The sequence below is a fragment of the Hahella sp. KA22 genome (assembly GCF_004135205.1).
Taxonomy (GTDB): domain Bacteria; phylum Pseudomonadota; class Gammaproteobacteria; order Pseudomonadales; family Oleiphilaceae; genus Hahella.
This window is the reverse complement of the sequence record NZ_CP035490.1, coordinates 6369377-6427047: the sequence shown is the minus strand read 5'-3', so window position 1 is coordinate 6427047 and position 57671 is coordinate 6369377. Positions and strand designations below refer to the sequence as shown.

At 52.6% G+C, this 57671-nt stretch carries 49 protein-coding genes (2 of these 49 running past the window's edge); 34 read left to right on the top strand and 15 right to left on the bottom strand.

The features are described from left to right. On the bottom strand, nucleotides 1-1499 hold the 5' portion of the coding sequence (locus EUZ85_RS28430) for a diguanylate cyclase (protein ID WP_127973486.1). 118 nt of this gene lie to the left of the window's left edge; 1499 of the gene's 1617 nt are visible here — the first part of the coding sequence; it begins with the start codon at nucleotides 1497-1499; its stop codon lies off the left edge, out of view. Between the two features lie 262 nt (nucleotides 1500-1761). Here EUZ85_RS28430 and EUZ85_RS28425 point away from each other — a divergent pair, with 262 nt between their 5' ends. Both EUZ85_RS28425 and EUZ85_RS28420 read left to right on the top strand, forming a co-directional pair. Then, nucleotides 1762-3765, top strand: a complete 2004-nt coding sequence (locus EUZ85_RS28425) for an EAL domain-containing protein (protein WP_127973485.1) — start codon at nucleotides 1762-1764, stop codon at nucleotides 3763-3765. Nucleotides 3766-3803: 38 nt separating this feature from the next. Beyond that, complete coding sequence (locus EUZ85_RS28420) at nucleotides 3804-4853, top strand: DUF2333 family protein (protein ID WP_127973484.1); 1050 nt, start codon at nucleotides 3804-3806, stop codon at nucleotides 4851-4853. Between the two features lie 32 nt (nucleotides 4854-4885). Here EUZ85_RS28420 and EUZ85_RS28415 read toward each other — a convergent pair whose 3' ends face one another. Both EUZ85_RS28415 and EUZ85_RS28410 read right to left on the bottom strand, forming a co-directional pair. After that, nucleotides 4886-5662 (bottom strand): aldo/keto reductase, encoded by a 777-nt coding sequence (locus tag EUZ85_RS28415; protein ID WP_127973483.1) that lies wholly within the window; start codon nucleotides 5660-5662, stop codon nucleotides 4886-4888. Next, entirely contained in the window at nucleotides 5659-6861 is a 1203-nt protein-coding gene (locus EUZ85_RS28410; RefSeq protein ID WP_127973482.1) for an FAD-binding oxidoreductase, read from the bottom strand. The genes EUZ85_RS28415 and EUZ85_RS28410 overlap by 4 nt, the downstream gene beginning before the upstream one ends. A 150-nt stretch (nucleotides 6862-7011) precedes the next feature. On the opposite strand from EUZ85_RS28410, the gene waaA reads away from it, so the two are divergent. After that, a complete protein-coding gene (gene waaA, locus EUZ85_RS28405; protein WP_127973481.1) occupies nucleotides 7012-8286 on the top strand; it encodes a lipid IV(A) 3-deoxy-D-manno-octulosonic acid transferase in 1275 nt (424 codons plus the stop codon). Between the two features lie 58 nt (nucleotides 8287-8344). On the opposite strand, the gene EUZ85_RS28400 is transcribed toward waaA, so the two are convergent. Next, entirely contained in the window at nucleotides 8345-9673 is a 1329-nt protein-coding gene (locus tag EUZ85_RS28400; RefSeq protein WP_127973480.1) for a TolC family outer membrane protein, read from the bottom strand. A 398-nt stretch (nucleotides 9674-10071) separates the two neighbouring features. On the opposite strand from EUZ85_RS28400, the gene nudF reads away from it, so the two are divergent. The 5 genes from nudF (at nucleotide 10072) to gcvH (ending at nucleotide 13345) form a co-directional block, all read left to right on the top strand. Further along, nucleotides 10072-10719, top strand: coding sequence for an ADP-ribose diphosphatase (nudF, locus tag EUZ85_RS28395; RefSeq protein WP_127973479.1), 648 nt, complete (start codon nucleotides 10072-10074; stop codon nucleotides 10717-10719). Nucleotides 10720-10755: 36 nt separating this feature from the next. After that, nucleotides 10756-11199, top strand: a complete 444-nt coding sequence (locus EUZ85_RS28390) for a DUF1249 domain-containing protein (RefSeq protein WP_127973478.1) — start codon at nucleotides 10756-10758, stop codon at nucleotides 11197-11199. A 208-nt stretch (nucleotides 11200-11407) separates the two neighbouring features. Continuing rightward, nucleotides 11408-12211 (top strand): 3',5'-cyclic-AMP phosphodiesterase, encoded by an 804-nt coding sequence (cpdA, locus tag EUZ85_RS28385; protein ID WP_127973477.1) that lies wholly within the window; start codon nucleotides 11408-11410, stop codon nucleotides 12209-12211. Nucleotides 12212-12263: 52 nt separating this feature from the next. Next, nucleotides 12264-12857: a YqiA/YcfP family alpha/beta fold hydrolase gene (locus EUZ85_RS28380; RefSeq protein WP_127973476.1), complete on the top strand. Its 594-nt coding sequence runs from the start codon at nucleotides 12264-12266 to the stop codon at nucleotides 12855-12857. Nucleotides 12858-12949: 92 nt separating this feature from the next. Beyond that, a complete protein-coding gene (gene gcvH / locus EUZ85_RS28375; RefSeq protein WP_127973475.1) occupies nucleotides 12950-13345 on the top strand; it encodes a glycine cleavage system protein GcvH in 396 nt (131 codons plus the stop codon). A gap of 66 nt (nucleotides 13346-13411) precedes the next feature. Here gcvH and EUZ85_RS28370 read toward each other — a convergent pair whose 3' ends face one another. After that, nucleotides 13412-14287 (bottom strand): HDOD domain-containing protein, encoded by an 876-nt coding sequence (locus tag EUZ85_RS28370; RefSeq protein ID WP_127973474.1) that lies wholly within the window; start codon nucleotides 14285-14287, stop codon nucleotides 13412-13414. Between the two features lie 192 nt (nucleotides 14288-14479). Between EUZ85_RS28370 and EUZ85_RS28365 the strand changes: the two genes are divergently transcribed. Then, on the top strand, nucleotides 14480-15673 hold the full coding sequence (locus EUZ85_RS28365; RefSeq protein WP_127973473.1) for a class I SAM-dependent rRNA methyltransferase: 1194 nt from the start codon (nucleotides 14480-14482) through the stop codon (nucleotides 15671-15673). A gap of 51 nt (nucleotides 15674-15724) precedes the next feature. Here the strand turns inward: EUZ85_RS28365 and EUZ85_RS28360 are convergent, their stop codons facing one another. Next, nucleotides 15725-16882 (bottom strand): imelysin family protein, encoded by a 1158-nt coding sequence (locus EUZ85_RS28360; RefSeq protein ID WP_127973472.1) that lies wholly within the window; start codon nucleotides 16880-16882, stop codon nucleotides 15725-15727. Continuing rightward, nucleotides 16879-17535, bottom strand: coding sequence for an HAD family phosphatase (locus EUZ85_RS28355; RefSeq protein WP_127973471.1), 657 nt, complete (start codon nucleotides 17533-17535; stop codon nucleotides 16879-16881). Before EUZ85_RS28355 ends, EUZ85_RS28360 begins: the two co-directional genes overlap by 4 nt. Before the next feature lie 240 nt (nucleotides 17536-17775). Between EUZ85_RS28355 and rppH the strand changes: the two genes are divergently transcribed. The 3 genes from rppH (at nucleotide 17776) to EUZ85_RS28340 (ending at nucleotide 22073) form a co-directional block, all read left to right on the top strand. Next, on the top strand, nucleotides 17776-18261 hold the full coding sequence (gene rppH, locus EUZ85_RS28350; protein WP_127973470.1) for an RNA pyrophosphohydrolase: 486 nt from the start codon (nucleotides 17776-17778) through the stop codon (nucleotides 18259-18261). A 12-nt stretch (nucleotides 18262-18273) separates the two neighbouring features. Next, nucleotides 18274-20550, top strand: a complete 2277-nt coding sequence (gene ptsP, locus EUZ85_RS28345) for a phosphoenolpyruvate--protein phosphotransferase (RefSeq protein WP_127973469.1) — start codon at nucleotides 18274-18276, stop codon at nucleotides 20548-20550. 266 nt (nucleotides 20551-20816) lie between these two features. Then, nucleotides 20817-22073 carry a patatin-like phospholipase family protein gene (locus EUZ85_RS28340; protein WP_127973468.1) on the top strand — a complete coding sequence of 419 codons (1257 nt, stop codon included), beginning with the start codon at nucleotides 20817-20819 and terminating at the stop codon, nucleotides 22071-22073. A gap of 120 nt (nucleotides 22074-22193) precedes the next feature. Here the strand turns inward: EUZ85_RS28340 and EUZ85_RS28335 are convergent, their stop codons facing one another. The 5 genes from EUZ85_RS28335 to EUZ85_RS28315 all read right to left on the bottom strand — a co-directional run bounded on the left by EUZ85_RS28335 (nucleotide 22194) and on the right by EUZ85_RS28315 (nucleotide 27577). Next, nucleotides 22194-22559 (bottom strand): gamma-butyrobetaine hydroxylase-like domain-containing protein, encoded by a 366-nt coding sequence (locus EUZ85_RS28335; RefSeq protein WP_127973467.1) that lies wholly within the window; start codon nucleotides 22557-22559, stop codon nucleotides 22194-22196. Nucleotides 22560-22581: 22 nt separating this feature from the next. Beyond that, on the bottom strand, nucleotides 22582-23910 hold the full coding sequence (gene hslU, locus EUZ85_RS28330) for an HslU--HslV peptidase ATPase subunit (RefSeq protein ID WP_127973466.1): 1329 nt from the start codon (nucleotides 23908-23910) through the stop codon (nucleotides 22582-22584). Nucleotides 23911-23925: 15 nt separating this feature from the next. Further along, nucleotides 23926-24471 carry an ATP-dependent protease subunit HslV gene (hslV, locus tag EUZ85_RS28325; RefSeq protein ID WP_127973465.1) on the bottom strand — a complete coding sequence of 182 codons (546 nt, stop codon included), beginning with the start codon at nucleotides 24469-24471 and terminating at the stop codon, nucleotides 23926-23928. A gap of 156 nt (nucleotides 24472-24627) precedes the next feature. Continuing rightward, the gene (locus EUZ85_RS28320; RefSeq protein WP_127973464.1) at nucleotides 24628-25185 is read right to left on the bottom strand and encodes an SPOR domain-containing protein; all 558 of its coding nucleotides are present in this window, start codon (nucleotides 25183-25185) and stop codon (nucleotides 24628-24630) included. A 154-nt stretch (nucleotides 25186-25339) separates the two neighbouring features. Continuing rightward, on the bottom strand, nucleotides 25340-27577 hold the full coding sequence (locus tag EUZ85_RS28315; protein WP_127973463.1) for a primosomal protein N': 2238 nt from the start codon (nucleotides 27575-27577) through the stop codon (nucleotides 25340-25342). A gap of 160 nt (nucleotides 27578-27737) precedes the next feature. On the opposite strand from EUZ85_RS28315, the gene rpmE reads away from it, so the two are divergent. Both rpmE and EUZ85_RS28305 read left to right on the top strand, forming a co-directional pair. After that, entirely contained in the window at nucleotides 27738-27956 is a 219-nt protein-coding gene (rpmE, locus tag EUZ85_RS28310; protein WP_127973462.1) for a 50S ribosomal protein L31, read from the top strand. A 241-nt stretch (nucleotides 27957-28197) separates the two neighbouring features. Further along, nucleotides 28198-29469: a malic enzyme-like NAD(P)-binding protein gene (locus EUZ85_RS28305; RefSeq protein ID WP_127973461.1), complete on the top strand. Its 1272-nt coding sequence runs from the start codon at nucleotides 28198-28200 to the stop codon at nucleotides 29467-29469. Between the two features lie 110 nt (nucleotides 29470-29579). Here EUZ85_RS28305 and EUZ85_RS28300 read toward each other — a convergent pair whose 3' ends face one another. Continuing rightward, nucleotides 29580-31991, bottom strand: coding sequence for a penicillin-binding protein 1A (locus EUZ85_RS28300; protein WP_127973460.1), 2412 nt, complete (start codon nucleotides 31989-31991; stop codon nucleotides 29580-29582). A 177-nt stretch (nucleotides 31992-32168) separates the two neighbouring features. Here EUZ85_RS28300 and EUZ85_RS28295 point away from each other — a divergent pair, with 177 nt between their 5' ends. The 12 genes from EUZ85_RS28295 to radA all read left to right on the top strand — a co-directional run bounded on the left by EUZ85_RS28295 (nucleotide 32169) and on the right by radA (nucleotide 49298). Then, the gene (locus tag EUZ85_RS28295; protein WP_127973459.1) at nucleotides 32169-33233 is read left to right on the top strand and encodes a pilus assembly protein PilM; all 1065 of its coding nucleotides are present in this window, start codon (nucleotides 32169-32171) and stop codon (nucleotides 33231-33233) included. After that, entirely contained in the window at nucleotides 33233-33802 is a 570-nt protein-coding gene (locus tag EUZ85_RS28290) for a PilN domain-containing protein (protein WP_127973458.1), read from the top strand. The genes EUZ85_RS28295 and EUZ85_RS28290 overlap by 1 nt, the downstream gene beginning before the upstream one ends. Nucleotides 33803-33804: 2 nt before the next feature. Further along, nucleotides 33805-34419, top strand: coding sequence for a type 4a pilus biogenesis protein PilO (locus EUZ85_RS28285; RefSeq protein ID WP_127973457.1), 615 nt, complete (start codon nucleotides 33805-33807; stop codon nucleotides 34417-34419). Then, nucleotides 34419-34961 (top strand): pilus assembly protein PilP, encoded by a 543-nt coding sequence (locus EUZ85_RS28280; protein ID WP_241566884.1) that lies wholly within the window; start codon nucleotides 34419-34421, stop codon nucleotides 34959-34961. The genes EUZ85_RS28285 and EUZ85_RS28280 overlap by 1 nt, the downstream gene beginning before the upstream one ends. Continuing rightward, a complete protein-coding gene (pilQ, locus tag EUZ85_RS28275) occupies nucleotides 34961-37096 on the top strand; it encodes a type IV pilus secretin PilQ (protein WP_164887385.1) in 2136 nt (711 codons plus the stop codon). The genes EUZ85_RS28280 and pilQ overlap by 1 nt, the downstream gene beginning before the upstream one ends. Nucleotides 37097-37186: 90 nt before the next feature. Next, nucleotides 37187-37765 (top strand): shikimate kinase AroK, encoded by a 579-nt coding sequence (aroK, locus tag EUZ85_RS28270; RefSeq protein WP_127973456.1) that lies wholly within the window; start codon nucleotides 37187-37189, stop codon nucleotides 37763-37765. Between the two features lie 11 nt (nucleotides 37766-37776). After that, nucleotides 37777-38859 carry a 3-dehydroquinate synthase gene (gene aroB / locus EUZ85_RS28265; RefSeq protein ID WP_164887487.1) on the top strand — a complete coding sequence of 361 codons (1083 nt, stop codon included), beginning with the start codon at nucleotides 37777-37779 and terminating at the stop codon, nucleotides 38857-38859. A gap of 14 nt (nucleotides 38860-38873) precedes the next feature. After that, complete coding sequence (locus tag EUZ85_RS28260; RefSeq protein WP_129498772.1) at nucleotides 38874-40505, top strand: AAA family ATPase; 1632 nt, start codon at nucleotides 38874-38876, stop codon at nucleotides 40503-40505. 202 nt (nucleotides 40506-40707) lie between these two features. Beyond that, nucleotides 40708-45159, top strand: coding sequence for a glutamate synthase large subunit (gene gltB, locus EUZ85_RS28255; RefSeq protein WP_127973453.1), 4452 nt, complete (start codon nucleotides 40708-40710; stop codon nucleotides 45157-45159). A gap of 128 nt (nucleotides 45160-45287) precedes the next feature. Next, nucleotides 45288-46706 (top strand): FAD-dependent oxidoreductase, encoded by a 1419-nt coding sequence (locus tag EUZ85_RS28250; RefSeq protein WP_011399673.1) that lies wholly within the window; start codon nucleotides 45288-45290, stop codon nucleotides 46704-46706. Between the two features lie 130 nt (nucleotides 46707-46836). Then, a complete protein-coding gene (gene hemE, locus EUZ85_RS28245) occupies nucleotides 46837-47907 on the top strand; it encodes a uroporphyrinogen decarboxylase (protein WP_127973452.1) in 1071 nt (356 codons plus the stop codon). 32 nt (nucleotides 47908-47939) lie between these two features. After that, nucleotides 47940-49298, top strand: coding sequence for a DNA repair protein RadA (gene radA, locus EUZ85_RS28240; RefSeq protein ID WP_127973451.1), 1359 nt, complete (start codon nucleotides 47940-47942; stop codon nucleotides 49296-49298). An 11-nt stretch (nucleotides 49299-49309) separates the two neighbouring features. On the opposite strand, the gene EUZ85_RS28235 is transcribed toward radA, so the two are convergent. Further along, complete coding sequence (locus EUZ85_RS28235) at nucleotides 49310-49687, bottom strand: PilZ domain-containing protein (protein WP_127973450.1); 378 nt, start codon at nucleotides 49685-49687, stop codon at nucleotides 49310-49312. 105 nt (nucleotides 49688-49792) lie between these two features. Beyond that, nucleotides 49793-51454, bottom strand: coding sequence for an energy-dependent translational throttle protein EttA (ettA, locus tag EUZ85_RS28230; RefSeq protein WP_127973449.1), 1662 nt, complete (start codon nucleotides 51452-51454; stop codon nucleotides 49793-49795). A 387-nt stretch (nucleotides 51455-51841) separates the two neighbouring features. Here ettA and glyA point away from each other — a divergent pair, with 387 nt between their 5' ends. The 8 genes in view from glyA to thiL are tightly spaced (at most 57 nt apart) and all read left to right on the top strand, a layout consistent with a single transcriptional unit that may run on beyond the window. After that, nucleotides 51842-53098: a serine hydroxymethyltransferase gene (gene glyA, locus EUZ85_RS28225; protein ID WP_127973448.1), complete on the top strand. Its 1257-nt coding sequence runs from the start codon at nucleotides 51842-51844 to the stop codon at nucleotides 53096-53098. Nucleotides 53099-53155: 57 nt separating this feature from the next. Then, the gene (gene nrdR, locus EUZ85_RS28220) at nucleotides 53156-53665 is read left to right on the top strand and encodes a transcriptional regulator NrdR (RefSeq protein WP_127973447.1); all 510 of its coding nucleotides are present in this window, start codon (nucleotides 53156-53158) and stop codon (nucleotides 53663-53665) included. Continuing rightward, nucleotides 53665-54783, top strand: a complete 1119-nt coding sequence (gene ribD, locus EUZ85_RS28215; protein WP_206617969.1) for a bifunctional diaminohydroxyphosphoribosylaminopyrimidine deaminase/5-amino-6-(5-phosphoribosylamino)uracil reductase RibD — start codon at nucleotides 53665-53667, stop codon at nucleotides 54781-54783. Before nrdR ends, ribD begins: the two co-directional genes overlap by 1 nt. Nucleotide 54784: 1 nt before the next feature. Continuing rightward, complete coding sequence (locus EUZ85_RS28210) at nucleotides 54785-55453, top strand: riboflavin synthase (RefSeq protein ID WP_127973445.1); 669 nt, start codon at nucleotides 54785-54787, stop codon at nucleotides 55451-55453. A 49-nt stretch (nucleotides 55454-55502) separates the two neighbouring features. Beyond that, complete coding sequence (ribBA, locus tag EUZ85_RS28205) at nucleotides 55503-56639, top strand: bifunctional 3,4-dihydroxy-2-butanone-4-phosphate synthase/GTP cyclohydrolase II (RefSeq protein WP_127973444.1); 1137 nt, start codon at nucleotides 55503-55505, stop codon at nucleotides 56637-56639. Nucleotides 56640-56660: 21 nt separating this feature from the next. Beyond that, on the top strand, nucleotides 56661-57137 hold the full coding sequence (ribE, locus tag EUZ85_RS28200; protein WP_127973443.1) for a 6,7-dimethyl-8-ribityllumazine synthase: 477 nt from the start codon (nucleotides 56661-56663) through the stop codon (nucleotides 57135-57137). Between the two features lie 30 nt (nucleotides 57138-57167). Next, a complete protein-coding gene (gene nusB / locus EUZ85_RS28195) occupies nucleotides 57168-57617 on the top strand; it encodes a transcription antitermination factor NusB (protein ID WP_011399662.1) in 450 nt (149 codons plus the stop codon). 30 nt (nucleotides 57618-57647) lie between these two features. After that, on the top strand, nucleotides 57648-57671 hold the start of the coding sequence (thiL, locus tag EUZ85_RS28190; RefSeq protein WP_127973442.1) for a thiamine-phosphate kinase. Its footprint extends 954 nt past the window's final position; only the first 24 of its 978 coding nucleotides appear in the window; its start codon is at nucleotides 57648-57650; the stop codon falls past the right edge of the window.

Below are 57671 nucleotides of genomic sequence, written 5' to 3'. Positions count from 1 at the left end.
CTGAACGTCACCTTGAACGTGTCTTCTTCGGTGGGGTGCATCAGTTCTCCGAAACGCTCGCGAATGTCGTTCATCATATTTTTGGCGTCGCACTCGTCTGTGTTGGGGAGCACCACGGCGAACTCCTCTCCGCCGTAACGGCCGATATGGTCAGTCTTCCGCAGTCGCTGTTTCAGGAACAGGGACATGCTCTTCAACACTCTGTCGCCAACGGGGTGGCCGTGGGTGTCGTTGATGCGCTTGAAGTAATCGATGTCCATCATGGCGAAGCTGAGCGGTTCGCCGGTCTGCTTCGCCTTGTTGATCTCCATGCTGAGCAGATTCAACGTATGGGTGTGATTGTAAAGCCCGGTCAGGCTGTCGCGGATCATCATGGCGTGCAATGTGCGCGCCCGCCGCCCGCGGTTGTGAATTGTGGCGATCAGGTGTCGAGGATTGATTGGTTTCACCAGGAAGTCGTCACCGCCGAGGCTCATCGCGTGTAACTGCTTGTTGATGTCGTCTTCCGCGGACAGATAAATAATCGGGACGCTGACGAACTTGTCCTGCTGCCGGATTACTTTGGCCAGCTCTGTTCCGGTGCAGCCCGGCATGTACATGTCCATGATGATGATTTCAGGAGAGAACTCTTCCAGAGCGATCAAAACCTGCATCGGGTCGGTGATGATCTTGGATGTCATGCCCGCTTTGCGCAGAGTGCTCTCCATAAATGCGGCCTGGGCTCTGGAATCATCCACCACCATGATGCGATAGGGGTCATGCGCGCTGGAGCGAGTGTAAGTCTCCACTTTCTCGATCAGCTGCGCTGCGTCCAGCGTGCGTTCTACAAACTCCTCGCCTCCGCAGCGCGCAGCCTCCAGGCGGGTTTGGATATCACCCTCACGTGGGCAGATGAACATGACGGGGATGGGCGTTTCATGATTGCCCTGAATGCGTTTAATCAACTCGATGCCGGCATTTTTCTCGCCGCCAAAGTCCACGTCGACAATCATGGTTTCAGGTTTGTTTTTCTGCGTCGCCGCCTGCAGGGTGTCGTGAGAGGAATACAATTCGCCACGAAAGCCAAAAAACTGCATTTGTTGAGCGATGCGCTGGGCCAGGTCTTTCTGATTCAGGGCCAGATAGATCGGTGACCGTAAATAGGTTCGGTTGGCGCTGCTGTCGGTGCGATCGGTTTTGCGCTGGGTGACGGTCGCCAACTGCATAACCTGCTGCTCCACTGCAAGGATATCTGCAGTAGTGACGGGGGTTTTACGCAGGCTGATGCTCTTGAGACTGGTGTTGATCGACTGCGCTATACACAGATGATCAGTCATGTCGAAACGGGCTGCGTAACGACCTAATTTATCGGTTGCAAGCTGGAAATCGGAAAACCACTGTTTGTCCTGCCAGTTCCTTTGCTTCAACTGTTGCCATGCTTCCAGGACAATGCGCGCCTGTGTCGTTACGCGACCGGCGAAGTGCTGCTTGAGTTTGTCCCGTTGACTTTCTATGGTCATAGAGAGGGTAAATCCGCTTCCATTAGTGGTTGCAACCAGTTTGTCTTTCTTCTATGCGCCTGATTTACAAGTACAAAATTCAAGCCAGGACGTATTGATATAAGTTTCAGTATAGTTTGGCAATTTTATTTAAATATAGTCGTAAACTGTATGTGTATGTAAATTCTTGTGCATTTGTGTAGTAGCGCAAACCTTTAAGCGTCAACTGCGGGTGGTTTGGGCGGAAAGCGCTGAATCTGTGATCAAATCCGACGGAGTCGCCATGACTGATAATAATAAAGCATTGCGTGACAAACGATCGATCAAAGTGCTGATGCTGGGTCTGATCTCCACGATGTTGCTGATTTTGTTAGGGGGCGTGTTCGGCCTTAATTTGTGGCAGAAGAAGTTGTACCTGCAGGATCAGCTACAGTCTCACGCCAGAGACTCCGCCACATCGTTGGGTTTGTCCGTTTCTCACGTGGCGGACCCGCAGGACTGGGTGGTTGCGTCTTCCATGGTTGACGCCATCTTTGACTCTGGCGCTTATCAAGGCATACGCATTCTGGACCAGGAAGGGCGTTCTGTTGTGGCGCGAACCAGCTCCAAGGACTTGGAAGGCGTACCCAAATGGTTTGTGCGCTGGCTCGACCTGCAGGCTCCGGTAGGAGAAGCGGAGGTTATCGCGGGTTGGCGCCCGGTCGGCCGTTTGATGGTGCAAAGCGACCCAGGCATCGCCTATCGAGAGCTGTGGGCGACGTTGCGTAATCAACTGGCCTGGTTTGCGGTTGTGACTGTTTTTGCATTTGCGGCTTTCCATTTGCTGTTGAGCAGTCTGTTGCGCCCTTTGCAGCGGCTGGAGCAAGCGGCGCATCGGATTGAAGACAAACACTTTGATGTCTCGCTGCCAATTCCTGGCACTCGTGAACTGGCGAAAGTCACGTTGGCGGTCAACAGCATGGCGGACCATTTGCGACGTTCGTTTGAAGAGCAGGTGGCCACGATCGAGTCGCTGCGCAAATTGGCGCTGCTGGATTCCGTCACTGGCGTGCTGAACCGGCAGTCCTTTGATAATCGCTTACAGGCGGCGCTGGCGGGAGACGATGGGGACAGTGTTGGCGCGTTGCTCTTGGCGCAGCTGTCAGGCCTGTCTGAGTACAACGATCAGTTTGGAAGAGAACAGGGGGATGCGCTGCTCAAGCAAATGGCGGAAGTCATCCATGACGAATGCCTGTCGCATATCGGCAGTTATGTGGGTCGCCGTGGCGGCGGTTGCTTCACCGTTTTTCTCAGCGGCTTGACGGACAGTCGCGCGGAAGCCGTGGCGGAGCGCTTGCTGGAGAGATTGACGTCGCTGCCGTTGATTAAAAATTGGGGCGGCTCCAATCGTCTCCACATTGGGGTGGTCAATACAGAGGGGCGAACGCCCTTGGCGCAGGTGCTGTCGGTGGCGGACTTCGCGATGCGGGTGGCGCAAAAATCATGCACGAATGCGTGGCGCAAAGGACGCAGTAGCGGGCGTGAAGCAGGTCAGAAACCGCTTATGGCGACCGAGTGGCAATCCTTATTGTTGTCAACACTGGCGGATAAAGGATTCTACTTGCACTTTCAGCCAGTTCTGAGCGACGACTCTCGGAGCTTCCTGTTCCATCAGGCGCTTGTGCGCATGAACATGGAGGGAAGAGTGTTGGCGGCGGCGGAATTTCTCCCTATGGCGGACCGCTTTAACCTGGCGCTGAAAGTGGATGCGCAAGTGTTGGAAGATGCGCTGACAAGATTGGCGGAGCATCATGAGGATGCTGCGTTTTGCGTCAGTCTGGCGGTATCCAGTATGCAGTCGACTGAGTTCGCTGATCTGGTTGGTGCGATATTGCATCGTTTTTCCGCGCAATGTCCGCGCTTGCTGCTGGAAGTTTCCGAGCACGCATTGCAGGCGGCCTGGGCGGCGTTTGATCGTCTGTTACAGTTGCGTAATGAACTGGCTTTCCGTATCGTCATCAGCCGATTCGGCTCTACCGGTATGCCGTTCGGATATTTGAAAAGTTGTCCGGTGGATATGATCAAAATCGACCCGGGTCTGGTGAAAAATATACACAAAGATCAGGGGCATCAGTTTTATTTGCGCTCCATCGTGCAGATTGCGCACTCACAGGCCATTAAAGTCATTGGGGTGGGCGTCGAGTCCCAGGACGACTGGGACAGTCTGGTGCAGCTCGGGGTGGACGGCGCAATGGGATATTATCTCTTTCGGCCTCAGGAAAGCCCGCCACATATGGCGGCGCCGTGAGCGGCGGAGCTTGAAGATTGCGAGGAGCGGCAATATCTATGTGGCAGGCGATAAAAGACTTTTTTAATGAACGCGGAGAAGAACTCGGCGATTACGTGGGAGGTGGTTTTTTGGCTAAATTGATTGGCGGCGCTCTGGGAGTATATTTAGTCGTCGCATTATTTGTGGGTTGGTACTGGAGCTCTGAACCAGAGCTATTTGAGGTGGGACCCAACGCCAGAAGCGTGGTGACGGATCAGAACCGTCCGCTGGTCGTCGGCAGCACGACCACGGCGACGCTTATCACCTTGGTCGACACCTTACTGGAAAAGCCGGGCGGTTATATTTCCAACGATGTATTCCCACCCGGCCTATGGTTGGACAACATTTCCCATTGGGAATATGGCGTGCTGGTTCAGGTCAGAGACCTGAGCCGCGCCTTGCGTAAAGATATCAGCCGTTCGCAAAGTCAGTCGACGGAAGACCGCGACCTAACAGTGGCGGAGCCTCAGTTTAACTTTGACAGCCGCTCCTGGGTGATTCCCTCTACTGAGGACGAATACCGCCGAGGATTGAAAGCGCTGCGCAGTTATTTGAACCGTTTGTCCGATCCAAACAAGCCTGACGCACAGTTTTACGCCCGTTCGGATAACCTGCGTAACTGGCTGTCTGATGTGGAGACGCGTCTTGGCAGCTTGTCGCAACGCCTGAGTGAAAGCGTCGGCAAACGGCAGTTGGATATGGCGCTGGCTGGCGACAAGTCGGCGAAGCAGTCAACGCCGGGGCAGGGCGAAGTGGAGTTGAAGACCTCCTGGCTGGAAATCGACGATGTCTTTTATGAAGCGCGTGGCACCGCCTGGGCGTTGATTCACATACTCAAAGCCATTGAGGTGGACTTCGGCGATGTGCTGCGGGATAAGAACGCGGTGGTCAGTCTGCGTCAGATTATCGTGGAGCTGGAGGCGACTCAGGAAGCGGTTTGGAGTCCGGTCATTCTGAACGGCAGCGGCTTTGGCGTACTTGCCAACCACTCGCTGACTATGGCGTCGTTCATCTCCAGAGCGAATGCGGCGATTATCGATTTGCGCAGCCTGCTGGCGCAGGGGTAAGGAAATTCGATTGGGAACGACGCGCGCTATCGTTACACCGGTAGCGCGCGGACGTTCTCTTTGAAGTGCTCAGGATTGATGGTGCCAATAATGGCGCTGGATACGCCGGGATGGGCGAATACGAACTCCATGCTTTTCCGCAATGGATCTTCATGGGGGCCGACGCAGATATGGCCGCTGGCCAGCGCCTTTTTGATCAATACTCCCTTTTGATGCGCTTGCGCATAGTCCAGTACGGGCTTTTCTTCCTGATGCTCCAGGTTGTAAGTCACCATGGCGACATCGCCTTGTTGCAGAGCGGCGATGCCGCCCTCCACGGTCTTGCCTGAGAGCCCGATGGCGCGAATCATTCCTTTAGACTTTAGTTCCGCCAGGGCTTGCAGCGTGCCTTCTTTCTGCAGAATCGCCATGTCGTCGCCATCGGAATGGATTAGCACGATGTCGATATAGTCGGTGCGCAGCCGTTGCAGGCTACGCTCGACGCTCATTCGGGTATGTTCCGGCGTGAAGTTGAAATAGGACTGCCCATCAACGAACTCTTCGCCCACTTTGCTGCAAATCACCCAGCGCTGGCGACGGCCTTGCAGCAGTCCGCCCAGGCGGGTCTCGCTGGAGCCGTAGGCCGGCGCCGTATCGATCAGGTTTACTCCCAGGTCTTCCGCCAAACCGATCAGCGCCAGAGCTTGCTGATCATCGGGAATTTTGAAGGCGGTGGGGTACTTTACGCCTTGATCGCGTCCCAGTTTAACCGTGCCTAAGCCTAGCAGGCTGACTTCGATGCCGGTGTCGCCAAGCGGGCGGTATTTCATGACAGCATCTCCTGCCACACTGGCGCGCTGATGCCGGGGCGTGGAAGGAAGCCTAACGCCCCCAGGTCGCTTGGCGTTCCGGGCTCAATGCCGTCCGCCTGCAGTTGCGCCATGACGGTGTCGACCAGATTGGGCGTCAACGCCAGTTTGGTTGGCCAGCAGGTCAGAATATTCTTTTCGCTGTGAACGAACGCCGTATCCGGACGCAGCATGCCTTTTTGCTGAGGTTCCGCGCGGTGTATCAGGAAGCTGGACCAGCGGGATTCGCCAAGATCAATCCAGGGGAGAAGATCTTTCACCAGGGTTTTGGCGGAATTGATCTGCGTTTCGCGGTCGAGCTCAACTCCGGTTTCCGCCAGATTGCCGCCCAAGTACCAGACGGGCTGGCCGTCCTGCATGTAGTGGGTAGTGATGGTCAGTAACGGCTTGGAGCCGGCGCCAATGCAATGCGCGTAAACAGGGTGCGGATACTGATGGCGCACGATCACCATGTGCAGGGGTCTGCGTTGCATGGCAGGGCGATGCAGTTGCGCGCCGTGCAGGACGCTTTCATTGCCTTCTCCCGCTGCGAGGATAAAGCGCTTGGCCTTGACCCGCACGCGCTTGTTTTTGCCGACCAGATGCATCTCCACGATTTCCCCTTGGTCCTGAACTAATGTGCCAGGCTGAGTGCAATCATATTGGAGAATGCCATCGCTAAATGGTGTGATTAGCGCATTGATTACAGTGGGAACATCCAGCACTAACTCGTTCAGGGCATAGAAGTTGCCATGGAAGTTTGGCGTATTGAATGCGGCGGGACGCTCTATGGCTGCGTCTCCAGAAACTTTGCCGCGTACGGCCTTGCTGGCGAAGAACGCGGTCAGCTTGGAGACCAGGCGGTCGCGCGACCACATATAGTGATATTCTGAGAGCACGCGCGCAGAGCTGAGATCCACGTCTCCCTCGCCTTTGAGGCAGGCGCGCCAGCGATCCGGCATTTCCGAAATGGCGTTAGCGGCGGTGGTTAGCGCTCCGTTGAGGGTGTATTTTGCGCCGCCATGAATAATGCCCTGTGAACGCACGCTTTGTCCGCCCCCCAGGGTTTTCTTTTCCAATAGCAGCGTGCTATAGCCCGCTTTGCGAAGCCGATAGTTCAGCCATAGCCCAGCGATTCCCCCGCCGATAATGACGACATCTGTCTCTAGAGTTTCTGCCATTCGGTGGCTCCATTACGAAAAATGCGCGCCATTATAGCCGTTCGTCAGACCGAACCCAAACCCGCCGCGAGCATCATGAACAAGATTTAAAACCCTGATTGCTCCTTCAGCGCTGTGCTAAACTCGCCTCTGGATTGAAAGAGCGGCGACATGGCGAGATTCCTTTACACATTCATTTACTATTTGATTCTTCCTCTAATTCTAGCCCGTCTGTACTGGCGAGGTCGCGCGGCGCCGGCCTATCGGTTACGTTGGCGGGAACGTTTAGGATGGTTCAAAGCGCCGTCGTTCGCACAACGACCGCTCTGGGTCCACAGTGTCTCTGTTGGTGAAACGGTTGCGGCGGCGCTGTTGGTGAATCGCCTTTTGGAGGAGCATCCAGAACGCCCTATTGTCGTAACCACCATGACGCCTACTGGCTCGGAGCGGGTGAAGGCGCTATTTGGCGATCGCGTATTTCATGTATACGCGCCTTATGATCTTCCTGGTCCTATTAAGCGTTTTTTGCGCCGCCTGAATCCCTGCGCCCTGATCATTATGGAAACGGAGTTATGGCCCAACTGGGTTGCGCTGTGCGCCAAGCAGGGCATTCAGGCAATGGTGGCCAATGCGAGGCTTTCTGAGCGCTCAGCCAGGGGATATGGCAAAGTCTCCGCTATAACGCGACCAATGCTGCAGGAGCTGTCCTGGGTGGCGGCGCAAAACGCTGCGGATGGCGCTCGTTTTATGGATTTAGGCTTACCTCAGGAGCATCTCAGCGTTACCGGCAGCATTAAATTCGATATCAGCGTGAGCGAAGAGCTGCGCGGACAGAGCTTGGCGCTTCGAGAAGCTTGGGGTGGATCAAAACGCTTCGTGTGGGTGGCCGGAAGCACCCATGAAGGCGAAGACGCTGCAATACTGGCGGCGCATCAACAACTGTTGGCGCATCGTCCTGATGCGCTCCTGGTGATTGTTCCCAGACATCCTGAGCGTTTCGATAAAGTGGGCGAGGATATCCTGCGGGCGGGGCTAAGTATGGTCAGGCGCAGCAGTAATGCAACAGTAACCCCGGAGACGCAGGTTTTGCTCGGCGACACCATGGGGGAACTGCTGCGCTTTTACGCCGCCGCCGACTTGGCTTTTGTCGGCGGAAGTCTGGTCGATACGGGAGGGCATAATCCCTTGGAGCCCGCGGCGGTGGGTAAACCTGTGCTGATGGGGCCGGCCGTGTTCAATTTTACGGATATCTGTGCGCAGCTGGCGCAGGCGCAGGGATTGCGTTTCGTTGAGAGGGGAACGCTGGGAGACGTTTTATCAGCGCTGTGTGACGATGAAGCTGCCCGGCTCCGTATGGGCGAGGCGGCGTCTACAGTCGTTAATGATAATCGAGGAGCCCTGGATCGGCTGCTGGATGGCGTTCTGCGGCGCGCGCCTGAACGTTGATCGTCAGAGTAAATAAAAAAGCCGCAACACAGTGCGGCTTTTTGATGCTTGCGGAAGACTAACGGGTCAATACGTTGACTGGCTCCGCCAACCACTTATTCAGCTCATTGATGTCGTTGACAGACAGAACGCCAGCGGTTTGCTTGAACGACAGCGTGTTCAGAACGAAGTCGTAACGCGCGTTGGCGTAGTTGCTGAGGGAGGCGTAATAGCGGCGTTCTGAATCCAAAACTTCGACGATATTGCGCGTACCCACATCATAACCGGCCCGAGTGGCCTGCAGGGCGCTCTCGGAAGAAATGATTTCCTGTTTGCGAGCCTGGATCGATTCGATATTGGTTTGCAGAGTCCGGTAAAGGCTACGCAACTGCAGACGAATATTGCGCTGAGCGGTGTTCAACGACTGCTCAGCCTGTTCCAGACGATAACTTGCCTGACGCACGCCGGATTGCGTTGCCCCGCCAGTGTAAATTGGCACGGACAAGTTCAAGGATACGGATAAGTCGTTGCTGCGTTCATCCGCAGCGCCACGGCCGTCGGACTCACTGAAGCCATAACTCGCTTTTGCGTCAAGAGTCGGGTAGTGGCCGGCTTTTTGTGCGGAAACGCTACTTTGTGCGCTTTGCACACTCCAACTGGCTGCTAAAACCTGAGGGTTGTTGGCGAAGGCTGTTTCTTCCCATTTCACCGCAGAGTCGGGTGATACCTGCACAACAGGTAGGTTTTCGCTAAGCACCTGTACGGTATCAGTATAGTCGCCAGTAATACGTTGCAGGCTTTCTAATGCGACGTCCAGCTGTCCTTGAGCGTTTATGCGCGAGACTTTGCCTGAGTCATAGGTCGCTTTGGACTCATGCACCTCAGTGATTGCTATCAATCCGACTTCAAAGCGCTCTTTAGCTTGTTCCCACTGGCGCTGAAAGGCTTCTTCCGCGCGTTTGGCCGTAGTCAGGTTGTCCCAGGCGCGTAGTACGCCGAAATAAGCGTCGGCGGTGCGGAACAGTAAATCCTGCTCTGCGCTGCGCAGGTCTTCATCGGCGCGGTTACGGGAGTATTTGCTGGCCTGATAGCTGTAGTAGGTGTCCAGCTTCAACAAGGGTTGGGTCAATGTGACCTCGCCACCCTGGCTGACGTAACTGTCATCCGGGGTGAGCCGGGTGTCCACATCGTGGTGGGCGACGCTGGCGCCGGCGCCGACGCTGGGCATCAGACCTGCACGGGTTTGAATGACACTTTCTGCTTCCGCATTCCTTCCCGCCAAAGCGGCCGCCAGCTCAGAATCGTATTGCAGGGCTTTATTGTAGGCGGTGGCGAGATCCATGGCTTGAGTGGAGGCGCTAAGGCATAGCGCCCCGATTGAGATAAGCAATTTGCTTGGTCGGAACATAACGTCGGGCACCCCTCTTTAACAGTCCGGGTTGTGTGGAGTAAACACTTGAAAATTCGTATGAATTAAAAATGCCGCACAGTTTAACGCAGAATGCGTCTCATTAGATCACGAAGTGTGGAAATAAATCATTACGTATGTGTACGGTGATTACATGGGGCGGTATCTTCGGTTATTTACAGGCTCTGCGCAATAGCGCTCAGGTGAGGTGGCGCGGCATGGTCTACACTGCTTACTCGCTATGAACTCAAATCTTGGTGGCCTTGAGTCCGGATAAGACGCCGTAAAGCCATTGCAATCGAAAATGGTTTAACATGAAATGATTGCGCTTATCTCAGCGAAAACTCGCGTCAGATAGGGCGATACGTAATCCGGATACTATGAGCGAGAGGTGAAAGGTGAAGCAGGATACCCAGAAACTGCCGGCGGACAGTCAATTTGGTAAGGACGATGTGGAAGTGATTTCCAGGCAGGCTGGCTATCAGGGCTTCTTTTCTATCCAGAAACTCGAACTCAGGCATAAATTGTTCGCCGGGGGCTGGTCTGAGCCGATTCGTCGGGAGCTGTTTGTGCGCGGCGGCGCCACCTGCATGCTTCCTTATGATCCTGTGCGTGATCAGGTTGTGCTTTGTGAGCAGTTTCGTATTGGCGCATTGTATGAAGGCTCTTCGCCCTGGTTAATGGAACTGGTGGCGGGAATCAATGAGGAAGGTGAAACGTCCGAAAGCGTTGCGCGCCGCGAAGCTCAGGAAGAGGCAGGGTTGGAGGTGAAGGCGCTGAGAAAAATTCGCCACTATCTGCCGTCTCCTGGCGGAAGCTCGGAATCCATTGACCTGTTTTGCGGTCTGGTGAATGCGGAAGGGGTTGAAGGGCTGTATGGATTGCCCCATGAAGGGGAGGATATTCGCGTGCACGTAGTGAGCCGTGAGCGGGCTTATGCATGGGTGGAACGCGGACGTATCAAGGATGCTGCGGGAATCATTGCGTTACAGTGGCTGCAGTTGAACCGTGAGCAATTGCTGGCGGAGTGGCGCGAGTTTTTATGAGATGATGATTAAGACTTCAGTTATGAAGGAGAATGCGTGAAACAACGGTACGTGCCAGACATCGCCCAATTCGGAGCTATCTGCGAGGCGAATTACTTTCGCCTGAGCAAGCTCGTCGCCGATAGGGAAGCCGGCTCGGAGGTCACCTATTCGCTGCACAATCATGCAGCCTATCTGGGGTTAATCCGTATAAAGGTACTGGAATCCAGTCGTTATACTAACCTCTTGTTTTTGGAACAGGTTCACGCAATTGGTCGATGGGTGAATAACCCTCAGTTAACCGTGCGGATATATCACGACGCGCGTATGGCGGAAGTCATCAGCGCCGTGAATCATGCTCGCGTAGAGGCGGTGAACGATTATCCTAACGGCAAAATGCATTTGCCTGATGAAAAACTGCAACTAAACCAGTTTCTTTCCGAGTGGCTGAATTATTGTCTGCACCATGGCCATTCGACGGAAGAACTGAGAGACTTATAATCCCTCCGGCTCAATGTTAGCCGGCTGATTCAGGGACGAGTAAACAGCTGGTGACGGGCCAAAAGTGTCTGATTGTTGTGAAATAACACAAATTTCAATGATTATGTGACTGACTAACTGGAAAATGTCCATATCCGGCATATATTTTTTATAAGTAAGCAAAAGGATTTTCCCGTAACAACTCACTCAGACTGCGGCGGATGATGAGGTGGCGTCAGACAAAAACCAAGCGTTAACCGTTATTCAGGTAACTGATTCCCATCTGCGGCGGGAACCGGACGGCACTCTATTGGGCATGAACACCCGACGTAGTCTGGACGCGGTATTGTCGCTTGTGCGCGCAAATCATGAGAACCCGGACTTTGTGCTTGCTACTGGCGACATTGCGCAGGATGGGTCAACGGAAGCGTATGAATGCTTCCATGAGAAAATGCAGCCGTTTCAGTGCCCGGTTTATTGGTTTTCCGGCAATCATGATGACCCGGGCGTCATGGCCAAAGCGGTGCGGAATCCTGAGTGTCTGGCCAAGGTGAAAATTTTTGGCCCCTGGAAACTGATCTTTCTCGACTCTTCAGTTCGGCGCAAGGTATATGGCAAGTTGGCCAAAAAAGAGTTGCAGTTGTTGAAAGCGGAGCTGGAGAAAGATCAGGACAAGCACGTGATCATCTGCTTTCATCATCACCCCGTCGATGTGGATTGCGCGTGGTTGGATACGATTGGGCTGCATAACCGAGACGATTTCTTCGCCGTCATCGACGGCTATGAACATGTTCGGCTGATACTTTGGGGACACATTCACCAGGAATATGACCAGATGCGCAACGGCGTACGGCTATTGGCGACACCATCCACCTGTGTACAATTCAAGCCTTACAGCGAGGATTTCGCGGTGGATACCCTGGCGCCCGGATATCGCTGGTTGAAGCTGTATCCTGATGGTCGGGTGGAGACCTCAGTCGTTCGCGCCAGTCACATAGAGTTCGAGGTGGACCTTTCCAGCAAAGGCTATTGAGCATGGGCTTTTGCCATTGTCATGATGACCTCCCGCTTGTTTGCGAGTATTGATGAATCACGCCTATATTCTTTATCTACATGGCTTTAACAGCTCTCCAAAGTCTTTTAAAGCGCAATGCAGCCAGCAATGGCTCGCCAAATATTACCCGGATGTAGAACTTGCCGTTCCCGATCTGCATTATTCGCCTTTGGCGGCGATGGAGAGATTGGAGCGAGAGTACTTCGCTGATGGCGAAAAGCCGCTGGGAGTGATTGGCAGTTCGCTGGGAGGCTACTATGCGGCTTATCTGCGCCATAAATATGGTGTTCCTGCGGCATTGATTAATCCCGCCGTCAAACCCTATGATCTGCTGGAAGGATATCTGGGGGTAAATAAAAATCTCTATACGGGCGAAGAGTATACCTTGGAGCCACATCACATGGATGAGTTGCTGGCTCTGGATTCTCCACCTCCGGTTACAGGAGAGCGTGTTTATACCTTGCTGCAGACCGGTGACGCCACTTTGAATTATCGTGAGGCGGCGTTAAAGTTCGGCGCCTGCGCGCTCTGGGTGCAATCTGGCGGGTCGCATGAGTTCGAGGATTTCGAGCGGGTGTTGCCAAGTATCGTAAATTTTTTCCTATCGTCTACAATCCAGAAATGACGATAAAAAGGATTTTAATAACGCAAACCTACGTATGTCCGTATAAAATACCCGAATATTAACCTAATGAATTGACAAAGAAGGGTCAAAAGATGAGCAGCGTTCCAAGCGAACTAAAATACAGCCCCACTCACGAATGGGTGTTGTTGGAAGACAACGGCGTGGTGACTGTAGGCATTACCGATCACGCTCAGGATTTATTGGGTGACATCGTGTTTGTCGAGCTGCCTGAGGTCGGTGCGGAACTGGGCGCAGGCGATAACGCTGGTGTGGTTGAGTCCGTCAAGGCCGCGTCTGATATCTACTCGCCGGTGACCGGAGAAGTGGTGGAAGTCAATGAAGCGCTGCAAGAGTCTCCAGAGCTGGTTAACAGTGACCCTTATAGTGATGGCTGGCTCTTCAAAATCAAGATCGCCGATGTGGAAGAACTGGAAGGCATGATGGGCGCCGAAGCTTACACTGAGCAATGTGAAGCGGAAGAAGGCTGATTCGCCGACTCGAATGTCTGGCTCGCGCCCGGGGATAGCCCCGGGCGCTGCGTGATTCTCAAATGTTTAGCGATAGTTGCTGACGCTGACGCCCATTTCTGAAAACGACTCTTTCATCTCGTCCACGTCATAGTTGGTCAACCCAACGAATTCCAATACATCTTTTTGAATGCGGTTCCATTCATGGTCTTCCGATTGCCTGCCGAGCACGTGGAAATTACCACAGATATGTTCGGATATTTTCAGCACCGCCAATAGAGTTTTTTTCTCTGGATTGCGGCCGTCCCGGTCGGCAAAAATCCTTTCCGCACTGTGATGCTCTGCAATGGCCTCGCAGATATGTTTGGGCAGGTTCCAGGATTTGGCGGTGTAATACCCGACTACTGCGTGATTGGTGTTAAGGCGCTCGTTCTCAGTCTCCGTGATGCGTTTATCGACTTGGCTGTACGCTTCCTCAACCACTTGCAGATAGTTTGGGAAACGCTGAATCATCAAAGGAATGCCGCAGTTGTGGAACAATCCCAGCATATAAGCCTCGTCTGGGGACTGATAACCAATTTTCTTGGCGATATTGGCTGAGATGCTGGAAATATCGTTGGCGGTATCCCAGAAGCGAGTGAGTTCCACGATATGCTCATCAGACATCTCGCCCTTAATGGAAATGCCGTTGATGATGTTGACCACGCTTTTCAGGCCCAATAGAGAAACCGCCTGGGCGATGGAGGCAATCTTGTTGGACAGGCCGAACATGGGGGAGTTAACGAACTTCAATACGGTGCCGGCGAGTCCCACATCCTGACTGATCAGCTGGGCGATACGGCTGATATCCGGATCAGGCATCACCTGTTCCATTTGAATATCCACCAGGATTTGCGGCTGTGGCGGTATTTTTATTCCCTGCAGAATATGCTGGATCTGCTCTTCGTTGAGTTCGGTGCTCATGAGGACTCCTATGTGAATACAGCGGATGCGACGCCGCAAAAATAAGTTTAGCCCAACTGAAAAAGTCCGGGGTGTTGAAGATATCGGGCCTGACCGATATTAAGCGGCTTCGAGGGGGCTTTATCAGTTATAATCCGCGCCGTTTCATCGAATCACCAGCGCCAGCGGCGCAGCAACTAATGAGGGGCGAATATGGATACGGGCGTATTGCGGTTACGAGAAAATGCCGACAAGCGGCTTCGTAGCGGGCATTTGTGGGTATACAGCAACGAAATCGATATTCAGAAAACGCCACTGACTGAATTGGCGGCGGGGCAGCCGGTCGTTATCGAAAACGCGAAGGGAAAACCGCTGGCGGCGGCCTTTGCTAATCCTCATGCGTTGATTTGCGCACGCATAGTCAGCCGCAGTCCCAAATTGTTTCTCTCTCGCTCCTTGCTGAAAAAGCGGATGCAGGCGGCGGACGAGTGGCGGCGCCAGCTATTCGGAACCCCGCATTATCGAATGGTGTTTGGCGATAGCGATGGATTGCCTGGCTTGGTGATCGACCGTTTTGGCGCCGACTTCGTAGCGCAAATCTCCACAGCGGGAATGGAGCAGTTCAAGGACGATGTCGTCGATATTCTCAAAAACAATTTCTCCGCTCGCACTGTGATTATGAAGAATGACGGCAAGATGCGTGAAGTGGAAGGATTGGAGCGCTATACCCAGTTTTTTGGGGAGGAGATCGAAACGCTGGAAGTGATTGAGAATGGCGTATCCATGTCTGCGCCTGCCCAAGGCGGCCAAAAAACGGGATGGTTCTATGATCATCGTACCAATCGCGCCGCTTTGTTTCCCTGGGTGAAAGGTAAGCGTGTGCTGGATCTGTTCAGTTATGTCGGCGGCTGGGGCGTGCAGACCCTGGCCAATGGCGCGGAATCGGTCACTTTCGTCGACTCGTCTGAAAGCGCTCTGGAATGGGCGCAGCGCAATTGTCGCCTGCAGATGGATAATCCGCCATGCCGTTTTATCCGTGAAGATGCTTTCAATGCATTGGAAAATCTGTGTCAGGAAAAAGAAAAGTTTGACGTTGTGATTGTCGATCCGCCTGCGCTGATACCTCGTCGCAAAGATCAAAAGCAAGGCGAGCGGGCTTATCAGCGTTTGAATCAGATGGCGCTGCGATTGACGGCTCCTGGCGGTATGCTGATGTCAGCTTCTTGCTCCATGCATCTTTCATCCGAGCGCTTGAGAGATATCCTGCGAGCGTCGGCGCGAGAAGTCGACCGTACGGCGCAATTGATATTCCAGGGAGGGCAGGGCGCAGATCACCCGATTCTCCCGGCGATACCCGAGACAGACTACATAAAGGCCATGCTGCTGCGCGTTACGCCGACTTTGTAACGGTTGCTTGGGGAATAGTGGCCGGAGTCATCCGGCCAAGAGAAAACAGGTTTAGTTTCCGGCGAACCGGATAATGATCTGTTCCCGAAGTTGCAGCGCCTGATTTTCGCAAATGGCGATCTGCTCTTCGTTATCCTCGGCAGTGGCGCTTAATGCCGTCAGGCAGCCCTCCAGCTTGAGACGAAGCTCTTTCAGACTGCTGCGAGTCTGGGCGTCCGTAAACAATGCGGGCTCTGTCAAAAAAGGCTGCATGGCTTTCATCCGTCCGCGCCAAAAATGGGCTGCGTCCTGACTGAACTCCAGATGCTCCTGAAAGCGCCAGCCGGGCTCACCGTCTTTCGGTTTCAGGGCTCCGACCACTTCACGGTCAATAAAGTCGATGAGGGCGATAAGCCAGGGGTTTGCTTCGCGCACGGCTTCCATCTGGCTCATACTTTTTCCTTTTTGGAATATACTCCCGGAAGGCGGGCGCCAGGCAGCGGAGAACTCTGTCATGTCTTGCGCCAGACGCTCACCTTGCAAACGCAAAAGCTCGCGCCGGCGCTCTGTATCAGGCGCGTCGGCCTTCACGATAAAGCGAGCGGACTGTTGCGCAGGATCGTTATGCGACCAGAGCATGAACTCAATCGGATGCATTCCGTAAACCAAATAGTATTCGTCCGCAAACTGATGCTGCTCACTTAACGTTGCGTTGTCTATCTCAAGGTCTTCCGCATAGGTCAGTCCACTTTTCGGATAGCCGGGTACTTCGTCAAGGTACCCGCCCAGCAGCGGCGCAGCGTCCAAAAGCGAAGCGCGGTTATACGGCGCACCAGGCGCCTTGTGCTTGAGGTAGTTTTTCGCCGCTGGTAACTGGCTCCACACTTTGAGCTCTTGTAATACCGTATGCGCTTGCAGCCAATCTTCCCTGGCTTCGTTGAGAGACTCCGGCGTTGGCGCACTGATAAAGTCTTGTAGGCCGCGATTCAGCTTTTCTATCGCGTGCAGGGCGGCGTCATGTTTTTCCGTCGCCGCACTCCAGAGTGGCGACACTACTGCTGCTTCCGTCGCTTTGGCGTCAGCCTGCTCTTGTGAGGGGATTGGCGTAGTAGACTGCTGCGGCGCTGGAGATTCAGTGGAAGAATTCCGTTCCGCGCTTTTATCGCAGGCGGTTAATGCGACGCTCAGCAAGAGTAGCTGGATCGCAAGATGACGTCCGCCCACGCTCATGGGCGCAGACTCATGATTTCCCAGTCGCGCTCGCGAGCAGTTTGTAATAAACGCTCATCGCCATCGACTACAACAGGGTTGCCGACATGTTCCAGAAGAGGGATATCGTTGTGGGAGTCACTATAGAAGTAGGCGTCTGACAGATCATAAGGGTTGTGCTGCAACCACTCACGCAGACGCGTCACTTTTCCGGCCTGATAGCTCGGGGCGCCGCTGACTTTACCTGTATAACGGTTGTTGATGAACTCCGGCTCGGTGGCGATCAGCTCATCGACTTCCAGCAGATCGGCGATAGGTTGAGTGACGAAGCGGTTGGTGGCGGTGATGATAAGTAGGTAATCGCCTTTGTCTCGATGGCTGCGGAGCAGCTCAAGCGCTTTGGGAAGCAGGAGGGGGCGAATTGACTCTTCGACGAATTCTTTTCGCCACTGATGCAATTGCTCCAGAGGATGTTGAGTCAGCGGGCTTAGGGCGAATTCTAAGTATTTGAATATATCCAGCTGGCCTTTAAGGTAGTCCTGATAGAACTCGTCATTTACGCGTTTGAAGTCTTCCTGATCGACAATTCCTCTGTGAACCAGAAAATCGCCCCAGGCGTGGTCGCTGTCGCCGGCGATGAGAGTATTGTCCAGATCAAAAATAGCTAGAGCCAATGCTTAAACTCCTCTGTGATGGGCGTGGGAATTGTACACTATAAAGGAAATCGATCCGTAGCGGCCAACTGTAGCGGAAACGAGGCGTGACGGGCGTTCAGGGTGACATTCTGTTATTTATTGACTAAATCCTAATATATTATTAGAAGAGTTAGCTAAAAGCCCTTAAAGTAAAGCTAATTTGTATACAGCTGTTCAATTGTGGAACAATGTTGAAAAAAATTATAAGGATGGCAGTTCGTGATAGACGCTGAAGGTTACCGTCCCAACGTCGGCATCATACTGTGCAACCCTCGCGGTGAAGTGTTCTGGGCCAGACGTATTGGACAAGACTCCTGGCAGTTTCCCCAAGGCGGCATTAAGAAAGACGAATCGCCTGAAGAGGCTCTGTTCAGAGAGCTAAAAGAAGAGGTAGGGCTGCCGCCTGAGGCTGTTGAGATTGTCGCCGGCACCCGCGGCTGGCTGCGTTACCGCCTGCCGAAGAAAATGATTCGCTATGACTCTCATCCCGTGTGCGTGGGGCAAAAGCAAAAGTGGTTCATGCTGCAGTTATTGGCGGATGAATCGGAAATCTGCACGAGTTACACGGACAAACCTGAATTTGACGGTTGGCGTTGGGTCAGCTATTGGTATCCCCTCGGGCAGGTAGTATCCTTCAAACGAGAGGTGTATCGACGGGCGATGAGGGAGTTCGCTCCGGTCTTGTTCAAGCGTGAGGAAAGTTGAAGCGTCCCGCCTATGCTGAGTGTATTGCGTAGTATTGTACAAGAGGTTAACGCCGCTCCGAATCTGGGAGAGGCGTTGGAGCTTATTGTCAAGCGCGTACATGAGTCGATGGACACGGAAGTGTGCTCCATCTATTTGCTGGATCCAGAGACCAATCATTATATTTTGATGGCCACCCAGGGGCTTAATCCCGAGTCCATTGGTAAGGTTAAGCTGGGGCACTCAGAGGGTCTGGTTGGGTTGGTGGGGGTGCGTGAAGAGCCTCTTAACCTGCATAATGCGCCAGCCCACCCCCGTTATCGTTATTTTCCTGAAACCGGCGAAGAAAAGTATAAATCTTTCCTCGGCGTTCCAATTATTCATCACCGTAAAGTCCTTGGCGTGCTGGTTGTTCAGCAGCAGGCCAGTCGTCTGTTTGATGAGAGTGAAGAAGCCTTCCTGGTAACTATCTCCGCTCAACTCGCCGCAGTTATCGCCCATGGGGAAGCGACGGGAATCATCTCCGGATTAAACTTTACCGGTCAGAAAGCCCGGGACATTTGTTTTAAAGGCGTTGCAGGCGCCTCAGGCGTCGCTATCGGTAAATGCGTCGTCAAATTTCCTCACGCTGACCTGAAAGCCGTACCGGAAAAGCCCTGCACCGATATTGAAGCAGAGATGTCGCTGTTTGACGCCGCGGTTGCGGCGGTGCGGCAAGATATCAAAGAGGTGGGCGAGCGTCTGTCTACGCAGTTGCGGCCGGAGGAGCAGGCTTTATTTGACGTTTATCTGGGCATGCTGGATGACAATGCGCTGAGTGGCGAAGTGAAAAATTTCATCCGTGAAGGCAACTGGGCTCAGGGCAGTCTTAAAGTTGTTGTGCAGGAATACGTGCGTCACTTCGAGGCGATTAACGACGCTTACTTGCGGGAACGAGCCGTCGATATCAAAGACCTGGGACAGAGAGTTCTGGCTTATCTGCAAAAACAGCATATTGATGAGCAGCGCGACTATCCAGAAAACACCATCCTGGTGAGCGAAGAGCTGACGCCGTCCATGTTGGGCGAGGTGCCTCGCGAGAAGTTGTTGGGGCTGGTGTCGGTGCAGGGCTCAGGTAACTCTCACGTGGCGATCCTCGCCAGGGCGATGGGCTTGCCGTGTGTGATGGGCGTTATAGATATGCCCATCAACAAGCTGGATGACAGAGACATCATCATTGATGGCTACAACGGTGAGATATACAGCCATCCCTCTCCAGAGCTGCTGAGCTACTACAACTCAATCGTTGAGGAAGAGCAACAGATTTCAAAGGGTTTGGAAGAGCTACGGGATCTTCCTTGCGTCACCAAAGATGGCCACCACATGACATTGTGGGTCAATACAGGCTTGATGACCGATGTTGTACGCTCTTTGAATCATGGCGCTGAAGGGGTTGGGCTCTATCGCACGGAAGTGCCCTTCATGATCAACGACCGCTTTCCCAGTGAACAGGAACAGCGGGATTGCTATCGCGAGCAGTTAGAGGCTTTTGCGCCCAGCATGGTCACCATGCGCACGCTGGATGTGGGCGGCGATAAGGCGTTGAGTTATTTCCCTATCAGTGAAGAGAATCCTTTTTTGGGCTGGCGCGGCATTCGCGTGACGCTGGATCACCCGGAAATATTTCTGGTGCAGGTGCGGGCGATGCTGAAAGCCAGCGAAGGCCTGGATAATCTGCGCATCATGCTTCCCATGATTTCCAATATCTCAGAGATAGAGGAAGCATTGCACCTGATCTACCGTGTTTACCACGAGGTCAGGGAAGAAGGCGCTAATGTGCGGATGCCGCCAGTAGGTGTAATGATTGAAGTGCCCAGCGCAATTTTTCAGGTCAAAGAAATTGCCGAACGGGTGGACTTTATTTCTGTAGGCAGCAATGACCTGACTCAGTACATGCTGGCGGTGGATCGCAACAACCCTCGCGTGGCATCGCTATATCACTCTTTCCATCCCTCTGTATTACAAGCGCTGTATAAGATTGCCTGCGACGCCCATGCTGTCGGGAAGCAAGCGAGCATATGCGGAGAGCTGGCGGGTGATCCCGGCGGCGCCATTCTGCTAACGGCGATGGGATATGACGTGCTGTCTATGAATGCGGTGAATCTGCCGAAAGTAAAATCCGTATTGCGCTCGATCTCATTGCGCTGGGCGGAGGACCTGCTGCGCAGGTTGTTGATAATGGACAGCCCCCAAGTGATTAAAAGTACGCTGGAGTTTGCTCTGAAAGAAGTCGGGTTTGAGCATCTTACGCGTCCGGTGCGGCAAAACTAATCGGCTAAACCAAAGTCTCAGTGACGAATCACTTCGAAAGGCGCTTTAATGAGCTTGGGCGTTAAACGCGTCAAAATATCGATAGAATAAAGGAAAATACGTCGTTATAACGCCATGTGAGGCTTTTCGTGACGACGTTTATTTAGTATGAATATTCTAATTCCGTCTGCTAGCGTTTGAATTAAGTCACATAACAAGAAAAGCCATCTGCGCAGTGATTACGCGCACTATCAAGCATGAGCTGAAATTAAAAGGTTGGAGAACTAATGGCGGCAATCCCTGAAAAAAATAAGGCTGGCCCCAAGATCGGGTTGGTATTGGGAGGCGGCGGCGCGCTGGGCGGCATCTATGAAATTGGCGCTTTGCGGGCTCTGGACGAGGCATTAGATGGACTGGATTTCAACGACCTGTACGTCTATGTCGGCGTTAGCGCGGGAGCATTCGTCGCAGCGAATCTGGCTAATCAGATGACCACGGCGCAGATGTGCCGGATATTTGTTAAAAACGAAGCGGATGTGCACCCTTTTCACCCGGGCGTATTTTACCGACCCGCCCTACGTGAATATCTACGTCGAGCTGTTTCTATCCCTGGATTGGTGATGGAAGCCTGCGCAAAATTTATCGAAAACCCTCGCGACCAGAGTCTGCTGGAAGCCATGACAATTCTTGCGCAGGCGGCCCCCTCTGGTTTATTCGAAAACGAGGGCTTGCATGAATATCTTGAGCGTTCCTACAGCCTTTTGGGGCGCACCAATGACTTCAGAAAACTCAGCCGCCGCTTGTATCTGATCGCGGCGGACCTTGAAAGTAGCGATGCCGTTCGTTTCGGCTCGCCCGGTTATGATCACGTTCCAATTTCCAAAGCGGTGCAGGCCAGTGTCGCTGCTCCAGGTATCTATACACCTGTGGAGATTGATGGTCGTCATTATGTCGACGGTATCTTGCGGAAAGGGATGCACGCCTCTGTTGCGTTGGAGGATGGCGCGGACTTGGTTCTGGCGATAAACCCGGTCGTGCCTATAGACGTTCAGCAGGCAGTGGAAGCTGGAACCATGGCGCAGGGCGCCTTGCTCAACAAAGGGATGCCGAACATCTGGTCGCAGACCTATAGAACCATGGTTTACTCCCGCATGCGCGCTGGGATGGCGATGTACGAAAGTGAGTATCCCGATGCGGACATCGTACTGTTTGAGCCGGCCCGCTATGACGCTAAACTGTTTTTCTCCAATGTCTTCAGTTTCCAGTCGCGCCGTATTGTCTGCGAACACGCATATCAGATGACCAGACAGGATCTGCTGCACAGATATGACGCATTGTCAGAGCAGTTTGCGCCCTACGGCGTCACTATTCGCAGAGATATTCTCGAAGATGAGCAGAGGACTATCAGTACCAGCCTTTATGGTGAAATGCTGCCGGTCTATGTGGCGAATGAAAAGCGCAATAATGTCAGCTACTTAAGTCGAATCGGCAATAGTCTTGAAGGGGTGGCTGATTTATTGCAAAGCGCTAAGAACATAATTTGAGGTTTTACCCTTCGTCCGATTTCCCCCTCCTATCAAACCCCATTTGGACGAAGGGTTTTTTCTTTTGCAGATAAATAGAGGTGCGCTATTTGTCTGACGGTATGAAGAGGAGCTGCGGGGTTAATCTCTTGAACCGTTGGCGGCCTTTAGTTGAGCGAGATAGCCTTCCCAGTAACGCTCTTTGTTTTGGCACAGGTCATATAAATACGGCCAGGAATAAATACCGCTATCATGGCCGTCGCTGAATGTCAGCTTTAACGCGTAATTACCTGCGGCCTCTACGCCATCAATGCGCACAAGGCGCTTGCCTGTCTGCAGCACAGCTCCCTTGCCCCCATGTCCTCGCACTTCCGCAGAAGGCGAGAGCACACGCAAAAATTCCGCTTCCAACACATAGGCTTCCGTTTCGCCATAGGTTAGCTCCAACGTGGCCGAGCGTTGATGGAGTTGGATTTGACGTGGAATAGGGGCATGGAGTGCAGACATTAGTGCTGTTTCCTATGGACGCTTAAAGAATATACCGGCTGAGGTCTTCGTCTTCCGACAGTTCCCCCAGACATTTATCGACATATTCATCAGTGACCTCAAAGTTATCTCTGATTTTATCGCCCGCCGCGAAAGAGACTTCTTCAAGCAGTTTCTCCATAACTGTGTGCAGCCTTCTGGCGCCGATATTCTCAGTCTTCTCATTCACCTTCCAGGCGATCTCCGCAATGCGCTGGATGGCCTCTTCGCTGAAGCTGATGTCCACGCCTTCCGTTTTCATCAGCGCGACATATTGCTCAGTGAGTGAAGCATCAGGTTCGGTCAGAATACGTTGGAAGTCACTGGGCGACAGCGCATCCAGCTCTACGCGAATAGGCAGACGCCCCTGAAGCTCTGGAATCAGATCGGAAGGTTTGGCGAGATGGAACGCGCCTGAAGCGATGAAAAGGATATGGTCTGTCTTCAGCATGCCGAACTTAGTGCTGACGGTGCAGCCTTCGATCAGCGGCAACAGGTCTCTCTGTACGCCTTCCCGGGATACGTCGGCGGAGCTGGTTTCGGAGCGTTTGGCGACTTTATCGATTTCATCAATGAAGACAATCCCGTTTTCCTCAACCGCACGCAGGGCGCGTTGCTTGATTTCTTCTTCGTTGACCAGCTTGGCCGCTTCTTCATCTTTGACCTTTTTCATGGCTTCCGCCACTTTCATACGCTTGGTGCGCTTACGGTCGCCGCTCATGTTGGAGAACATGCTTTGCAACTGGCTGGTCATTTCCTCCATGCCGGGAGGCGCCATGATCTCTACGCCAACTGGTGTGGCCTTGATCTCAATGTCTATTTCCTTGTCATCCAGTGTGCCTTCGCGCAGCTTCTTACGAAACACCTGACGAGCGGCGGATTCTTTCTCCACTGGCGCATCGCTGTTGAATGACCGTGCGGGAGGAAGCAGGGCGTCCAGGATGCGCTCTTCAGCAGCGTCCAGTGCGCGGTTCTCCACTTTCGCCATTTCTTTCTCGCGTAGAAGCTTGATGGCCATATCCGCTAAATCACGAATGATGGACTCCACGTCGCGGCCGACATAGCCTACTTCCGTAAACTTGGTGGCTTCTACTTTAATAAACGGCGCATCAGCCAGTTTGGCCAGACGCCGGGCGATTTCAGTTTTCCCTACGCCGGTAGGGCCGATCATCAGGATGTTTTTGGGAGTGACCTCGTCACGCAGACTTTCATCGATCTGCATACGCCGCCAGCGATTGCGCAGTGCGATTGCAACCGCACGCTTGGCGGAGTCTTGTCCTATGATGTGCTTGTCTAGCTCCTGAACTATTTCACGGGGAGTCATGGACGACATTGTTTAAACCTTCTCTTACACAGTGGGGGGAGTCTGAGTCCCGTCAATTTCTTCCAGCGTCAGGTTCTGGTTGGTGAAAACGCAGATGTCCCCCGCTATTTCCAGGCTCTTCTTAACGATATCGGTCGCTTCAAGCTCTGTATTTTCGAGTAGCGCGCGCGCCGCGGCCTGAGCATAGGGGCCGCCTGAGCCAATAGCGATCAAGCTGTTCTCCGGCTCTATTACGTCGCCGTTGCCGGTAATGATCAATGAAGCTTTGCTGTCTGCGACCGCCAGCAAGGCTTCCAGGCGGCGCAAGGCGCGATCGGTTCGCCAGTCTTTAGCGAGTTCAACGGCGGCTCTGACGAGATTGCCCTGATGCTTTTCCAGCTGGGCTTCAAAACGCTCAAACAATGTAAATGCGTCAGCGGTGCCGCCGGCGAAACCGGCGATGACTTTATTGTGGTAGAGGCGGCGCACTTTGCGGGCGTTCCCCTTCATAACTGTATTGCCCAGGGATACCTGGCCGTCGCCGCCCATGGCGACCTTACCGTCTCTACGGACTGATACAATGGTGGTCATGCCTTTCTCCAGGCGATTGAATGAATAACCGTAAGGAAAGGTATATGGAGCCGATGACGGCTATTTCAAGGAAGTGGGAGAGTAGAAAATAGTCGTAGCGCAAGGCTATGCGCCTATTGCCGGGATAGCACGGCGCAATCGTGATAAGAGGCGGGATTAATTCTCCCGCTTTTGCTTCTTCACCAGAGGTTGAATGTTGATGGCGACCAGACGGTCCATGGCGCTGTTCATCTTTGAGCGTGACAAAAATGGACCCACCTGAACTCGATACCAAACATTTTCATTGGAAAGCTTAACTTCCTCTACTTGAGCTTTTAGGCCCTGAAAGCCAATGGTCGCCCGCTGTTTTTCCGCATCGTCAAACTCTCTGAAAGAGCCTGTTTGCAGCATATAGATGATTGCTTCATTGGACTTTTTAGGTGTATAGGCTTCCACTTTGGGGGCCACGACCTCGGTTTCCGGAAGCATGTCGTAGAATTTGAAGCGCGGCTCGTCCGACTCTTTGGTTTCTGTCTTGGCGACATTGGCGGATGAGTTGGGCTTGGATGTCTGCGCTGTCGCGGAAGAGGGTATTCCTGTGTTTAACTTGGTGGCAGGCACGGAGTTCAAGTAGAACAGAAAATACAGGAAGGCGGCGGCCAAACCCAGGTTAATAAACCAGACCCAAGGTGAAATTTTCTTTTCAGGTTGCTTTGTAGCGGCTTTCTTACTCATTTACCTAAGATTAGTCAGTCGGTTATTACAGTGAAAGGTTCGACAAAGGCAGGTTTTGCTTTCCAGCGCATAATCCTGAGATAGCCGCTCTCTCGGCGCAACCTTCGTCAAGCTCGCCATTATCCATGTCGTAGAATCAACTCGCAACCGCATGCTATAGCGTTTCCAGCGGATCGACGTCAATCAGCCATTTAAAGCTTGAGGGTGTTGCTATACCTTCGCTATATCGTAGCCAGTGTTTTAAGAACTGGCGCAACTCCGCTTTTTGAGGAGCGAATAGCCACAGGATTGCATGGAAGCGGTTTTGTTTTCGCTGCATCACGCTCGGGAAGGGGCCGTGCGCCTCTATCTGCAGATTGCTGTTAAACTTCAGCAGCTCCGTGAGAGATTCTTTTAGCGTCCAGAGTCCACCGAGTGCGGCTTCCAGCGTAGGGGCCTCCGCCCGAATCAAGGCCATGCTTGCATAGGGCGGGAGCCTTCCTGCTTCGCGAATGTGCAGCTCTTCTTCGCAAATAGCGTCGTAGTCCTGGGCTGCGATGGCCTGAAGTAAGGGGTGGCTCGGGAATAAGGTCTGAATCACGACTTTGCCTTCCACCGCGGAGCGTCCCGCTCTTCCAGCCACTTGCAGTAAAAGCTGCGCCGTTTTTTCCGCCGCTCTGAAGTCACTGCTGAATAATCCACTGTCAGCGTTAATTATTCCAACCAATGCCAGGTTGGGAAAATCATGCCCCTTCGCCAACATTTGAGTGCCGACAATAATGCAGGGCTCGTTACGGCGAATTTGGTGGAGCTTATCCTGCAGGCTGCCCTTGGTTTGGGTTGTATCGCGATCGATACGGATGACGGGCGTATCGGGAAATGTCGTTTCCAGGAACTCCTCGGTGCGCTCCGTGCCGGCGCCGACTGCTTTGAGGGAGTCTTGTTTGCACTTAGGACAGCATGTTGGGAGTGAGTATGTGCTATCGCAGTGGTGGCAACGGAGTTGGGCTGCTTTCATGTGATAGGTCAGGCGCGCGTCGCAGTTCCGGCACTCCGCCAGCCATCCGCATTCGACGCACATTAGTGTGGGAGAAAATCCTCGGCGATTGATGAACAACATGACTTGGCGCTGTTCGGCCAAGTGTTGTTTTATCTCCTCTAATAAAGGAGGGGATATCCCGCCATGCAGAGGGCGGCTTTTAATATCCAGCAGTCTGATGCTCGGCGTGCTGGCGTTGACAGCTCGTTGTCGCAATAGAATAGACTCATAACGTCCCCCGCTGGCATTCATGAGAGACTCCAGCGAGGGAGTGGCGGAGCCCAGTACGATAGGGCAGTTATGCTCCTTGGCGCGCAATATGGCGAGGTCTCTTGCGTTATAACGAGCGCCGTCCTGCTGCTTAAATGAGCTGTCGTGCTCTTCATCCACGATAATTCCGGCCAGATCGTTGAAGGGTAGAAATACTGCAGAGCGAGTGCCAATGACAATCTGCGTGCGCCCTTCCAGAATATTTATCCAAACACGCATGCGTTCTTTATCTGTGAGAGCGCTGTGGTATGCGGCCACCTTGTCGCCAAAACGAGAAGCGAAACGCTGTCTCAGTTGGGGCGTGAGTGATATCTCTGGCGCGAGAGCAAGAAACTGGCTGTCAGGGCGTTGGGTGAGAGCAAATGCGATCCAGGCCAGATAGACTTCTGTTTTTCCGCTACCGGTGACCCCGTTTAATAATATGGTGCGGAAGCTATCGGGATCAGAGGTTATCGTACCGAGAGCTTCCTGTTGCTCCTGGTTGAGCGGCGGCGCAACAACGTGACTTGTAACGGCGTTACTCCCAGGAATAAAAGAATGGGACTGAATCAGCCCTTTTTCTTTAAGGGCGCGCAATTGGGTAAGGGAGTACCCTTGGGCGGTGATATCGCCTTGCAGCATGGACTTTTTTTGTAAGAGCACGTTCCACAACTGCTTTTGCTTGGCGCCTCGTATTAGGTGGTCTGCGTTGCCTGCTGTGCGACCCAGCGACGAAACTGTCCAGTAAGTCTCCTGCAATGAATTGATGATATCTGCATCAATAGTTGCCGTGCGCAGCGGCGGGGGGAGGGCGGCGAACACGACTTCGCCTATTGGAGCATGATAATAATCGGCGACCCACTGGCATAATTGGAGGATGACAGCCGGAACCAGTGGCGCGCGGTCAAGTATTTTGGTGACGGGCTTGAGTCGGGATACTGGCAGTTCTGACTCGCTGGATGTGGCGAGGACGACACCAGTCAGGCTTCTGCGCCCAAATGGAATTTGCACTCTCGTGCCCGGTAGGTAGTCCTCCCTAAGGTCTGAAGGTTGTGACGGAAGATAGTCAAATTGTCGGCGGAGGGGGACTGGTAGCGCTACGCTTACTACGAAAGAGGTTGACATTTCAGATTAAAGGAATCTAATGCTTGTGAATTGTTCACAATCTGGTATGATCACGCGTCTTTTCCACAGGCCAAATTGGTTGTGCGCTAGTTTGCCTAACATTGCGGTGCCCGACAAGTTCAGGGTTCGGGTAGCGGCAGTTTTTAAGCGAGGTAAGGTTATGAAGCAAGGTATTCACCCGGAATATAAAGAAATTACTGCAACCTGCAGTTGCGGTAATGTTATCAAGACCAAGTCTACTCTGTGTGAAAACATTCACATCGATGTATGCTCCAGCTGCCACCCTTTCTATACTGGTAAGCAGAAGGTTCTGGATACTGGCGGACGTATCGATCGCTTTAAGAAGCGTTTCGGTGGTCGCATGGGACGTTCCAGCTAATCGCAGAACACCCAAAAATAAAAAAGGCGCCTCTGGCGCCTTTTTTATTTTCTGGATCTGTGTCGCCTCAGGTTTAGCTTAAGTCGCTGAAACCGCCGTGGTTTCCCTTGAGCACAGAAATTAAACAAGTAATAATGTGCCTCCGGTTCTTTCGGGCAATATAAAATATATAAAAAAGTGGAGGTTCGTTTAGCCTTTGGAGGCGACGGTAATCCCATCATTAGAGAGTAGGATAAAAGCAATGTCAGACGAGTTGAAAAAAGCGGCGCTGGAGTATCATGCACAACCGCGCCCAGGTAAGTTGAGTGTTGAGATTACCAAACCTACGGCGACTTCTCGTGATCTGTCCCTGGCTTATAGCCCGGGCGTAGCTGAGCCTGTTCGCGAAATCGCCAAAGATGCGGAAACTGCATATCGCTACACCAATAAGGGGAATTTGGTCGCAGTGATATCTGATGGGACGGCCATTCTTGGGCTGGGTAACTTAGGGCCTTTGGCCAGCAAGCCGGTCATGGAAGGCAAGGGCGTACTGTTCAAGCGTTTTGCCGGGATCGACGTTTTTGATATCGAAGTCAAAGCGGAGAGCCCTCAGGCGTTTATCGACACAGTCGCTCGCATCGCGGATACCTTCGGGGGAATCAACCTTGAAGACATCAAAGCGCCAGAGTGCTTTGAGATTGAAAGAGTGCTGATTGAGCAATGCTCTATCCCTGTATTCCATGACGACCAGCATGGTACGGCCATTGTTACTGCGGCGGGTATGCTGAATGCGCTGGAGTTGCAAGGCAAACAGATTGGCGAAGCCAAGATTGTGTGTCTGGGCGCAGGCGCTGCGGCGGTGGCCTGTATGAAGCTTTTGATTAGCTGCGGCGCGAAATCGGAAAATATCTATATGATTGACCGTAAAGGCGTTATTCATAGTGGCCGTGATGACCTTAACCAGTATAAGGCTATGTTTGCTCTGGATACCGATAAGCGTACTCTGGCTGACGCTTGCGAAGGCGCTGACGTATTTGTGGGCCTCTCAGGTCCAGATTTGCTTTCAGTAGATATGCTGAAGAGCATGGCTCCGAATCCTGTGATTTTCGCTTGTTCTAATCCTGATCCTGAAATCAAGCCTGAGCTGGCGCTGGCGGCCCGTGATGATTTAATCATGGCGACAGGGCGTTCCGATTATCCGAACCAGGTTAATAACGTACTGGGCTTCCCTTTCATTTTCCGTGGCGCTCTTGATGTCCGCGCGACTGCTATTAATGAAGAGATGAAAGTCGCAGCAGTGAACGCTATCCGTGAACTGGCCAAACAACCTGTACCACAGGATGTTGTTGACGCATATGGCGGCGAAAAGTTTGAGTTTGGCAAGAACTATATTATCCCCAAACCTATGGATGTTCGCCTGCTGACCGAAGTATGTGCGGCTGTCGCCAGAGCGGCGGTTGACTCAGGTGTGGCTCGTTTGCCTTACCCCGAGCACTACCCATTGAACTCAATTGATGATATTAAAATCGTGTGATTTGAGTTGATGAATAAAAAGCCGCGCAGTTGCGCGGCTTTTTTTATGGCGCTGACTCCTCCTGAATAGAGTTGACATCTATTCCAGGGCTAGGCAGGCAAAGGGTAGGGTTAATTAAAAATCATCTCCATTAGCGGCGTATCGCTGGAGCCACTGCTTCCTCCGTCATAGGTGGGAGAGTCTTGGCGTACCACTTGCGGCACTGTTTCCGCTTTAAACATTTCGAAAATCGCATTTTCCTGTCCGGGCGCGGCGCGCTCGCCAGTATCTGGGTCAATTTTTACGGTGACTATACCTGGAGGCTGCTTAAGTTGTGCTTCCGGCATGTCCTTAAGTGCTTCCTCCATGAAATCGATCCATATGGGGAGCGCTGCACGACTGCCATATTCACGACGACCTAGTGTCGAAGGCTGGTCAAAACCCACCCAAACAGTCGTAGCTATATTGGCGTTGTAGCCGGAGAACCATGCGTCGACCTGGTCATTTGTTGTACCGGTTTTACCTGCAAGATCGTTTCTGCCAAGGGACAAGGCCTTGGTTCCTGTACCTCGCTTGATAACGTCTTGCAGGATGCTGTTCAAAATGTAAACCGACCTTGGGTCGGCAATAGGAGGCGCAATGTTGGCCTGATGTTGGTCATTGCTGGAGGCAGTCTTGCGATTGTTGTCGCATTTGCTGCACGCTACCGCAGGATTGCTTTGGTAAACCACTTTGCCGTTATAGTCGATGACTTTATCTATTAGATAGGGGCTTACTTTGTATCCTCCGTTGGCAATGGCGGCATAGCCTGACACTACATTCATTGGCGTGTATTCAACCGAGCCTAAGGCAAGTGAGAGATTACGAGGAATGCGACTTTCCTCAAATCCGGCTTGTGAGAGGAAGTTGACGGTAGTATCAATGCCTATCTTTTGCAGAAGGCGTATAGAAACAAGGTTGCGGGACTGATAAAGCGCCTTTCTCAATCTCATTGGACCGTTAAAGTTCAGCGATGAGTTTTGCGGCCGCCACGAGTCTTCCAGATTGGCGTCTTCGAAAACAACGGGTGCGTCATTTATTGTTGTTGAAGCAGTGGCTCCATTCTCCAGCGCCGCCAGATAAACAAACGGTTTGAAGTTGGAGCCAGGTTGTCTCAATGCCTGAGTCGCGCGGTTGAATTTGCTCAAGAAGAAATCAAAACCGCCAGTTAGCGCCAAAATGGCTCCGTCTTCTGGCGCGAGTGAAACTACAGCGCCCTGAACATTGGGGATTTGGCTAAGGAATAGTTTGTCGTCATGCGGCTTCACATAAATGACATCGCCTTGCTTGAATATATCCTCCGCTTTTTTGGGCGAGCCGCCGCGTTCATTCACACGAATATACTTGCGCGCCCAGGCCATGCCCTCCCATAGTAGTGTGGCGGTGTCGCCAGAAGACATTAAGAGAGTCGCTTTCTTCTCTGTTACGGCGACAACCCATGCGGGTTTGAGCTCCCCAATAGAGGGGAATTCTTTTAAGCGTTCCGCAACAATATTAAGTGCGTCATCTCCCTCTGGCGCATCAATGTGCCCAGCAGGGCCTTTGTAGCCATGACGCTCGCTATATTCAACGAGCCCCCGCTTTAAGGCTGCGTCCGCTTCTTTCTGTAACTTGCTATCTATCGTCAAAATAACATTGTAGCCATCGGTATAGGCATCGACGCCAAATCGGTTGACGATTTCCTGACGAGCCATCTCTGCTACGTAAGGCGCATCCGCTTCAGGCTGTGCTCCATGATAACTGGCCGTGACTGGCGCCTTGCGGGCCTCAGCCTGTTGTTCTGAAGTAATCATACCCAGCTCCTGCATACGGCCTAGTATCCAGTTTCTGCGGATCAGCGCCCGATCTGGTGACGCGATAGGGTTATATTTGGAAGGAGCTTTTGGAAGGCCCGCAATCATCGCCGCCTGAGCAAGTGTCAGTTCTTTGATGCTCTTCCCATAATAAGCATTTGCTGCGGCTTCTATGCCATATGCCCTATTCCCCAGATAGATTTTGTTTAGGTAAAGTTCAAGGATTTCCGGTTTTCCAAGTTCGCGCTCAATCTTTAAAGCCAAAAGTATCTCATTGAATTTTCGGTCGAAAGTGCGTTCCTGGCTGAGAAAGAAGTTTTTTGCGACTTGCATTGTAATCGTACTGCCGCCGGACTGAATGCGACCGGTACTGGCAAGTTGCAAAGAAGCGCGCGCCAAGCTTTTTACATTAACGCCTTGGTGTTCGAAGAAAGCGGAGTCTTCCGCAGCAAGGAAGGCGTTGACAAGATTTGTAGGTATTTGATTGTAGGAAACGGGCGTTCTTCGCTTTTCGCCAAATTCACCTAACAGTTGCTGGTCGCGGGTATATATTCGCAGTGGAGTCTGGAGTTGGACGGACCTTAACTGCTCCACATCCGGCAGATTGGGTGATAAGAAAAGATAGAAGCTGGATGCAATAACAATACCGGCGGCGAGGCCCGCCGCGAACATCCAACTTAAAAATCGTAAGAGCCTCACAAAATTTCGCATGTTTTTCCTGACATCTTTACAATCTATGTCTATTATTTAAGAAATTTCTTTAGGTTTGGATAACACAGTCAGATTATACGCTTTTTGCGCTGGAGATTTTAGTAATCTTCGAATGTTGGCTATGCTTTCAGAGCAGACTTTAACCTTTTAACCGTAGTGCGATAAGAAGGCAACTTTGTGTTTGGACTATTTGGAAAGAAAAAACAGCCGGTTTTAGGGCTTGATATCAGTTCTACATCGGTCAAGCTGATTGAACTCAGTCAGCAGGGCAGTCGATATCGAGTGGATAGTTATGCCGTGGAGCCTTTGCCGCCGAACGCAGTCGTTGAAAAGAATATCAATGATGCCGAAGCAGTAGGTGAAGTGATCTCAAGAGTTGTTAGCAAAGCTCGGATCAACACCAAGCAGGCTGCGGTTGCAGTCGCAGGTTCAGCGGTTATCACCAAAGTCATTCAGATGAGCTCTTCAATTCGAGAGCAGGATCTGGAGTCACAAATTCAAATCGAAGCAGACCAATATATCCCTTATCCGTTGGACGAGGTCGCTCTGGACTTTGAAGTAGTGGGTCCAAACGAAGTCAACGCCGAAATGATGGATGTTTTGTTGGCTGCGTGCAGACGAGAAAATGTTGAGCTGCGTGAAGATGCTCTGGAAATTGGCGGTCTCACCACGAAAGTGGTGGATGTAGAAGCGTACGCTATGGAACGAGCCATGGGACTTATAGAAGCGCAACTTGGTACGGGGGATGAGTCTCAAACCGTGGCTGTTGTGGATATCGGCGCCACCATGACTACGTTGAGTGTGTTATCTGACGGCAAGACTATCTATACGCGTGAACAGCTATTTGGCGGCAAGCAGCTAACGGAAGAAATACAGCGCCGTTATGGTCTGTCTCAAGAGGAAGCCGGGCTGGCTAAAAAGCAGGGCGGTTTGCCTGACGACTACGAGCAGGAAGTCCTGCATCCTTTCAAAGAAGCGGTTGTGCAGCAAGTGGCCAGATCGCTGCAGTTCTTTTTCTCGTCCACCCAGTTCAACGAAGTTGATTACATCATTTTAGCGGGGGGGACAGCCTCAATTCCTGGTATCGCTGAATTGGTTCAGGAGCGGGTCGGAACCACAACGCTGGTGGCGAACCCATTTGCAGACATGACAGTGTCGTCAAAGGTTAATGCATCAGCATTAAGTAATGACGCTCCCTCCCTCATGATCGCGTGCGGATTGGCAATGAGGAGTTTTGACTAATGGCGCGTATTAACCTTCGTCCCTGGCGGGAAGAGCTCCGAGCTGAGCGACAGAAGCAATTTATTACAGTGCTGCTGGGCATGTTAATTATTAGCGCTGGTGCCGGCTTTCTTTGGCATCGTTATGTAGAGGGTTCCATCGAATATCAAGTGCAGCGTAATAACTTTGTCCGTAACGAAATCGCGCAGTTGGAAAAGCAGATAAAAGAGATAAGAGAACTTAAACAGCAGCGCGATGCGTTAATTGAGCGCATGAAAGTGATCCAGGACCTGCAGGGCAAGCGCCCTATTATTGTTCGTGTTTTTGACGAAATTGTAAAAACAAATCCAGATGGTGTGTATTTTACGAGTTTAGTGAAAAATGGAGAAACGCTTGAAATAAAAGGCATTGGCGAATCCAACAGTCGGATATCCAGCCTTATGAGGCGGCTTGATGAATCTGAATGGTTCAAGGAACCGAATTTGACTTCAGTGAAAGCGCTAAAAGATGATGAATCAAAAAGCTCATTTGTGATGACAGTGAAGCAGGAAGCGCCCAAAGAAGATGATGAAAAAGGGGGAGGGGCATAGAAATGAGCTTGTCAAATTCCCTTGAAAGTATGAAAGATTTTAATATTAGTGATCTCGACTTTAATAATGCTGGTTCTTGGCCTGCTCCAGTTAAATTAATTTGCTGCATTTCACTTATTGCTCTAGTGCTGGGTGCTGTTTATTGGTTTGATATTAACGATTTGAATCTAGATTTGGAGAGGCGTCAGGCTGAAGAGCTTGATTTAAGGAAACAGTTTGAAGGCAAGGCTGCTCAAGTTTCCAACTTAGAAGAATATAAAGCTCAAATGGCTGAGATGAAAAAAACCTTTGGAGATTTGCTGAAGCAGTTGCCCAGCGACACCGAGGTGCCAGGTTTGTTGGAGGATATATCATCAATTGGGTCGCTAAGTGGTCTGGAATTGTCATCTATCGATTTGAGGCCAGAGATTTCTAAGGAGTTTTATGTTGAGCTGCCGATAGATATAAAGGTGAGTGGTGGTTATCACGATTTAGCTTCATTTGTGAGTGGCGTCGCTGGCTTGTCTCGAATTGTAACGCTTCATAACTTTAATATAAAAAGTGTGAAAAGTGGGGATGTGCTGTCAATGGATATTCAGGCTAAGACTTATCGTTACAATGGCGGGGGAGCTAAATAATGATGAGGCAACTATTAGTCATCGTTACAGTCAGCCTATCTTCGGTGTTGGCGGGTTGCTCTGCTTCTGGCGGGTTTGAAGACCTGCAAGCTTTTGTTAACGAGGTTAAGGCTCGGCCTAAGAAGCGTATAGAGCCTTTACCTGAGCCAAAAGCATACCAAGCTTTCTCGTATAGTACGGCAAATCGCCGCTCCCCATTTTCTCCGCCAGTCGAAGTGAAGTTGGCGCAAATTGAGACGAAACCTAAGAGTAATATCAAGCCTGACTTGGATAGGCCTCCTGAGTTATTGGAAAGCTTTCCCATTGGTTCCATGAGTATGGTTGGGACAATTAATAAAGACGGGGAGTCCGTACTTTATGCTTTGGTGAATGATGGACAAGGAGGTATTCATCGTGTCCGTAAAGGTCAGTATATGGGGAAAAATTACGGTAAAGTGGTTTCAATCTCAGAAACTGGTATTGAAATTGTCGAAATAGTTTCTGACGGGCAGGGCGGTTGGTTTGAACGGCCAAGGACCCTCGGGTTGAAGGAGTTGAATTGATGAAGGTTTACCTTAGGCCATTACAGTATTTTGTGGAGAAAGCAATGACAGCTCGCATCTTGAGAGTATGGTTGTCGTTTTTAGCGCTAGCCATTAGTGGGTGGGCAGGCGCCACCAGTTTAACAGGCATTGAATTCGCGGCATTGCCAGGGGATCGTACAGAAATCAAATTAAAGTTTGACTCTACTCCTCCAGAACCCAAAGGGTACAGTATTGAGCAGCCTGCCAGGATTGCACTTGATTTAGAAGGTGTCGTGAATGCCCTTGCTGAGCGTAACCATCAGCTGTCCAAGGGGAATACTCAAAGTGTTACTATTTTAGAAGCTGGCGGGCGAACAAGAGTTATAATAAACCTTATTGAATTAGTAACTTATACTAGCGAAGTTAAAGGGAATACATTGGTTCTTCGTTTGGGTGAAGGGGCTGATTCCTCTGTACCTTCAAGTGCGACGTCAGCTACTGTTGCAGCCCAAGCTGAGGCTTCAGCGCCAGCACAAGATGCTCGCAGGACGGCTCCTGTTAAGCCCACAATATCGGAGGTGGACTTTCTTCGAGGAGAAAAAGGTGATGGCAGAATTCTGATTACTTTGACGAACCCTAAGGTGAGTGTCGATATGTCGGAAGAGGCTGGAAACATTAAGCTTGTTTTCGGCGGGGTGACTTTACCTCGTGATATGCAGCGACGTCTTGATGTTACTGATTTTGCCACTCCTGTGCGTGTAGTCGACTCCTTTATGGAAGGGGGAGATGCCGTCGTCGTCATAAAACCTGAAGGAGAATATGACTATTTGGCCTATCAAGCTGATAATCAGTTCACCCTTGCTGTTGAACCGTTAACCGAAGAAGAGTCGGAACAGCGGCGTAAGGATAAATTCCCTTATACAGGAGAAAAGCTCTCTTTGAACTTCCAGGATATTGAGGTTCGTTCTGTATTGCAGTTAATCGCTGATTTTACAGGTTTAAACTTGGTTGCCAGTGATACTGTGGGTGGGCGTATTACCTTGAGACTGCAGAATGTTCCATGGGACCAAGCCTTAGAGTTGATACTTAAAACAAAAGGGCTAGATCAACGTAAGGTCGGAAACGTTTTGCTGGTTGCGCCGGCAGAAGAGATTGCTGCTCGTGAGAGGTTGGAATTGGAGGCAAGTAAGCAAGTAAAAGAACTTGCACCGGTCAGACTTGAGGTCATTCAGATCAACTATGCCAAAGCCAAAGATATTGTAGGTTTGTTGAAGGAAGATAAGGACTTAATATCTACGCGAGGTTTCATCTCTTCTGATGAGAGGACAAATACGATTAGTATCAGGGAGACAGCTGACAAAGTCGCTCAGGTTCGTCGTTTAATTCAGACATGGGATATTCCTGTTAGCCAAGTACTAATTGAGGCGAGAATTGTTCGAGCAAGAACTGATGCGGTACTCGACTTGGGTGTGAAGTGGGGAGGCGGTTATGAGAAGCGGCATGGTAGTAGCACAGATATTCGTGCAGGTGGCTCAACTCAGACAATAGTGGAATTGAACAATAATGAGACAGTTGAGTTAGACCCAGGAGCTATGGTTGTAGACTTGGGTGTTACTCGAGCGAATGCTAGTTCTATAGCTTTAGGTTTTGCAAGTAACAGTTATTTCTTGGATTTGGAGTTGTCGGCTTTTGAGTCAGATGGGAAAGGAGAAATTGTAGCTCAGCCTAAGATTGTTACTGCTGACCGGCAAACTGCCAGGATTGAATCGGGAGAGGAGATTCCCTATCAGGAGGCTTCTTCTAGCGGCGCAACTTCAGTTTCGTTTAAAAAGGCAGTGTTAGCTTTAGAAGTGACTCCTCAGATCACCCCAGACGATAAAATTATTATGGACTTATTGGTCAACCAGGATACCCGAGGCGCAACTACTGCCGGGATTCCAAGTATTGATACCAATGAAGTGCAAACTCAGGTTTTGGTTGGTAATGGAGAAACTATTGTTTTAGGTGGAATATTTACAGCTGAAACTTCTACAACAGTTACTAAAACTCCGTTCTTGGGTGATATTCCTTACTTGGGGCGTTTATTCACCAAGAAGGAAAATACAGATGAAAGGTCAGAACTTCTGATCTTCATCACCCCCAAACTCATCACTAACGGCCTGATCGAAAACTAAGGTTAAGTGAAGAGGTTAAAAAGCCGCCGCAAGGCGGCTTTTTTGTGCTCGTGGGTCAGCAAAAGTGGAGGGGGATGGGATTGGCGTGATATGCTCCGCTACCGTGGCGTATCAATATGGACTGTTCGGGTGAAAGCGAAGAAGAATGTCGTTCTGGTGGGCCCTATGGGGACCGGTAAAACTACAATCGGCAAGTTGCTCGCAAAAGAGCTTCAGTTTGAATTTGTAGACTCTGATCGTGAAATCGAGGCCCGTTGCGGCGCTGATATTCCCTGGATATTCGATGTGGAAGGCGAGGTTGGTTTTCGCGGCCGTGAAAAGAGTGTTATCGCAGACCTTTCACTGCGCGATGCGGTCGTTATTGCGACTGGCGGTGGCGCTGTTGTAGATCCTGATAATCAGCGCGCACTGAAAGAAAACGGCTTCATCGTTTATCTCCACACCTCCGTAGAGCAACAATACCAGCGCACCCGTAAAGACCGTAAAAGACCTTTGCTGCGTAGCGAAGATCCTCTCAGTGTGCTGAAGAAACTCATGTCAGTACGCGAGCCCATATACAGATCCATAGCCGACCTGATTATCAGCACCGATACTAAGCGTCCCAAAGGAGTTGTGCGGGATATAGTGAAAACACTACGGGCATCACGTGAGGAAACCATCGAGAGATGAAACAGATGACTATGGAAACCCTTCAGGTCGAATTAGGCGACCGTAGCTACCCAATCTATATCGGAGCAGGCTTGTTGAAGGCATCCAGTTATTTTGCGGACGCCATTAGACACAAGCAGGTGATGATCGTCACCAATGAAACGATCGCCCCTCTATATTTAGAGCAGCTTGAAGCCAGTCTTGAAGGCTTTCAGGTTGATAAAACCATTTTGGAAGATGGTGAGCAGTTCAAGAATTTGGACTCACTGAATAACATCTTTGACCACCTGCTAACCCAAAAGCATAATCGCACAACAACGCTTATCGCTCTTGGTGGCGGCGTAGTTGGCGATATGACCGGTTTCGCCGCCGCTTGCTATCAGCGAGGGGTGGACTTTATTCAGGCGCCTACCACGTTGTTATCGCAGGTGGACTCATCGGTTGGTGGTAAAACCGGTGTGAATCATCCGCTGGGTAAAAATATGATCGGCGCTTTCTATCAACCAAAAGCAGTGGTTATAGATACGGACACGCTAAAAACCCTTCCGGCGGCGGAAGTGTCAGCAGGCTTGGCGGAAGTTATTAAGTACGGTCTTATCTACGATCAGGCGTTTTTCAGCTGGTTGGAAGAAAATATTGATCTGATTAAAGAGCTTGATTCAGCAGTCATCACCTACGCGATCAAGCGCTCCTGTGAAATCAAAGCGGAAGTAGTCGCGGCTGATGAAACTGAGCAAGGGCTGCGCGCCATTTTGAATCTCGGTCATACCTTCGGGCACGCCATTGAAGCTTATACGCACTACAAAGAGTGGTTGCATGGCGAGGCGGTAGCGGTAGGGATGTTGATGGCGGCGGATTTGTCCCGTCGTATGGGAAGGCTGAACGAACAGGATTGTGAGCGGATTACGAAATTGATCAGTCGTGCGGATTTGCCGGTCCGTCCCCCTGTCAGTATGACGAAAGATGACTTTATCCGTTACATGGCGATTGATAAGAAAGTACTGGATGGACAGTTGCGTCTGGTACTGTTGGAGTCGCTGGGGCGGGCTGATGTGACTGCTGACTTCCCTGCGGACATGCTGCAGGAAACTCTGGCGCTTTTCACTACTCATTAGTTGTTCGAAATTTGATGCAAGAAATAGGCGTACAGCAGGAGTCAGCGTTTGCGTTAGACGCATGGCGCGAGGTCTATGGCGTAGATGGCGACCCTTTTGACGGCCGTCGCGCTGATCTGCTGCAAGTTGGGCGGTATGGCGAGGTTATTGAAAACCTGCGTCACCTGATTCATTTTTCAGAGCGTATAGTGGCTCTGACCGCTCCGAAAGGCGGCGGCAAGTCTTTGCTGCTGCAGCGTTTGATTGAATTGGAAGGCGAAGCGCTCAGAATTGTGTTGCTGAAGCCCGGTCTGTTGGAAGGGGCGGAAGCGCTTGTTATTCAGTTGGCGACGGGGCTTGCGTTGCCGACAGTGGAAAACAATCTGTCCACTAAGGTGCTGTTGGCGGAGATAATGCAAAGCTGCGAACGAAGCTTTGCATCAGGCCTGCGCACACTTTTCATCATTGACGACGCCCATGAGTTGTCAGATGAATCACTTGAGCTGCTGGTCACTCGCTTTAATCCAGAACAGTCCGGGGCCTTTGGCTTATTATTGGTGGGGCAGCTGCAGATCACTCAGCAGCTTGCCCGCGCCTGTGGCGCGCGCGGAACTTCTGTTCAATATGTTGGTATTCCGCCGCTGGACCTTAGCGATACATCCCGTTATTTAAATGAAAAGCTCCGTGCGGCCGGATGGAGTGGCGGAGAGGGAGAAATACCGCCTGCGGTAGTGGGGAAACTATACCAGCTAAGTAAGGGGATACCGGGGCGAATTGATCGCTTGGCGGGGTCTCTGCTTCTTTCTGCAGAGGCGGCGAAGCCCAAAAGCTTTAGTCCTTCCACGAAGCTGTATCAGCTGGCTTCCGGCTTTTTGTTGGCGATTTTTATTGGGGGCGTCGGCTTTATTGCTTGGCGTTATGAGGCGACGCCCAAGGTGGAAGGCGCCTCAGCGAACTCTTCCAGAGTGACGATAAAACTCCCTACGCCAGAACCGGAAGTGGAGGCGATTGTTGCTCAACCTGAGATAACCGTCGATTCGATTGCTGATACGTCCGATGAGTTATCGTCGCCCGATTCGATGAGCGATGCGCAAATAGAAAGTGCAACGTCTCCGGCTCAGAAGGATAAGAAAGAATCGAATAAAAAGGCCGTTGCTGCTGAACCGTCTGAAAAAGCGCCAGTAACGAAGCCGGATGAGGTGGTAGATACCACGGCTTCTGATCAAGCTCCGCAGGTTGTTGCTCATAAAAAGCCGGCTCCAGTGGCGGGCGAGCCAGAATCTTCCGCTCAAACTGTGGCGAAGACCTCCCCTCCTAAAGACAAGACTGTTGAAAAAAGTGTCCCAACTGCTGGAGGCGCGGATGACTTGGATCACTACTTCCGCACTAATGAGTGGTTGCAGTCGCAAGCATCGTCAGCCTGGACGATTCAGCTGTTGGGCAGTCTACACAAAGAGTCGGTGCAGACCTTCCTGCGACGGGAGGGAGACACTCAGGACTTTTACGTCAAATCCCTGTATCAAGGGAAAGACTGGTATGTCGTATTGCGCGGCGTTTACCCTTCCATCGAGCAAGCCAAAGAAGCGCTTGCCCAGCTTCCTCAGCCGTTGGTTGAGCAGGGGGCGTGGGTGCGCAGCATTTCCGGTTTGCAGGGCTTGGTCAAATAAGGATCGAGACTTTTTCTCTCTTACCCCTGTCATAAGCACAAACCTTTAGGTATTTTTACTAATTAACAAATCTCTTTAGATTTGAGCTAAGGCTTGTCCGTGTGTATTATGGGCGGCCCATTTTTGCCTATCAAAAGCTGCTTGGTTTTTATTTCTTTCAGGCAAGCTTTTGATTCGTAAGGATTTAAGTGAGAGAAAGCATATGAAGACAGGTCTGTATCAACCAGGTGAGTTCAAAGATAACTGTGGTTTTGGTTTGATCGCCCATATGAATGGGCAAGCCAGCCATGATCTGCTGCGCACCGCTATTGAGTCCCTCACATGCATGACTCATCGAGGTGGTATCGCTGCGGATGGCAAAACCGGCGACGGTTGTGGGTTACTGATACAAAAGCCTGATTCCTTTCTAAGGGCGATAGCCAAAGAAAGCTTTAATATTGAGTTGGGCGCGAATTACGCGGTGGGCATGCTGTTCCTCAACCAGGACGAAGCTTTGGCGAAAGCCGCCCGTGAGCGTTTGGAGTCCGCACTGGCCGAACAAGGCGTCAAAACCCTCGGGTGGCGCTTGGTTCCTACGAATACGGAATGTCTGGGGCCTATGGCTCTGGATTGTCTTCCTGTTATAGAGCAAATATTCGTTGAAGCCCCGAAGGGCATTAATGAGCACGAGTTTGCGGTCAAACTGTATATTGCCCGCAGGATGGCCGAGAACGCCTTGGCGGAAGATAAAGAGTTCTATATCTGTAGCTTGTCCAGCCAGGTGCTTTCTTATAAAGGGTTGATGATGCCCGTCGACCTGCCAAACTTTTATCTGGATCTTGGCGATGCGCGTTTGGAAACCGCTATTTGCGTGTTCCACCAGCGCTTCTCCACTAATACGGCTCCGCGTTGGCCGTTGGCGCAGCCTTTCCGGTATCTGGCTCACAATGGTGAGATCAACACGATCGACGGCAACCGTAACTGGGCGATGGCTCGCGCAAGCAAATTTAAATCCCCACACTTGCCTGACCTGGAAGCGCTGCAGCCGATTGTGAATCGCATTGGCTCCGACTCCTCCTCCATGGATAACATGCTGGAAGTCTTGCTGGCGGGCGGTGTTAATCTATTCCGCGCTGTGCGTATGATGATCCCACCCGCATGGCAGAATGTGGACACCATGGACCCGGATCTGCGCGCGTTTTATGAATACAACTCCATGCACATGGAGCCTTGGGATGGCCCTGCCGGCGTGGTATTGACCGACGGTCGCTACGCGGTGTGTCTGCTCGATCGTAACGGGTTGCGTCCTGCGCGCTGGGTTATTACTAAAAACGGTTACATTACGCTGGCTTCGGAAGTGGGCACTTATGGCTACAAGTCTGAGGATGTTGTCGCCAAGGGCCGTGTTGGTCCGGGACAGATTTTGGCGGTAGACACCCATACCGGCGAAGTGTTGCATACTCAGGATGTGGATAACCGTCTTAAGTCGGCGCATCCCTATAAGAAGTGGCTGCGTGAAAACGCACTGCGTGTGGAAACCAAACTTAATCAGCAGACGCCTGAATTCACGCTGATGGAAAAGGAAAACCTGCATGAATACATGAAAATGTTCATGATTTCCTTTGAAGAGCGCGACCAGGTGCTACGTCCTCTGGCTGAATCCGGTCAGGAGGCAGTGGGGTCAATGGGGGATGATGCGCCAATGGCGGTGCTGTCGACCCGCATCCGTTCCGTTGCGGACTATTTCCGCCAGAAATTCGCCCAGGTGACCAACCCGCCGATCGATCCGTTGCGGGAAACTATCGTCATGTCACTGGAGACCTGTTTGGGCGCGGAACGCAATGTATTCCAGGAAACGGCGCAGCATGCTAACCGTATTATCCTGAGTACGCCGGTCTTGTCGCCAGCCAAGTTCTTCAGGATCGCTAACCTGCAACGTGAAGGTTTCTCCGTCGAGAAAATCAAGTTGTCGTATCGTCCGGAGCTGGGTCTCAAGCAGGCAATTGAAGCGGTGGCCGATCAGGCGGAAAATGCGGCGCGCAACGGCAGAGTGTTGGTGATACTGAGCGACAACTGCATCAATCAGGGCGAGCTGCCAATCAACGCCTTTATGGCGACGGGCGCGGTGCATCACCGTTTGGTGAACAAAGGCCTGCGTTGCGACGCTAATATTATTGTGGAAACCGCCTGGGCGAGAGATCCGCATCATTTTGCTGTGTTGTTTGGCTTCGGCGCCACCGCAGTGTATCCATACCTGTCATATCAAGTGCTGAATGATCTGATTAATACCGGAGAGGTATTGATTGATCCTATCGAAGCCAAAAACAACTATCGGAAAGGCATTAACAAAGGTCTGTTGAAAATACTCTCCAAGATGGGGATATCGACAATCGCCTCTTACCGCGGCGCACAATTATTCGAGGCCGTGGGGCTGGCGGATGATATTGTTGACTTGTGCTTCTGCGGCGTTCCCAGCCGCATCCAGGGAGCCTCATTTTATGACTTCCAGGCGGAGCAGGCAGAGCTGGCTAAAATGGCCTGGGCCAAACGCAAGCCGATATTGCAGGGCGGTCTGCTCAAGTTCGTCCATGGCGGCGAATATCACGCCTATAACCCTGATGTGGTCGGCGCGTTGCAGAAGGCGGTGCGCGAAGGCGACTATGGCGTTTATCAGGAATATGCCTCTTATGTAAACGGCCGGGCGCCGATGACGCTGCGCGACCTCTTCAAAATTTCCGATAAGGTCAAGCCGATTGCGATAGACGATGTTGAACCGCTGGAAAACATTCTTCCCCGGTTTGACTCCGCCGCGATGTCTATTGGCGCACTGTCTCCAGAGGCGCACGAAGCGCTGGCGGTTGCGATGAACCGCTTGGGCGGTCGCTCCAATTCAGGCGAAGGCGGTGAAGACCCTGCGCGATATGGAACGGAGAAGCGTTCCAAGATCAAGCAGGTGGCTTCAGGTCGCTTCGGCGTGACGCCTCACTATCTGGTCAGCGCGGATGTGCTGCAGATTAAAGTGGCGCAAGGCGCGAAGCCTGGCGAAGGCGGGCAGCTTCCTGGCGGTAAGGTTAACCAGTTAATCGCGCGCCTGCGTTATGCCGTTCCAGGCGTGACGCTGATTTCTCCGCCGCCGCATCATGATATCTACTCGATCGAAGATTTGGCGCAGCTGATTTTCGACTTGAAACAGGTCAATCCAGAGGCGTTGGTGTCGGTTAAGCTGGTGTCTGAACCTGGCGTCGGCACTATTGCGGCGGGTGTAGCCAAGGCCTACGCGGACCTGATTACGATTTCGGGGTACGACGGCGGCACCGGCGCCAGTCCGCTTACCTCTATCAAGTATGCCGGCTCTCCTTGGGAGCTGGGCTTATCCGAAGCGCATCAGGCGCTGCGCGCGAATGACCTGCGCGGCAATGTACGCCTGCAGACGGACGGTGGCTTGAAGACCGGTCTGGATGTGGTGAAAGCAGCCATTCTCGGGGCGGAAAGTTTCGGCTTCGGCACTGGACCCATGGTGGCGCTGGGCTGTAAATATCTGCGTATCTGCCACCTGAACAATTGCGCTACTGGCGTGGCGACGCAGAATAAAGATCTGCGCGATAAGCATTTCCAGGGCACGGTGGAAATGGCGATCAACTACTTCAAATTCGTCGCGACGGAGACCCGCGAGTGGATGGCCAAGCTGGGCGTTCGTTCGCTGGAAGAACTGGTTGGCCGCACGGACCTGCTGGAAATTTTACCGGGCGCGACGGCCAAGCAGCGTAATCTGGACTTGACGCCGATGCTGAGCAACGACGCGATTCCTGCGGACAAACCGCATACCTGCCAGTCCGCACGAAATGCCCCATACGACAAAGGCCGTTTGGCTGAAGAAATGGTGCAGGCTGCGCTGTCAACAATCGAAGCCAAGAGTGGCGGTGAGTTTGAGTTTCGGGTCACCAACTGCGATCGCTCTATCGGCGCCCGCTTGTCCGGCGAGATCGCCAAGCGCCATGGCAATCAGGGCATGGCGGATAACCCGTTGGTCTTCCGTTTGACTGGCACAGCTGGGCAAAGCTTCGGCGTGTGGAACGCTGGCGGTCTGCACATGTATCTGGAAGGCGACGCCAACGATTACGTGGGCAAAGGCATGACTGGCGGTAAGCTGACCATACGTCCGCCCCAGAACAGCTCTTTTGCATCGCAGGATACTTCCATCATTGGCAACACCTGTCTGTATGGCGCCACTGGCGGAAAGCTTTTCGCCGCGGGTGTGGCGGGCGAACGCTTTGGCGTGCGTAACTCCGGCGCCTATGCGGTAGTGGAGGGCGTGGGCGATCACTGCTGTGAGTATATGACGGGGGGCATGGTGGCTGTGCTGGGCAAAACCGGCTACAACTTTGGTGCGGGCATGACCGGCGGTTTTGCTTATGTTCTCGACCTGGAGAACCGCTTTGTCGACCGCTATAACCATGAGCTGGTGGAGATTCACCGTATTACCAGCGAAGCGATGGAAGCGTACCGCAACTATCTGCGCGACGTGATTGACGAGCACGTTCGGGAAACCAGCAGCGCCTGGGCGGAAAACATGCTGGATAACTTCGATGACTATGTAGGGCGCTTCTGGTTGGTGAAACCCAAAGCCGCCAGCCTTGCATCGTTGATGGACAGCACGCGGGCAAGGCCTGAGTAATAAATCGGGGCTGTTAAGTTTATTCGGAGTTCCTGGCGTAAGAGGGTGGCGAGACTACGCCCCGGGCGTACGCGCCGCGCCGGGTCCAGAAACAGATTTTTTGTATACAGTTTAGAGGTTTAGACGCAATGGCGGAGAGACTGAGCAATAACTTTCAGTTCCTCGATGTGGGACGGCAAGATCCTGAAAAGGTTCCGGTTGGGCGTCGTAAGAAGCAGTTTAGAGAAATCTACAAGCCCTTTAAGGAAGAGGAAGTCAAAAACCAGGCGCACCGCTGTCTGGAGTGCGGTAACCCCTATTGCGAATGGAAATGCCCAGTGCATAACTACATTCCCAATTGGCTAAAGCTGGCGTCGGAAGGCAACATCATGGCGGCGGTTGAGCTTAGTCATCAGACCAACACGCTCCCTGAAGTCTGTGGTCGGGTATGTCCGCAGGACAGATTATGCGAAGGCGCCTGTACGCTGAATGATGGTTTCGGCGCCGTGACAATCGGCTCGACCGAGAAATATATTACGGATACGGCGCTGGCGTTGGGTTGGAAGCCGGATATGTCCAAGGTGGCCATGACCGATAAGCGGGTCGCCATTATCGGCGCGGGTCCCGCGGGTTTAGGATGCGCGGACGTATTGATCCGCAATGGCGTGAAACCCGTCGTATTCGACCGTTATCCGGAAATTGGCGGGCTGCTGACCTTTGGTATTCCAGAGTTCAAACTGGAAAAAGAGGTTATGGTGCGCCGCCGCAAGCTGTTTGAAGAGATGGGCATCGAGTTCCGTCTGAACACGGATGTAGGGAAAGACGTGGCGTTTGCGGACTTGTTGAATGAATTCGATGCCGTCTTCCTGGGAATGGGAACCTACAATTATATGAAAGGTGGCTTCCCTGGCGAGGAATTGCCTGGCGTTTATGACGCGCTCCCGTACCTGATCTCCAACGTCAACCGTTGCTTGGGCTACGAAAAAGCGCCGGAAGACTTTGTCGACATGCAGGGCAAGCGAGTTGTCGTCCTCGGCGGCGGCGACACCGCAATGGACTGTAACCGGACGGCGATTCGTCAAAAGGCCAAATCAGTCACCTGTGCTTACCGTCGTGATGAGGCCAACATGCCGGGTTCACGCAAAGAAGTCGCCAACGCAAAAGAAGAAGGCGTCAAGTTCCTGTTCAACCGTCAGCCCGTCGCCATCATCGGCGATGAGCGGGTAGAGGGCGTGAAAGTGGTGCAAACTCGCTTGGGTGAACCGGACGAAAATGGTCGTCGTCGTCCTGAAGTGGTGGCGGGAAGCGAAGAGATACTGCCTGCGGACGCGGTGCTGATCGCATTTGGTTTCCGTCCCAGCCCTTCACCCTGGTTCCAGGAGTTTGGCATTGATGTTGATAACGGCGGTCGGGTCATCGCGCCGGAGCAGCAGCAATACAAATTCCAGACGACTAACCCGAAGGTGTTCTCCGGCGGAGACATGGTGCGCGGCTCCGACCTGGTGGTCACCGCGATTTGGGAAGGCAGACAGGCGGGAGAAGGCATTCTCGATTATCTGGAAGTATGACGCTGTGAAGTGATTGATTAACAATCAAAAAGCTTCAGACGTATGAAAAGGCATGGTTTTCCATGCCTTTTTTGTTGGGGGCGAACGTGGTATATGTGCTGCTCCCAAATTCTCGAACCCTGGAGACGTCATGTCAGAACTGAAGAATGATCGATTTTTACGCGCGTTAATGAGGCAGCCGGTGGACGTTACGCCGGTGTGGATGATGCGCCAGGCTGGACGTTACTTGCCTGAATATCGGGCTTCCAGGGCTCGTGCAGGCAGCTTCATGGACCTGTGTAAAAATGCGGAATTCGCCTGTGAAGTCACGCTTCAGCCACTGGAACGTTTTGAGCTTGATGCCGCGATTCTTTTTTCTGACATCCTCACTATTCCTGACGCCATGGGGCTGGGCCTTTACTTTGAGACGGGAGAAGGTCCCCGTTTCAAGAAAACAGTAAGGACAGAAGCTGACGTCAATGCATTGCATATGCCCGATGCTGACACGGACCTGGGGTATGTCATGAACGCCGTGCGCACGATTCGTCGCGAGTTGAACGGCCGAGTTCCCCTGATCGGCTTCTCCGGCAGTCCTTGGACGCTGGCTACTTATATGGTGGAAGGCGGTTCAAGCAAGGACTTCCGTGAAATCAAGAAGCTCGCATACGGACAACCGGAATTGCTGCATTTGTTGTTGGATAAACTGGCGGATTCCGTAGCGGATTACCTGAATGCGCAAATTCGTGCGGGTGCGCAGGCTGTGCAGATTTTTGATACTTGGGGCGGCGCTCTGACTGCCGCGGGATACCTGGAGTTTTCGCTGGCCTATATGAAAAAGATCGTGTCAAAGCTGCAGCGTGAGGCGGAGGGGCGTCCCGTACCGGTGATTCTGTTCACCAAAAATGGCGGCCAATGGCTGGAGCATATTGCAGATGCAGGCGCCGACGCGCTAGGGCTCGACTGGACGACGGAAATCAGCGAGGCCAGAAGACGTGTGGGCGACCGGGTTGCTTTGCAAGGCAATATGGACCCGGCTGCTTTATATGCGCCTCCTGCTGCGATTCGGGACCAGGTTTCACGCATTCTGGCGAGCTTTGGCGCTGGCGAGGGGCATGTTTTCAATCTGGGGCACGGGATCACGCCGGATGTGGACCCAGAGCACGCGAAAGTCTTTATCGACGCCGTCCATGAGTTGAGCGCGCCTTATCATCAGAATGCCTGATTGCGATTGGCGTTAGTGGAGTATTTGTAGGAATGGCGAAGAAACAGACCAGTTACGTCTGCACGGAATGTGGCGCGGATTACCGCAAATGGATGGGGCAGTGTATTCAATGCGGCGCCTGGAATACGGTCAGTGAGTTCCGTGAAAGCCGGGCGCCTGTCAAAAGCGTCGCCCGTAGCGGTTTTACTGGGCAGCGGGCGCAATTACAGTCTCTGGAAGAGGTCGAACTGGTCGACCTTCCTCGCACTTCTACGCTGAGTCCCGAGTTTGACCGTGTGCTTGGAGGCGGTATTGTTCCCGGGTCGGTCGTGCTGATCGGCGGTCATCCTGGCGCAGGCAAAAGTACGCTGCTGCTACAGACGACCTGTCGACTGGCTGAGCGACACAAAATTCTCTATGTGACTGGGGAAGAATCCATTCAACAAATCGCCATGCGCGCACGACGGCTGCAGCTTAACAGCCACGGTATGCAGGTGATGTCGGAGACGGACGTCGAAAGCATTCTCGATACCGCGCGGGAGCAGCAGCCGAATATTCTCGTGATCGATAGTATTCAGGTCATGCATATGGCGGAATTGCAATCCGCGCCCGGCAGTGTGGCGCAGGTGCGTGAAGCCGCTGCGGCGCTGACCCGTTACGCCAAGCAGTCCGGCGTTGCTTTGTTGATCGTCGGCCACGTCACTAAAGACGGTTCTTTGGCGGGACCCAAAGTGCTGGAACATATGATCGACGCTTCCATCATGCTGGAAGGGAACGAAGACAGCCGTTTTCGAACGTTGCGTGCGATCAAGAATCGGTTTGGGGCAGTGAATGAGCTGGGCGTTTTCGCCATGCTGGAGACGGGACTCAAAGACGTTAAGAACCCCAGCGCTATTTTTCTTAATCGTGAGGGACACACCGCTGCGGGCAGTATTGTGACCGTCGCCTGGGAAGGCACCCGACCATTGTTGGTGGAAATTCAGGCGTTGGTGGACCAAGGCTTCGGCGCCGCCCCCAGACGTTTGGCGATAGGTTCGGACCCTCAGCGTTTGGCTCTGTTATTGGCGGTCTTGCATCGTCACGGAGGCTTGCACGTGGGGGATCAGGATGTCTTCATTAACGTGGTTGGAGGAGTGAAAATCGCCGAAACCAGTGCGGATTTGGCGGTATTGATGGCGATTTCCTCAAGCTTCAAGGATCGAGCGGCGCCGAGCGATTGGGTTGTATTTGGCGAGGTGGGGCTGTCAGGAGAAATCCGGCCGGTCAGCAGTGGGCAGGAGCGTATCGTCGAAGCGGCCAAACATGGCTTCACCAAGGCGATTGTTCCCAAGTCAAACGCACCCAAGAAAGCCCCTGAAGGCATGCAGGTGATTGGCGTTTCCCGTCTCCAGGAGGCCTTGGAACTGCTGTAACGCGAGGGGCGTTACACTGTCTCAATCAGTGCGGCGAGTTCTCTTTCCAACAGATCGGAACTTCCCAAATTCAATTCCACCAGGCGTCTCAGCGTTGAGGCGCTATCCAGATCCATGTGCTCGCAGGAAAACCCCAGATGGCCTTTTTCTGCGTGGCGCAAATGCCCATTGAAACTGATTAAATGCTCCGCTCCCAAGTTGACGCGAAGCTCAAACGGCGCGTTGGCGTCAGCATCACCCCAGTCTGCAGGCTCATGCACCAGTGCGCCGCGAAAAGAGATATCCAGTAACTGACTGATCCAGCTGCGGTTGCTTTGTTGAATAGTCACCTCCGCATCGAATGATATACGCTGAAAGCGGCGGCGATCGGAAGAAGTCGTGGGCGACATAGTTTTTATTCCCTGTAGCGATACCTAAACTATAGTCGCTACATGGGAGAACTTCACGTTGAGAGGGGAGGACGGGGCGTTGGCCCCGTCCGGAGAGAGAGGCTATCAGGCCAGGCGCTTGTATTTCATGCGCTGAGGCACGGCGGCGCTTTCGCCGACGCGTTTCTTGTAGTCTTCGTCGTATTCGGAGAAGTTGCCTTCGAACCAGACCACTTCACTATCGCCTTCGAAGGCCAGGATGTGGGTGGCGATACGGTCAAGGAACCAGCGATCGTGCGAAATGACGATGGCGCAGCCAGGGAAGGCCAGCAAGGCTTCCTCAAGTGCACGTAAGGTTTCAACGTCCAGATCGTTGGTAGGTTCGTCCAGCAGCAATACATTGCCGCCTTGTTTTAGCAGTTTGGCTAGGAATAAGCGGTTACGTTCACCGCCGGAAAGCTCCTTGACCCGCTTTTGCTGTTCGCCGCCGCGAAAATTGAAGCGGGACAGATACGCGCGAGAAGGAGTGCGATAGGAGCCGACTTCAATCATATCCTGACCGTCGCTGACTTCTTCCCATACGGTTTTGCTATCGTCCAGTTCCCGCATCTGCCCAACATAGGAAAGCTGCACAGTGTCGCCAAGGCGAATAGCGCCAGACTCAGGTTGCTCCATGCCCGCGATCAGCTTGAATAACGTGGATTTACCCGCGCCGTTGCCGCCGATGACGCCGACAATGCTGCCCGGTGGCACATTGAAGTTAAGGTTATCGAACAGTAGTTTGTCGCCGAAGCGTTTCTTGACGTCATTGACTTCAATGACGATATCCCCCAGGCGTGGTCCGGGCGGAATGTAAATCTCGTTGGTTTCGTTACGGGACTGGAAGTCTTGGGACGACAGCTCTTCAAAGCGGGCCAGACGCGCTTTACTCTTGGCGTGGCGGCCTTTGGGGTTGCTGCGCACCCAGTCCAGCTCTGACTTGATGGTTTTCTGGCGAGCGGCTTCGCTTCTTTCTTCTTGCTCAAGGCGTTTTTCCTTGGCTTCCAGCCACTGGCTGTAGTTGCCCTCAAAAGGAATGCCGCGACCGCGGTCCAGCTCCAGTATCCAGCCTGCGACATTGTCCAGGAAGTAACGGTCGTGGGTAATCGCTACGACGGTGCCGGGATATTCGTGCAGGAAGCGCTCCAGCCAGGCGACGCTCTCTGCGTCCAAATGGTTGGTAGGTTCGTCCAACAGCAGCATGTCTGGCTTAGACAGCAGCAGCTTGCACAGAGCGACGCGGCGTCGCTCGCCTCCGGACAGAGTGCTTACCTGGGCGTCCCAGGGGGGAAGACGCAACGCGTCGGCGGCGACTTCCAGCGTGCGCTCAAGATTATGGCCGTCTGTAGTCTGCAGCAGCGCTTCCAGCTTGGCCTGCTCTGCGGCCAGGGCGTCAAAGTCGGCGTCAGGCTCCGCATAGGCAGCGTATACCTCATCCAGGCGCGTCATCGCGTTTTTTATTTCTGCTACAGCTTCTTCGACGTTGCCGCGAACATCTTTGCTTTCATCCAGCTGCGGCTCCTGCGGCAGGTAGCCGACATTAATGCCGGGCTGCGGACGGGCTTCGCCGATAATGTCGGTATCCACGCCAGCCATAATGCGCAATAAAGTGGACTTACCTGATCCGTTCAGACCCAGAACGCCGATTTTGGCGCCAGGGAAGAAGCTGAGAGAGATGTCCTTAAGAATCTCTCGCTTCGGGGGGACCACTTTGCCCACCCGATTCATGGTGTACACGTACTGTGCCATGAGATTGAAACCTATATCTTTGATTTGATAGTGAAAACGAAAGCGTTCGCCCGCGTTAAGCCGTTTATGGAAATAATCCTGAGACTCCATCTGTCCTAACGAGTGACGGCTGGAAACTACGCGGGCCTGTCTGGACATTGGCGTAAAGTCCGGCCGCAAGCGTCTGGGCGAATGGAATGGTACTGTGAATGGCCGTTTAAGTTAGCTGAAATCGTTGTCTTTGGCAAACGGGCGGCGGTTTTGCGGGAGCTTTGCCCCGCCTTCTCCGGCGCGCAGTAAAATGGGGTGAAGAGCAGGGGATAATCGATTAAAATAGCGGCTTTTCTCACCGCCGTACGCTGACTTCACGAAACTACGGTACTCACTTCTTAGAGATAGAGGCGACAGATGTTTACGCGTGACATGACCATTGCAAGTTTTGATCCTGATCTTTGGACCGCCATGCAAGGTGAAACCCAGCGTCAGGAAGAGCATATAGAACTGATTGCATCTGAAAACTACACCAGTCCACGCGTTATGGAAGCCCAGGGTTCTGCGCTTACCAACAAGTATGCGGAAGGTTATCCCAACAAGCGCTATTACGGCGGTTGTGAATATGTCGACGTGGTTGAGCAGCTGGCTATCGATCGCGCTAAAGCGCTGTTCGGGGCAGACTACGCCAACGTGCAGCCGCACTCCGGCTCTCAGGCGAACGCAGCGGTATACATGGCCCTGTGCAAACCTGGCGATGTGATCCTAGGTATGAGCCTGGCCCACGGGGGGCACTTGACTCACGGCGCCTCCGTCAGCTTCTCTGGCCGTATCTACAAAGCGGTGCAATATGGATTGAATCCAGAAACCGGTGAGATTGACTACGAAGAAGTCGCTAATCTGGCGCGTGAGAATAAGCCCAAGATGATCGTGGCGGGCTTCTCCGCGTATTCCCGAGTTATCGATTGGGAGCGTTTCCGCGCGATCGCGGACGAAATCGGCGCATATCTGTTTGTCGACATGGCCCACATCGCTGGTTTGGTGGCGGCGGGCGTATATCCCAGCCCGGTGCAGATCGCCGACGTCACTACGACCACGACTCACAAAACCTTAGGCGGTCCCCGTGGCGGTCTGATTCTCGCCAAAGCCAACGAAGAGCTGGAAAAGAAACTGAACTTCGCTGTCTTCCCTGAAAGCCAGGGTGGTCCTTTGATGCATGTTATTGCTGCGAAAGCGGTTTGCTTCAAAGAAGCGATGACTGATGAGTTTAAGCAATATCAGGCGCAAGTAGTTAAAAACGCCCAGGTTATGGCGGAAACGTTTATGCAGCGCGGATTTGACATTGTTTCCGGCGGTACGGACGACCATTTATTCCTGGTCGACCTGATCAAGAAAGATATCACCGGGAAAGATGCTGACGCGGCATTGGGGCGCGCCAACATCACTGTGAATAAAAACGCGGTGCCTAATGATCCTCGCTCACCATTCGTCACCAGCGGCTTACGCATCGGTACGCCTGCTATTACCCGTCGCGGCATGGGCGAAGCAGAAGCTAAAGAACTGACTGGCTGGATCTGCGACGTTCTGGACAATATCGAGAACGAAGAAACTATCCAGCGCGTTAAGCAGCAAGTGCTGGATCTGTGCAAAAAGTTCCCGGTATACAAAGGATAAATAAAGCGCTCCCTGCGGGGAGCATTTGCTTTTCTGGACACAGGATTTTGGTGATATATGCATTGCCCGTTTTGCAGCGCTGCGGACACAAAGGTAATTGATTCGCGCTTGGTCGCCGATGGCAGCCAAGTGCGCCGCCGCCGCGAGTGCGTCTCTTGCTCTGAGCGCTTTACTACCTACGAAGCGGCCGAGCTGGTGATGCCCAGAGTCGTAAAACAAGACGGCACCCGCGAGCCTTTTGACGAAGACAAAATGCGGGCGGGTTTCCTGAAAGCACTGGAAAAGCGTCCGGTGAGCATGGAGGAAATCGAAGCGGCTGTAGACCGTATTAAGTTTCGCCTACGTGTGACCGGGGAGCGAGAACTGAACTCCAGAGTCATTGGGGAAGAGGTTATGGCGGAGCTGCGTGAGCTGGATCAGGTTGCCTTCGTCCGTTTTGCTTCGGTTTATCGCAGGTTCCAGGACTTGGATGAGTTTCGTGCAGAGATAGACAAACTCTCCAGAGATGCCGCAACCCCCTTGATGTCGGATAAAGCATCTAATAAAGACGACGTCACTTCCAAGTAATGGCTATTTCCACGCAAGATTATGCATTCATGGCGCGCGCGCTGCGATTGGCGGAGCGTGGCTTATATACCACAGACCCCAATCCCAGAGTGGGCTGTGTCTTGGTGAAAAATGGCGAGATTGTCGGTGAAGGTTGGCATGAACGCGCAGGCGAAGGGCACGCAGAGGTTAATGCGCTGCGAGCAGCGGGCGACTCTGCGATAGGCGCAGACTGTTATGTGACGCTGGAGCCATGCAGTCACCACGGGCGTACGCCGCCTTGCGCCGAAGCGCTGGTTAAGGCTGGCGTGCGACGGGTCGTTGCGGCCATGGAAGATCCTAATCCAAGCGTTGCCGGCAGAGGACTGGCGCTACTGCGAAATGCAGGAATTGAAGCCCATGCCGGATGTATGGCGGCGGAAGCGGATGAGCTTAATATTGGTTTCTTCCAGCGTATGCGCGTAGGCCGTCCCTGGGTGCGGGTAAAAGTCGCAAGTAGCCTGGATGGAAAGTCGGCGTTGCTTAATGGCGTCAGTAAATGGATTACTGGCGCCGCGGCGAGAGAAGATGTGCAAAAACTGCGCGCGCGAAGTTCTGCGATCATTACGGGGATCGGCACAGTGATTGCGGATGATCCTTCGCTGAATGTCCGCAGTCGGGAGCTGGAACGGATCTGTAATGGTAAGTTGAGGCAACCTTTGCGCGTGGTATTGGACTCCCAATTGCGATTTCCAGCCGATAGCAAGATGCTCAAATTGCCAGGAAAAATATTGCTGGTTACATGCACTGACGCGCCTGAAAGTTGGCTCGCGCAACGGCAGAATAGCGAGGCTTGCTTTGAGGTGTTGAAGCTTGCTGGCGAGAGTGGGCAGATTGATCTTACTGCTTTGCTTTCTGCTTTGGCCGGCAGAGAGTGTAATGAAGTGCTGGTTGAAGCGGGCGCCAATTTGGCGGGCGCTTTTGTCGCACAAGGGCTTGCGGATGAGATCTGGACTTATATTGCTCCCAAATTAATGGGAGAGGGGCGTTCAGCATTCGCTTTGCCGTGTTTCGATCAAATGGATCAGGTTATTTCTTTGAAGTTAAACGAAATCCGTCAGGTCGGCGACGATGTGCGCATGATCTGGAGGAAGGGGTGACATGTTTACCGGGCTGGTAGAAGAAGTGGGCGCAGTGAACGTCATCCGCCAACAGAGCGGGGATTGGGTGCTGGATATCGGCGCTACTGGAAGTTTCATGGAGGACGTTCGTCTGGGCGATAGCATTGCGGTAAACGGAGTGTGCCTGACGGTGACGTCAATGAGCGGAAAAGGCTTCCGCGCAGATGTGTCGCGTGAAACGTCTGCGCATACATCTATTGCTGCATGGCGCGCAGGCGTAAAGGTGAATCTGGAAAAAGCCATGCAGCTGAGCGCGCGCCTGGGTGGTCATCTGGTGTCAGGGCATGTGGATGGCGTTGGTGAACTGACCTCAAAGCAGGAAGATGCGCGCTCTCTGCGTTTGGTGATTCGAGCGCCGGAAGAGTTGCTGCGCTATATCGCCGCCAAGGGCTCGATTACTGTCGATGGCGTCAGCCTGACAGTTAATGATATCTCCGGGGCTGAGATGCGTCTGAACATTGTGCCCCACACTGCGCATGCGACAACGCTAGGTGGGCTGAAGGTCGGAAGCGTGGTGCACTTGGAAGTGGACCTCCTTGCCCGCTATACCGAACGATTACTGTTTTGCGCTTCCGCTGAAAAGAGCGACGCGAAGACGTCTACAATAAGTAAAGAATTTCTGGCGCAACACGGCTTTTATAAATCATAAAAGCTGCATGCGCCGAAGGCAGATGTGAGTACGATATTTGAGGCTGAGTATGCAGCTTAACAGCGTAGAAGAACTGATTCAGGACATCCGTCAAGGCAAAATGGTTATTTTGATGGATGACGAGGATCGCGAGAACGAAGGCGATCTTATCATGGCTGCGGAGATGGTGCGTCCGGAAGACATTAACTTCATGGCGAAGCACGCCCGGGGTTTGATTTGTCTCCCCATGACCCGGGAGCGCTGCCAATATCTTGGCTTGAATCCCATGGTGAACGCCAATAATGCGCAATTCGCGACTGCGTTCACTGTTTCCATCGAGGCGGCGGAGGGCGTTACTACCGGTATTTCCGCTGCAGATCGCGCACATACTATTCGCGTCGCGGTAGGGCGCAATACCAAACCGACGGATTTGGTGCAGCCAGGCCATATCTTTCCCCTCACCGCCCAGCCTGGTGGCGTGCTGAGTCGTGCGGGTCATACTGAAGCGGGCTGTGATTTGGCGCGCTTGGCTGGATGCGAACCTGCAGCGGTGATCGTCGAGATCATGAATGAGGACGGCACTATGGCGCGTCGCCCAGAGCTGGAGGCGTTCGCTCGCGAGCACGGCCTTAAAATCGGCACTATCGCCGACCTGATACATTATCGCGCCACAACAGAGCAGACCATTGAGCGTCTGGAGGAAAATGAGTTGCCGACAGAGTACGGTAACTTCAAGTTAGTGACGTACAAAGACACGATTCAGGAAAATATCCATTTAGCGCTGGTGATGGGCGAGCCAAGTCCTGATAAACCTGTGCTGGTTCGAGTTCACTTCGCCGACGTATTGAAAGATCTGTTTGGCGCCATACGCCCGGGCTCTGAGAGCTGGCCCATTGGTAAAGCGCTGGCGAAAGTGGCTGAAGAAGGCGAGGGTGTGGTGATTCTGCTGGATAGCGAAAGTGGCGAGCAGGATATCAGCGAAAGAGTCCATGATTTCTTTAAGCCCAAGAAAAAGCGGTCGGGCAATGTTTCTCCGGTTTCCGGAGCGTATCTGACTATTGGTACGGGGTCCCAGATATTGAGGGATCTCGGCGTTGGTAAAATGCGCGTCATGAGCGCGCCGATGAAGTTTAGCGCGTTGTCCGGTTTTGATCTCGAAGTTGTGGAATATGTTCCCTTTTGTGGTGAAGCCGAGTCAGCGAATTAGAGTTAAGTTTGGAGAGAAGATATGACGGTCAAAGTGGTAGAAGGCGATTTCTTGCAAGGGGCGTCCGCGAAGTACGCCATTGTCGTAGGGAGATTTAACAGCTTTGTAGTGGAGAGCTTGCTGGAAGGCGCACTGGACGCTTTGCGTCGTCATGGCGTTGCGGAAAGTCAAATCACTGTCTATAGAGCGCCTGGCGCCTTTGAAATTCCTTTGTTGGCTCAACAAGTTGCCGCGCGCACTAAACCAGATGCGGTGATTGCTTTGGGTGCGGTGATTCGTGGTGGTACGCCTCATTTTGAATATGTCGCAGGCGAGTGCGCCAAAGGGTTGGGGCAGGTTTCCTTGCAGGCAGGTATACCTGTTGCATTCGGTGTACTGACTGTGGACAGCATTGAACAAGCTATTGAGCGGTCAGGCACTAAGGCTGGCAACAAAGGGGCGGAAGCCGCACTGTCAGCGTTGGAAATGGTCGGACTATTACAGCAGGTAGGTGAATAAGTGAGCGAACAGCCGTCTTCAGGGCGCCCTATGTCCAAGGCGATGGAAAAGCGCCGCGCCGCCCGTAAACTGGCGCTGCAGGCGCTTTACCAATGGCGCGTCGCCGGCGCCTCCATATCTCAGATCGAAGCGGAATTCGCCGTGGATAACGATCTGCAACAAGTGGACAGGGATTTGTTCAAGGCGGTTTTATATGGCGTGCCTTCCAGTGTGAGCGAACTTGATGCGCTATTGCAGCCATTTGTTGACCGTAAACTGACGGATGTGGACCCGGTGGAATTGAGCTTGATCCGTATGGGGGCTTTCGAGTTGCGCTCGCGTATCGAAGTGCCTTATCGCGTGGTGATAAATGAAGCCGTTGAGTTGGCAAAGCAATTTGGCGGAACGGATGGGCATAAGTTCGTCAACAGCGTCTTGGATAAGCTGGCCCCGCAATTGCGTCAGGCGGAAGTGGCCGCAGCCAAAAGCAAGAAAAAGTAAATTGAGCGGATACGTCAGGTAGAGCGGCTAATGGGTGAGTTCGAACTAATATCG

Coding starts and splice junctions, on each gene's coding strand:
- EUZ85_RS28425 (WP_127973485.1), top strand. CDS start 1,762: ATGACTGATAATAATAAAGCATTGCGTGACAAACGATCGATCAAAGTG.
- EUZ85_RS28420 (WP_127973484.1), top strand. CDS start 3,804: ATGTGGCAGGCGATAAAAGACTTTTTTAATGAACGCGGAGAAGAACTC.
- EUZ85_RS28415 (WP_127973483.1), bottom strand. CDS start 5,662: ATGAAATACCGCCCGCTTGGCGACACCGGCATCGAAGTCAGCCTGCTA.
- EUZ85_RS28410 (WP_127973482.1), bottom strand. CDS start 6,861: ATGGCAGAAACTCTAGAGACAGATGTCGTCATTATCGGCGGGGGAATC.
- waaA (WP_127973481.1), top strand. CDS start 7,012: ATGGCGAGATTCCTTTACACATTCATTTACTATTTGATTCTTCCTCTA.
- EUZ85_RS28400 (WP_127973480.1), bottom strand. CDS start 9,673: ATGTTCCGACCAAGCAAATTGCTTATCTCAATCGGGGCGCTATGCCTT.
- EUZ85_RS28380 (WP_127973476.1), top strand. CDS start 12,264: ATGAATCACGCCTATATTCTTTATCTACATGGCTTTAACAGCTCTCCA.
- gcvH (WP_127973475.1), top strand. CDS start 12,950: ATGAGCAGCGTTCCAAGCGAACTAAAATACAGCCCCACTCACGAATGG.
- EUZ85_RS28370 (WP_127973474.1), bottom strand. CDS start 14,287: ATGAGCACCGAACTCAACGAAGAGCAGATCCAGCATATTCTGCAGGGA.
- EUZ85_RS28365 (WP_127973473.1), top strand. CDS start 14,480: ATGGATACGGGCGTATTGCGGTTACGAGAAAATGCCGACAAGCGGCTT.
- EUZ85_RS28360 (WP_127973472.1), bottom strand. CDS start 16,882: ATGAGCGTGGGCGGACGTCATCTTGCGATCCAGCTACTCTTGCTGAGC.
- ptsP (WP_127973469.1), top strand. CDS start 18,274: ATGCTGAGTGTATTGCGTAGTATTGTACAAGAGGTTAACGCCGCTCCG.
- EUZ85_RS28340 (WP_127973468.1), top strand. CDS start 20,817: ATGGCGGCAATCCCTGAAAAAAATAAGGCTGGCCCCAAGATCGGGTTG.
- EUZ85_RS28335 (WP_127973467.1), bottom strand. CDS start 22,559: ATGTCTGCACTCCATGCCCCTATTCCACGTCAAATCCAACTCCATCAA.
- hslU (WP_127973466.1), bottom strand. CDS start 23,910: ATGTCGTCCATGACTCCCCGTGAAATAGTTCAGGAGCTAGACAAGCAC.
- hslV (WP_127973465.1), bottom strand. CDS start 24,471: ATGACCACCATTGTATCAGTCCGTAGAGACGGTAAGGTCGCCATGGGC.
- EUZ85_RS28320 (WP_127973464.1), bottom strand. CDS start 25,185: ATGAGTAAGAAAGCCGCTACAAAGCAACCTGAAAAGAAAATTTCACCT.
- EUZ85_RS28315 (WP_127973463.1), bottom strand. CDS start 27,577: ATGTCAACCTCTTTCGTAGTAAGCGTAGCGCTACCAGTCCCCCTCCGC.
- rpmE (WP_127973462.1), top strand. CDS start 27,738: ATGAAGCAAGGTATTCACCCGGAATATAAAGAAATTACTGCAACCTGC.
- EUZ85_RS28305 (WP_127973461.1), top strand. CDS start 28,198: ATGTCAGACGAGTTGAAAAAAGCGGCGCTGGAGTATCATGCACAACCG.
- EUZ85_RS28300 (WP_127973460.1), bottom strand. CDS start 31,991: ATGCGAAATTTTGTGAGGCTCTTACGATTTTTAAGTTGGATGTTCGCG.
- EUZ85_RS28290 (WP_127973458.1), top strand. CDS start 33,233: ATGGCGCGTATTAACCTTCGTCCCTGGCGGGAAGAGCTCCGAGCTGAG.
- EUZ85_RS28285 (WP_127973457.1), top strand. CDS start 33,805: ATGAGCTTGTCAAATTCCCTTGAAAGTATGAAAGATTTTAATATTAGT.
- EUZ85_RS28280 (WP_241566884.1), top strand. CDS start 34,419: ATGATGAGGCAACTATTAGTCATCGTTACAGTCAGCCTATCTTCGGTG.
- pilQ (WP_164887385.1), top strand. CDS start 34,961: ATGAAGGTTTACCTTAGGCCATTACAGTATTTTGTGGAGAAAGCAATG.
- aroK (WP_127973456.1), top strand. CDS start 37,187: ATGCTCCGCTACCGTGGCGTATCAATATGGACTGTTCGGGTGAAAGCG.
- aroB (WP_164887487.1), top strand. CDS start 37,777: ATGGAAACCCTTCAGGTCGAATTAGGCGACCGTAGCTACCCAATCTAT.
- EUZ85_RS28260 (WP_129498772.1), top strand. CDS start 38,874: ATGCAAGAAATAGGCGTACAGCAGGAGTCAGCGTTTGCGTTAGACGCA.
- gltB (WP_127973453.1), top strand. CDS start 40,708: ATGAAGACAGGTCTGTATCAACCAGGTGAGTTCAAAGATAACTGTGGT.
- EUZ85_RS28250 (WP_011399673.1), top strand. CDS start 45,288: ATGGCGGAGAGACTGAGCAATAACTTTCAGTTCCTCGATGTGGGACGG.
- hemE (WP_127973452.1), top strand. CDS start 46,837: ATGTCAGAACTGAAGAATGATCGATTTTTACGCGCGTTAATGAGGCAG.
- radA (WP_127973451.1), top strand. CDS start 47,940: ATGGCGAAGAAACAGACCAGTTACGTCTGCACGGAATGTGGCGCGGAT.
- EUZ85_RS28235 (WP_127973450.1), bottom strand. CDS start 49,687: ATGTCGCCCACGACTTCTTCCGATCGCCGCCGCTTTCAGCGTATATCA.
- ettA (WP_127973449.1), bottom strand. CDS start 51,454: ATGGCACAGTACGTGTACACCATGAATCGGGTGGGCAAAGTGGTCCCC.
- glyA (WP_127973448.1), top strand. CDS start 51,842: ATGTTTACGCGTGACATGACCATTGCAAGTTTTGATCCTGATCTTTGG.
- nrdR (WP_127973447.1), top strand. CDS start 53,156: ATGCATTGCCCGTTTTGCAGCGCTGCGGACACAAAGGTAATTGATTCG.
- ribD (WP_206617969.1), top strand. CDS start 53,665: ATGGCTATTTCCACGCAAGATTATGCATTCATGGCGCGCGCGCTGCGA.
- EUZ85_RS28210 (WP_127973445.1), top strand. CDS start 54,785: ATGTTTACCGGGCTGGTAGAAGAAGTGGGCGCAGTGAACGTCATCCGC.
- ribBA (WP_127973444.1), top strand. CDS start 55,503: ATGCAGCTTAACAGCGTAGAAGAACTGATTCAGGACATCCGTCAAGGC.
- ribE (WP_127973443.1), top strand. CDS start 56,661: ATGACGGTCAAAGTGGTAGAAGGCGATTTCTTGCAAGGGGCGTCCGCG.
- nusB (WP_011399662.1), top strand. CDS start 57,168: ATGTCCAAGGCGATGGAAAAGCGCCGCGCCGCCCGTAAACTGGCGCTG.